At 69.3% G+C, this 51494-nt stretch carries 52 protein-coding genes and 1 tRNA gene (1 of these 53 cut by a window edge); 13 read left to right on the forward strand and 40 right to left on the reverse strand.

The features are described 5' to 3' along the window. From rdgB to ABCR83_RS11240, 4 genes are all read right to left on the reverse strand, one after another. Positions 1–158, reverse strand: the start of a protein-coding gene (gene rdgB / locus ABCR83_RS11225; protein WP_462694754.1) for an RdgB/HAM1 family non-canonical purine NTP pyrophosphatase. The gene continues 451 nt to the left of window position 1, outside the view; 158 of the gene's 609 nt are visible here — the first part of the coding sequence; the start codon lies at positions 156–158; the stop codon falls past the left edge of the window. 32 nt (positions 159–190) lie between these two features. Continuing rightward, positions 191–586, reverse strand: coding sequence for a hypothetical protein (locus ABCR83_RS11230; protein ID WP_462694755.1), 396 nt, complete (start codon positions 584–586; stop codon positions 191–193). A 59-nt stretch (positions 587–645) separates the two neighbouring features. Next, positions 646–1377, reverse strand: coding sequence for a ribonuclease PH (gene rph / locus ABCR83_RS11235; RefSeq protein ID WP_462694756.1), 732 nt, complete (start codon positions 1375–1377; stop codon positions 646–648). An 87-nt stretch (positions 1378–1464) separates the two neighbouring features. Further along, the gene (locus ABCR83_RS11240; RefSeq protein WP_462694757.1) at positions 1465–1704 is read right to left on the reverse strand and encodes a glucose PTS transporter subunit EIIB; all 240 of its coding nucleotides are present in this window, start codon (positions 1702–1704) and stop codon (positions 1465–1467) included. 220 nt (positions 1705–1924) lie between these two features. Between ABCR83_RS11240 and ABCR83_RS11245 the strand changes: the two genes are divergently transcribed. Together ABCR83_RS11245 and ABCR83_RS11250 are read left to right on the forward strand one after the other, a co-directional pair. Continuing rightward, positions 1925–3235: a PTS transporter subunit EIIC gene (locus tag ABCR83_RS11245; protein WP_462694758.1), complete on the forward strand. Its 1311-nt coding sequence runs from the start codon at positions 1925–1927 to the stop codon at positions 3233–3235. 162 nt (positions 3236–3397) lie between these two features. After that, the gene (locus ABCR83_RS11250; RefSeq protein WP_462694759.1) at positions 3398–4729 is read left to right on the forward strand and encodes a PTS transporter subunit EIIC; all 1332 of its coding nucleotides are present in this window, start codon (positions 3398–3400) and stop codon (positions 4727–4729) included. Positions 4730–4796: 67 nt separating this feature from the next. On the opposite strand, the gene ABCR83_RS11255 is transcribed toward ABCR83_RS11250, so the two are convergent. From ABCR83_RS11255 to clpS, 9 genes are all read right to left on the reverse strand, one after another. Next, on the reverse strand, positions 4797–5549 hold the full coding sequence (locus ABCR83_RS11255; RefSeq protein ID WP_462694760.1) for an MBL fold metallo-hydrolase: 753 nt from the start codon (positions 5547–5549) through the stop codon (positions 4797–4799). 350 nt (positions 5550–5899) lie between these two features. Continuing rightward, positions 5900–6019: a hypothetical protein gene (locus tag ABCR83_RS11260; RefSeq protein WP_462694761.1), complete on the reverse strand. Its 120-nt coding sequence runs from the start codon at positions 6017–6019 to the stop codon at positions 5900–5902. 103 nt (positions 6020–6122) lie between these two features. After that, positions 6123–7073 carry a PLP-dependent cysteine synthase family protein gene (locus tag ABCR83_RS11265; protein ID WP_462694762.1) on the reverse strand — a complete coding sequence of 317 codons (951 nt, stop codon included), beginning with the start codon at positions 7071–7073 and terminating at the stop codon, positions 6123–6125. A gap of 7 nt (positions 7074–7080) precedes the next feature. Further along, positions 7081–7362, reverse strand: coding sequence for a MoaD/ThiS family protein (locus ABCR83_RS11270; RefSeq protein ID WP_462694763.1), 282 nt, complete (start codon positions 7360–7362; stop codon positions 7081–7083). A 76-nt stretch (positions 7363–7438) separates the two neighbouring features. Further along, positions 7439–7531, reverse strand: a complete 93-nt coding sequence (locus ABCR83_RS11275; RefSeq protein WP_462694764.1) for a putative leader peptide — start codon at positions 7529–7531, stop codon at positions 7439–7441. Positions 7532–7616: 85 nt separating this feature from the next. Then, positions 7617–8039, reverse strand: a complete 423-nt coding sequence (locus ABCR83_RS11280; protein ID WP_462694765.1) for a M67 family metallopeptidase — start codon at positions 8037–8039, stop codon at positions 7617–7619. 68 nt (positions 8040–8107) lie between these two features. Next, on the reverse strand, positions 8108–9538 hold the full coding sequence (locus ABCR83_RS11285) for an amino acid permease (protein ID WP_462694806.1): 1431 nt from the start codon (positions 9536–9538) through the stop codon (positions 8108–8110). 334 nt (positions 9539–9872) lie between these two features. Beyond that, entirely contained in the window at positions 9873–10466 is a 594-nt protein-coding gene (locus ABCR83_RS11290) for a DUF2017 domain-containing protein (RefSeq protein WP_462694766.1), read from the reverse strand. Continuing rightward, the gene (clpS, locus tag ABCR83_RS11295) at positions 10466–10777 is read right to left on the reverse strand and encodes an ATP-dependent Clp protease adapter ClpS (protein ID WP_462694767.1); all 312 of its coding nucleotides are present in this window, start codon (positions 10775–10777) and stop codon (positions 10466–10468) included. Before clpS ends, ABCR83_RS11290 begins: the two co-directional genes overlap by 1 nt. A gap of 113 nt (positions 10778–10890) precedes the next feature. Here clpS and ABCR83_RS11300 point away from each other — a divergent pair, with 113 nt between their 5' ends. Both ABCR83_RS11300 and ABCR83_RS11305 read left to right on the forward strand, forming a co-directional pair. Further along, positions 10891–12219, forward strand: coding sequence for a nicotinate phosphoribosyltransferase (locus ABCR83_RS11300; RefSeq protein WP_462694768.1), 1329 nt, complete (start codon positions 10891–10893; stop codon positions 12217–12219). Positions 12220–12338: 119 nt separating this feature from the next. Next, a complete protein-coding gene (locus tag ABCR83_RS11305) occupies positions 12339–12932 on the forward strand; it encodes an isochorismatase family protein (RefSeq protein WP_462694769.1) in 594 nt (197 codons plus the stop codon). A gap of 18 nt (positions 12933–12950) precedes the next feature. Here the strand turns inward: ABCR83_RS11305 and ABCR83_RS11310 are convergent, their stop codons facing one another. Continuing rightward, on the reverse strand, positions 12951–13283 hold the full coding sequence (locus tag ABCR83_RS11310; RefSeq protein WP_462694807.1) for a hypothetical protein: 333 nt from the start codon (positions 13281–13283) through the stop codon (positions 12951–12953). Between the two features lie 413 nt (positions 13284–13696). Between ABCR83_RS11310 and ABCR83_RS11315 the strand changes: the two genes are divergently transcribed. Beyond that, positions 13697–13975 carry a hypothetical protein gene (locus ABCR83_RS11315; RefSeq protein WP_462694770.1) on the forward strand — a complete coding sequence of 93 codons (279 nt, stop codon included), beginning with the start codon at positions 13697–13699 and terminating at the stop codon, positions 13973–13975. On the opposite strand, the gene ABCR83_RS11320 is transcribed toward ABCR83_RS11315, so the two are convergent. Then, positions 13961–14602 carry an RDD family protein gene (locus ABCR83_RS11320; protein ID WP_462694771.1) on the reverse strand — a complete coding sequence of 214 codons (642 nt, stop codon included), beginning with the start codon at positions 14600–14602 and terminating at the stop codon, positions 13961–13963. The two genes, ABCR83_RS11315 and ABCR83_RS11320, sit on opposite strands and share 15 nt — an antisense overlap. Positions 14603–14704: 102 nt before the next feature. After that, positions 14705–15925: an RDD family protein gene (locus ABCR83_RS11325; RefSeq protein WP_462694772.1), complete on the reverse strand. Its 1221-nt coding sequence runs from the start codon at positions 15923–15925 to the stop codon at positions 14705–14707. Positions 15926–16310: 385 nt separating this feature from the next. On the opposite strand from ABCR83_RS11325, the gene ABCR83_RS11330 reads away from it, so the two are divergent. Continuing rightward, the gene (locus ABCR83_RS11330; RefSeq protein WP_462694773.1) at positions 16311–16751 is read left to right on the forward strand and encodes an SsgA family sporulation/cell division regulator; all 441 of its coding nucleotides are present in this window, start codon (positions 16311–16313) and stop codon (positions 16749–16751) included. A gap of 17 nt (positions 16752–16768) precedes the next feature. Here the strand turns inward: ABCR83_RS11330 and ABCR83_RS11335 are convergent, their stop codons facing one another. Then, positions 16769–18136, reverse strand: coding sequence for an FAD-binding oxidoreductase (locus ABCR83_RS11335; RefSeq protein WP_462694774.1), 1368 nt, complete (start codon positions 18134–18136; stop codon positions 16769–16771). A 130-nt stretch (positions 18137–18266) separates the two neighbouring features. Then, positions 18267–19412, reverse strand: a complete 1146-nt coding sequence (gene hppD, locus ABCR83_RS11340; RefSeq protein WP_462694775.1) for a 4-hydroxyphenylpyruvate dioxygenase — start codon at positions 19410–19412, stop codon at positions 18267–18269. 121 nt (positions 19413–19533) lie between these two features. Between hppD and ABCR83_RS11345 the strand changes: the two genes are divergently transcribed. Next, positions 19534–20004 carry an Lrp/AsnC family transcriptional regulator gene (locus ABCR83_RS11345; RefSeq protein WP_462694776.1) on the forward strand — a complete coding sequence of 157 codons (471 nt, stop codon included), beginning with the start codon at positions 19534–19536 and terminating at the stop codon, positions 20002–20004. Here the strand turns inward: ABCR83_RS11345 and ABCR83_RS11350 are convergent. The 7 genes from ABCR83_RS11350 to ABCR83_RS11380 all read right to left on the reverse strand — a co-directional run bounded on the left by ABCR83_RS11350 (position 20001) and on the right by ABCR83_RS11380 (position 28038). Further along, positions 20001–20792 (reverse strand): YlbL family protein, encoded by a 792-nt coding sequence (locus tag ABCR83_RS11350; RefSeq protein WP_462694777.1) that lies wholly within the window; start codon positions 20790–20792, stop codon positions 20001–20003. The two genes, ABCR83_RS11345 and ABCR83_RS11350, sit on opposite strands and share 4 nt — an antisense overlap. 107 nt (positions 20793–20899) lie before the next feature. After that, the gene (locus tag ABCR83_RS11355) at positions 20900–21541 is read right to left on the reverse strand and encodes an IclR family transcriptional regulator (protein ID WP_462694778.1); all 642 of its coding nucleotides are present in this window, start codon (positions 21539–21541) and stop codon (positions 20900–20902) included. 304 nt (positions 21542–21845) lie between these two features. Continuing rightward, positions 21846–23633, reverse strand: coding sequence for a DEAD/DEAH box helicase (locus tag ABCR83_RS11360; RefSeq protein WP_462694779.1), 1788 nt, complete (start codon positions 23631–23633; stop codon positions 21846–21848). 178 nt (positions 23634–23811) lie between these two features. Then, positions 23812–25263: an MFS transporter gene (locus tag ABCR83_RS11365; protein WP_462694780.1), complete on the reverse strand. Its 1452-nt coding sequence runs from the start codon at positions 25261–25263 to the stop codon at positions 23812–23814. Between the two features lie 144 nt (positions 25264–25407). Continuing rightward, on the reverse strand, positions 25408–26457 hold the full coding sequence (locus tag ABCR83_RS11370) for a YeiH family protein (RefSeq protein ID WP_462694808.1): 1050 nt from the start codon (positions 26455–26457) through the stop codon (positions 25408–25410). A gap of 17 nt (positions 26458–26474) precedes the next feature. Next, the gene (locus ABCR83_RS11375) at positions 26475–27029 is read right to left on the reverse strand and encodes a cysteine dioxygenase family protein (protein WP_462694781.1); all 555 of its coding nucleotides are present in this window, start codon (positions 27027–27029) and stop codon (positions 26475–26477) included. A 103-nt stretch (positions 27030–27132) separates the two neighbouring features. Beyond that, positions 27133–28038 carry a LysR family transcriptional regulator gene (locus tag ABCR83_RS11380; RefSeq protein WP_462694782.1) on the reverse strand — a complete coding sequence of 302 codons (906 nt, stop codon included), beginning with the start codon at positions 28036–28038 and terminating at the stop codon, positions 27133–27135. A 90-nt stretch (positions 28039–28128) separates the two neighbouring features. Between ABCR83_RS11380 and ABCR83_RS11385 the strand changes: the two genes are divergently transcribed. The 3 genes from ABCR83_RS11385 (at position 28129) to ABCR83_RS11395 (ending at position 30061) form a co-directional block, all read left to right on the forward strand. After that, a complete protein-coding gene (locus tag ABCR83_RS11385) occupies positions 28129–29019 on the forward strand; it encodes an alpha/beta fold hydrolase (protein WP_462694783.1) in 891 nt (296 codons plus the stop codon). Between the two features lie 88 nt (positions 29020–29107). Continuing rightward, positions 29108–29179: transfer RNA gene (locus tag ABCR83_RS11390), tRNA-Cys, on the forward strand. A 165-nt stretch (positions 29180–29344) separates the two neighbouring features. Then, entirely contained in the window at positions 29345–30061 is a 717-nt protein-coding gene (locus tag ABCR83_RS11395) for a hypothetical protein (protein ID WP_462694784.1), read from the forward strand. Between the two features lie 288 nt (positions 30062–30349). Here ABCR83_RS11395 and ABCR83_RS11400 read toward each other — a convergent pair whose 3' ends face one another. The 4 genes from ABCR83_RS11400 to mycP form a co-directional block, all read right to left on the reverse strand. After that, positions 30350–30898 (reverse strand): hypothetical protein, encoded by a 549-nt coding sequence (locus ABCR83_RS11400; RefSeq protein ID WP_462694785.1) that lies wholly within the window; start codon positions 30896–30898, stop codon positions 30350–30352. A 20-nt stretch (positions 30899–30918) separates the two neighbouring features. Continuing rightward, positions 30919–32442, reverse strand: a complete 1524-nt coding sequence (locus tag ABCR83_RS11405) for an alpha/beta hydrolase (RefSeq protein ID WP_462694786.1) — start codon at positions 32440–32442, stop codon at positions 30919–30921. Between the two features lie 86 nt (positions 32443–32528). Then, the gene (locus ABCR83_RS11410; protein ID WP_462694787.1) at positions 32529–32831 is read right to left on the reverse strand and encodes a hypothetical protein; all 303 of its coding nucleotides are present in this window, start codon (positions 32829–32831) and stop codon (positions 32529–32531) included. A gap of 56 nt (positions 32832–32887) precedes the next feature. Next, complete coding sequence (gene mycP, locus ABCR83_RS11415) at positions 32888–34627, reverse strand: type VII secretion-associated serine protease mycosin (RefSeq protein WP_462694788.1); 1740 nt, start codon at positions 34625–34627, stop codon at positions 32888–32890. A gap of 913 nt (positions 34628–35540) precedes the next feature. Between mycP and ABCR83_RS11420 the strand changes: the two genes are divergently transcribed. Then, a complete protein-coding gene (locus ABCR83_RS11420; protein ID WP_462694789.1) occupies positions 35541–35753 on the forward strand; it encodes a hypothetical protein in 213 nt (70 codons plus the stop codon). A 141-nt stretch (positions 35754–35894) separates the two neighbouring features. Here the strand turns inward: ABCR83_RS11420 and ABCR83_RS11425 are convergent, their stop codons facing one another. The 10 genes from ABCR83_RS11425 to ABCR83_RS11470 all read right to left on the reverse strand — a co-directional run bounded on the left by ABCR83_RS11425 (position 35895) and on the right by ABCR83_RS11470 (position 48163). Continuing rightward, positions 35895–36329: a hypothetical protein gene (locus ABCR83_RS11425; protein ID WP_462694790.1), complete on the reverse strand. Its 435-nt coding sequence runs from the start codon at positions 36327–36329 to the stop codon at positions 35895–35897. Between the two features lie 147 nt (positions 36330–36476). After that, positions 36477–38750: a xanthine dehydrogenase family protein molybdopterin-binding subunit gene (locus ABCR83_RS11430; RefSeq protein WP_462694809.1), complete on the reverse strand. Its 2274-nt coding sequence runs from the start codon at positions 38748–38750 to the stop codon at positions 36477–36479. A gap of 77 nt (positions 38751–38827) precedes the next feature. Continuing rightward, entirely contained in the window at positions 38828–40483 is a 1656-nt protein-coding gene (locus ABCR83_RS11435) for a (2Fe-2S)-binding protein (protein WP_462694792.1), read from the reverse strand. Continuing rightward, positions 40480–41376 (reverse strand): FAD binding domain-containing protein, encoded by an 897-nt coding sequence (locus ABCR83_RS11440; RefSeq protein ID WP_462694793.1) that lies wholly within the window; start codon positions 41374–41376, stop codon positions 40480–40482. The genes ABCR83_RS11435 and ABCR83_RS11440 overlap by 4 nt, the downstream gene beginning before the upstream one ends. 346 nt (positions 41377–41722) lie before the next feature. Continuing rightward, on the reverse strand, positions 41723–43360 hold the full coding sequence (locus ABCR83_RS11445) for a beta-N-acetylhexosaminidase (protein WP_462694794.1): 1638 nt from the start codon (positions 43358–43360) through the stop codon (positions 41723–41725). A 5-nt stretch (positions 43361–43365) separates the two neighbouring features. Beyond that, positions 43366–44232 (reverse strand): carbohydrate ABC transporter permease, encoded by an 867-nt coding sequence (locus ABCR83_RS11450; RefSeq protein ID WP_462694795.1) that lies wholly within the window; start codon positions 44230–44232, stop codon positions 43366–43368. Further along, complete coding sequence (locus tag ABCR83_RS11455; protein ID WP_462694811.1) at positions 44229–45176, reverse strand: carbohydrate ABC transporter permease; 948 nt, start codon at positions 45174–45176, stop codon at positions 44229–44231. Before ABCR83_RS11455 ends, ABCR83_RS11450 begins: the two co-directional genes overlap by 4 nt. A gap of 2 nt (positions 45177–45178) precedes the next feature. Then, on the reverse strand, positions 45179–46465 hold the full coding sequence (locus ABCR83_RS11460) for an extracellular solute-binding protein (protein WP_462694796.1): 1287 nt from the start codon (positions 46463–46465) through the stop codon (positions 45179–45181). Between the two features lie 224 nt (positions 46466–46689). Next, positions 46690–46980, reverse strand: coding sequence for a DUF3039 domain-containing protein (locus ABCR83_RS11465; protein ID WP_109281359.1), 291 nt, complete (start codon positions 46978–46980; stop codon positions 46690–46692). Further along, complete coding sequence (locus ABCR83_RS11470; protein ID WP_462694797.1) at positions 46967–48163, reverse strand: MFS transporter; 1197 nt, start codon at positions 48161–48163, stop codon at positions 46967–46969. Before ABCR83_RS11470 ends, ABCR83_RS11465 begins: the two co-directional genes overlap by 14 nt. Before the next feature lie 124 nt (positions 48164–48287). Between ABCR83_RS11470 and ABCR83_RS11475 the strand changes: the two genes are divergently transcribed. Next, positions 48288–49163: a LysR family transcriptional regulator gene (locus ABCR83_RS11475; protein ID WP_462694798.1), complete on the forward strand. Its 876-nt coding sequence runs from the start codon at positions 48288–48290 to the stop codon at positions 49161–49163. On the opposite strand, the gene ABCR83_RS11480 is transcribed toward ABCR83_RS11475, so the two are convergent. Further along, the gene (locus ABCR83_RS11480) at positions 49156–49785 is read right to left on the reverse strand and encodes a YqgE/AlgH family protein (RefSeq protein WP_462694799.1); all 630 of its coding nucleotides are present in this window, start codon (positions 49783–49785) and stop codon (positions 49156–49158) included. The two genes, ABCR83_RS11475 and ABCR83_RS11480, sit on opposite strands and share 8 nt — an antisense overlap. Before the next feature lie 234 nt (positions 49786–50019). Here ABCR83_RS11480 and murA point away from each other — a divergent pair, with 234 nt between their 5' ends. After that, entirely contained in the window at positions 50020–51354 is a 1335-nt protein-coding gene (gene murA, locus ABCR83_RS11485) for a UDP-N-acetylglucosamine 1-carboxyvinyltransferase (protein WP_462694800.1), read from the forward strand. Positions 51355–51494: the final 140 nt, after the last annotated feature.

The raw sequence follows: 51494 nt of genomic DNA on the forward strand, positions 1-51494 counted from the left end.
TCGGCGAAGGTGACGCCGGTCTCCTTGACGTCGGGGATCTCGGGGTAGGCGTCGGCGCCGACGAGTTCGATGTCGGAGAGACCCGCATCGGCGAGGATGGCGCGCAGCTCGGTGATCTTGTTGCTGTTGCGGGTGGCAAGGATGAGGCGCTGGTTCATGGGGTCCGATTATCCCCGGCGCGCCGAGGGGGTCAGCCTGCGGTGCAGGCCTTGGTGAGGGCGTCGGCGGCCTTGGTGAGGGAGGCGGCGTCCGGGCGTTCGCCGTCGCCGATGCTGTCCTGGATGTCGTCGGCGGCGGCGGTCAGCTCGCCAATGGCGTCCTTGACGCCGGTGTCGTTCTTGTCGCGCTTGGCGAGCTTGCCGAGGTCGCGGTTGAGCTTGTCCACGAACTCCTGGGCACTCTGCGGATCCTTGGAGTTGTCGGCGAGGGCGCGCTTGAGGGCGCTCGCGTCCTTGGCCAGGTCCTTGGCGAGGCCGGCGCAGTCGGTGGCCCGGCCGGAGTCCTGGGAGCAGGCGGCGAGGAGGGGCAGGGCGAGGAGGGCGAGTGCCGCGATGGTGGTGGTGTGGCGGCGTCTGCACGGTGCCATGAGTGGTTCCCCTCGGGTTGTGGGGGTACGGCCCCGGTCCGTACCCCCACAAATCCTAGCTACAACGTCCTGGCCAAGGCCTCACGCTGGGTCGTGGCCAGGTCTGCGCAGCCCTTGACGGCCAGGTCCAGCAGGGAGTTGAGCTCTTCGCGGGCGAAGGGCTCGGATTCGGCGGTGCCCTGGACCTCGACGAAGCGGCCGTCGCCGGTGCAGACGACGTTCATGTCGGTCTCGGCGCGGACGTCCTCCTCGTAGCAGAGGTCGAGGAGGGGGATGCCGTCGACGATGCCGACGCTGACGGCGGAGACGGTGCCGGTGAGGGGGTTGCGGCCGTGGCGGATGAGTTTCTTGTTCTGGGCCCAGGCAATGGCGTCGGCGAGGGCGACATAGGCGCCGGTGATGGCGGCGGTGCGGGTGCCGCCGTCGGCCTGGAGGACGTCGCAGTCGAGGACGATGGTGTTCTCGCCGAGGGCCTTGTAGTCGATGACGGCGCGCAGCGAGCGGCCGATGAGGCGGGAGATCTCATGGGTGCGGCCGCCGATCTTGCCGCGTACGGATTCTCGGTCGCCGCGGGTGTTGGTGGCGCGCGGGAGCATCGCGTATTCGGCGGTGACCCAGCCCTCGCCGGTGCCCTTGCGCCAGCGGGGCACGCCCTCGGTGACGCTGGCGGTGCAGAAGACCTTGGTGTCGCCGAAGGAGACGAGGACGGAGCCCTCTGCGTGCTTGCTCCAGCCGCGCTGGATGGTCACGGGGCGGAGCTGGTCGGGGGTGCGGCCGTCGATGCGAGACATGGTGACGAGCCTATCGGGGTTCGCGCGGGGCCCCGTCCGGACCGGGTGGGGTCCGGGGCGGGGCCCTGGGCGGTGGAGCTCAGCGGCTCACATCATGTCTTCGATCTCGCCCGCGATCGGGTCGGCGTCGGTGCCGATGACGACCTGGATGGCGGTGCCCATCCGCACGACGCCGTGGGCGCCGGCGGCCTTGAGGGCGGCCTCGTCGACCAGGTCGGGGTTGGCAACCTCGGTGCGGAGGCGGGTGATGCAGCCCTCGATCTCCTCGATGTTGTCGATCCCGCCCAGTCCGGCGACGATCTTCTCAGCCTTGGTGGCCATGTGCACTCCTGGTTGTCTCAGGCCCTTCGGCGGTCTCGCCGACCGGCTTTCCCACGCTAACCCACGTTCAGACCAACTATGCGGGCGTTTGTCCGCCAGCTCGCGAAAGATGGCGATCACCGGGCGCCGCGCTCCCGGGGCGCGTATCGCACCCGGACAAGTGGTCTACACCAGTATGCGGCACCCGCCGGAGGAACGACCGCCAGGGGCCACCCGGAGGAGAACGATGAGTTCGAGTGCCGTCGAGTCCCCTCTGAAGGCCTGGGCGCAGGGGCTCTTCTCCGGCCTGCAGAAGATGGGGCGCAGCCTGCAGCTGCCGATCGCGGTGCTCCCGGCGGCCGGGATCCTCAACCGGCTGGGACAGCCGGATGTCTTCGGCAAGGACGGTCTCGGCTGGACCGATGTGGCCAAGGTCTTCGCGGGCGCGGGCGGGGCGCTGCTGGATTCTGGTCTGGGGCTGCCGCTGCTGTTCTGTGTGGGGGTGGCCATCGGGATGGCGAAGAAGGCGGACGGTTCGACGGCCCTGGCGGCGGTGGTGGCGTTCCTCGTCTACTACTCGGTGCTGCACCAGTTTCCGGAGGATTGCCCGCATACGGCCAGGTTCAGTGGTGCGGGTCTGTGGAGCGGGGTCTGTGTGACGGGGACGGGGACGGCGAGCCTGGCGTCCTTCCAGAATCCGGGGGTGTTCGGCGGGATTGTGATCGGTCTGCTGAGCGCCTGGTTCTGGATGCGGTTCCACCGGGTGCGGCTGGTGGACTGGCTGGGCTTCTTCAATGGCCGCCGGCTGGTGCCGATCATGATGTCGTTTGTGGCGCTGGTCTTCGCGGTGGTCTGCCTCTGGGTCTGGCCGCCGGTGGGGCATGCGCTCACCAGCTTCAGCAGGTGGCTGTCGGATCTGGGGTCGGCGGGCTCGGGTGTCTTTGGGGTGGCGAACCGCGCCCTGTTGGTGATCGGTCTGCATCAGTTCCTGAACACCTTTATGTGGTTCCAGTTTGGTGAGTTCACCAAGCCGGATGGCACGGTGGTGCATGGGGACATCAACCGCTTTCTCGCGGGCGACCCGACGGCGGGGCAGTTCACCTCGGGCTTCTTCCCGATCATGATGTTTGCGCTGCCGGCCGCGGCGTTGGCGATCGCCCGCTCGGCCCGGCCGGAGCATCGCCGGATGGTCGAGGGCATGATGCTCTCGGTGGCCCTGACGTCGTTTGTGACGGGCGTGACGGAGCCGATCGAGTACTCCTTCCTCTTTATCGCCCCACTGCTCTATGTCCTGCATGCGGTGCTCACCGGCGTCTCCATGGCAGTGACCTGGGCGCTGGGCGTGCACGACGGCTTCAGCTTCTCGGCCGGACTGATCGACTACGTGATCAACTGGGGGCTGGCGACCAGGCCTTGGCTGATCATTCCGATCGGCCTCGGCTTTGCGATCGTCTACTACGCGGTCTTCCGGTTCGCCATCGTCAGGTTCGACCTTCCGACGCCGGGCCGGGAACCGGAGGAAGTGGCGCAGGAGATCGAGCGGGAGGCCGTGGAGTAGCGGCCACCGGGGGGCGTCACCGAGTGATCCAGACCACTTGGGAGCACGGATTCCTTTATGCCCGCTTCACGTGCTACAACAGGTCTAAACCACTGAGTGGTGTAGACCATAAGCCGGCCGTCCCCCCTTCCCCCGAGCGCCGGCCTCACCTGGAGGAATCCGATGAGTACGGCCAGCGCCAATGCTGCCGCGAAAGCCGACAAGCCGGGCTTCGGAAAGAGCACCATGGCGGTCGCCCAGCGTATCGGCCGCAGCCTCATGCTGCCGGTCGCGGTGCTGCCCGCCGCCGCCCTGCTGGTCCGGCTGGGCCAGGACGACCTGCTCGGCAGGCCGTCGCTGCCGCATGTCCTGAACAAGATCGCCCAGTTTATGGCGGCGGGCGGCGGTGCGCTCCTCGACAACATGCCGCTGCTGTTCGCCGTGGGTGTCGCGATCGGCTTCGCCAAGAAGGCGGACGGCTCCACCGCCCTTGCGGCCGTGGCCGGTTACCTGGTCTTCAACAAGGTCCTCGCCACCTTCACCGACGACAGCCTGCCGAAGGTCGCGAAGGTGGTCGACGGCAAGATCGCCATGACGGCGGCACCCGCCGACGCCAAGGTGCTCGGCGGCATTGTGGTGGGCCTCGCGGTCGCCCTGCTCTACCAGCGGTTCCACCGGACCAAGCTGCCCGAGTGGCTGGGCTTCTTCGGCGGCCGTCGCCTCGTCCCGATCCTGTCGTCCTTCGCGGGCCTGGTTCTCGGCATCGCCTTCGGCTACATCTGGCCCGTCCTCGGCACGGGGCTGCACAACTTCGGTGAGTGGCTGGTCGGTTCGGGCGCCGTGGGCGCCGGTATCTTCGGTGTCGCCAACCGTGGTCTGATCCCGGTCGGCATGCACCACCTGCTCAACTCCTTCCCGTGGTTCCAGGCCGGTGACTACCACGGCAAGTCCGGCGACATCGCCCGCTTCCTCGAGGGTGACCCGAACGCGGGCCAGTTCATGACCGGCTTCTTCCCGATCATGATGTTCGCGCTGCCCGCCGCCTGCCTGGCGATCGTGCACTGCGCCCGCCCGGAGAAGCGCAAGGTCGTCGGCGGCATGATGCTCTCGCTGGCGCTCACCTCGTTCGTCACCGGTGTCACGGAGCCGATCGAGTTCAGCTTTATGTTCGTCGCCCCGGTGCTGTACGCGCTGCACGCGGTGCTCACCGGTGTCTCGATGGCCCTGACCTGGGCGCTCGGCATGAAGGACGGCTTCGGCTTCTCCGCCGGTGCGATCGACTTCTTCCTCAACCTGTTCAAGGCCAGCCAACCGTGGCTGCTGGTCCTGGTCGGCCTGTGCTTCGCGGTGGTCTACTACACGGTCTTCCGCTTCGCGATCATCAAGTTCGATCTGAAGACCCCGGGGCGCGAGGCCGATGACGAGCTCGCGTACGGCGAGCCCGACAAGGCCGATGTGAAGGCCACCGCCAAGGGGAGCGGCAAGGCCAAGAGCAAGGCCGAGGCGAAAGCCTGACCTGCTGGAGCTCCACAAGGAGGCCCCCGGAACCGCGGCATCGGTTCCGGGGGCCTCCTCGCACCCCCTAGAGCTCGTACACCGCGCCCGCGTGCGCCAGCTCGGCCGGGCCGTCGTAGACCGAGCGCGCGTCACGGAGGTTCTTCAGCGGGTCCGTCCACGGCGGGATGTGGGTGAGCACCAGGCGCCGGACACCCGCGCGGGCCGCGCACTCCCCCGCCTCCAGACCATTGAGGTGCAGGTCCGGGATGTCTTCCTTGCCCTGGGTGAACGAGGCCTCGCACAGCAGCAGGTCCGCGTCCTTGGACAGGTCGTACAGCGCGTCGCAGGGCCCGGTGTCGCCCGAGTAGACCAGGGACGAGCGGTTGTGCTCGACCCGGAAGGCGAACGCCTCGACGGGGTGGCGGACCCGGTCGGTACGAACGGTGAGCGGCCCCACGGTGAAGTCGCCCGGGGCGAGCGTCCGGAAGTCGAACACCTCGCTCATGCAGGCCGCGTGCGGCACATCGCCGTACGCGGTGAGCAGTCGTTCCTCGGTCCCGGCCGGCCCATAGACGGGGATCGCGTCGGCCCGGCCGCCCTCATGGCGGTAGTAACGGGCGACGAAGTAGCCGCACATGTCGATGATGTGGTCGGCGTGCAGGTGGGAGAGGAGCACGGCGTCGAGGTCGTACAGACCGATGTGGCGCTGCAGCTCGCCGAGGGCGCCATTGCCCATGTCGAGGAGCAGCCGGTAGCCGTCGGCCTCTACGAGGTAGCTCGAGCAGGCAGATTCCGTGGACGGGAACGACCCCGCGCATCCGACGACGGTGAGCTTCATGCGGGCCTGAACCTCCGGGCTGGGACGGGGGGCTGGTGGCCATGCGGTGCGTCCGAGGGTAAGGCGGGAAGTGGGCGGTGGCTCCTGTGCGGGGCGGGTGTGTGGCTGGAATCACCAGGACGGACGGCAGGTCCGCGGAGCGGGCCGGGGCCCTGGCGCAGCAAGGCCCCGTCCATGCCTCGGTGGCGCGGACGGGGCCGGGTGTGCGGGTGTGGTGTTAGAGGGACCGGTGCTGCTCGGCCCGGTCGAGGGTGTCCATGAAGCGCCGGAAGCGATCGGCGGACTCCTTGCTGCCTGCCGTCACCGTGAACTCCTCCGGCGAGATGAAGTCCGCCAGCCGTTCACGTGTCTCAGGGGCGAGCGCATCCCACGCCGCCCGGTCCAGCCGTGACTGCGCCGCAGCTTCCGCACTGCCAGTTTCCATTGTTGAGTTGCCTCATGTCCGAAGATCCACATGCGGGACAGTTCATGTGCGTCTCCTACGGGATGATGTCAGCCGGTCGGCAACATCGGTAGTGGCAGTTCATCCGTGCACAATTCTGTCGTCACCTGACCGACTGCGGTGTTTTGGGCTCAGGCCCAGAGTTGGCCGTGCAGGGCCTCGACCGCGGCCTCGGTGCTGGGGGCGGTGTAGACACCGGTGGAAAGGTACTTCCAGCCACCGTCGGCGACGATAAAGGCGATGTCGGCGTGCAGCCCGGCCCGTTGGGCCTTGCGGGCCACGCCGAGTGCGGCGTGCAGGACGGCGCCGGTGGAGACGCCCGCGAAGATGCCTTCCTCGGTGAGGAGTTCGCGGGTGCGACGGACGGCGTCCGTGGAGCCGACGGAGTAGCGCGTGGTGAGGACCGATTCGTCGTAGAGCTCGGGTACAAAGCCCTCGTCCAGGTTGCGCAGTCCGTAGACCAGGTCGTCATAGCGCGGTTCGGCGGCGACGATCTCCACTTGGGGGCGCTGTTCGCGGAGGTAGCGGCCGACGCCCATCAGGGTGCCGGTGGTGCCGAGTCCGGCCACGAAGTGGGTGATCTCCGGGAGGTCGGAGAGGATCTCGGGGCCGGTGGTGGCGTAGTGGGCGCCGGCGTTGTCGGGGTTGCCGTACTGGTAGAGCATCACCCAGTCGGGGTGTTCGGCGGCCAGCTCCTTGGCGACGCGCACGGCGGTGTTGGAGCCGCCCGCGGCCGGTGAGGAGATGATCTCCGCGCCCCACATGGCGAGCAGTTGGCGCCGCTCCTGGCTGGTGTTCTCGGGCATGACGCAGACGATGCGATAGCCCTTGAGCCGGGCCGCCATGGCAAGCGAGATACCGGTGTTGCCCGAGGTGGGCTCGAGGATGGTGCTGCCCGGGGTGAGCCGACCGTCCTTCTCCGCCTGTTCGATCATGTACAGGGCGGGGCGGTCCTTGATCGAACCGGTGGGGTTGCGGTCCTCGAGCTTGGCCCAGATCCGGACGTCCGCGGACGGCGAGAGGCGCGGCAGGCGCACCAGCGGGGTGTTGCCCACCGCGGCCGGCGGGCTGTCGTAGCGCATACCTGCCTCAGGCCATGCCGCCGGCGACCGCCGGCAGGATGGTGACGCTGTCGCCGTCGCCGAGTTGGGTGGCGAGGCCACCGAGGAAGCGGACGTCCTCGTCGTTGAGGTAGACGTTCACAAAGCGGCGCAGCTCGCCGCCGTCGTCGACCAGGCGCTCGCGGATGCCCTTGTGGCGGGTCTCCAGGTCCCGGAAGAGCTCCTCGATGGTGGCACCGCTGCCCTCGACGGTCTTCTGGTCGTCGGTGTAGGTGCGGAGGATGGTCGGGATGCGGACCTCGATGGCCATGGATGTATTCCTGTCGGAGTGCGGAAGGGTGGCGGTGGTACGCGTGGGACAGCGGGGGCGCCCGGCACCGCGGCCGTCATGCCGCGCCGGCGAGACGGCACAGGTCGATGTGCAGGCGGGTGACCAGCCGGACACCCGGCGTCCGCTCGCTCACGTCCTGGAGAACCATGGGCGCATGGTATCGATTCCCCGTGCGCGGCCCGTATGTTCGTCCCGCTATCCGGACGGCCTTGTCTCAGCTGTCAGTACGCCGGTCAGTACGCCGGGACGACCCTGACCTCCTCCTCGGTGACCTGGCCGTCCAGGATGCGGTACGAGCGGAACTGGAAGGGCCCCGCGTCGTCGGTGTCCGCAGTGGAGACCAGGACGTAGTGGGCACCGGGTTCATTGGCGTAGGAGATGTCGGTGCGGGAGGGGTAGGCCTCGGTCGCGGTGTGCGAGTGGTAGATGATCACGGGTTCCTCGTCGCGGTCGTCCAGTTCGCGGTAGAGCTTGAGGAGGTCCGTGGAGTCGAACTCGTAGAAGGTGGGCGAGCGGGCGGCGTTGAGCATCGGGATGAACCGCTCGGGGCGGCCGCTGCCGGCCGGGCCGGCGACCATGCCGCATGCCTCGTCGGGGTGGTCGGCGCGGGCGTGCGCGACGATCTGGTCGTACAGGGCCTGGGAGATGGTCAGCATGCGGCCAGCATAGGCAGCGGGCCCGCTCGCGCCCCAAGGGGTGCGAGCGGGCCCTGCGGGAGGCCGGATCAGGCGACCGTGTCGACCTCGGGGACCTGCGCCGAGTAGTCCTTGCGCGCAAAGGCCTGCGGGTTGCGGGCCTTGAGCACGAAGTAGGAGCCGACCATGAGGGCGCCCCAGATCGGGGCGCAGTAGAGCGAGATCCTGGTGTCCTTGTCGATGCCCATCAGCACGATCACCATGCCGATGAAGGCAAGCGCGAAGAGGCTGGTCCAGGGTGCGCCGGGGGCCTTGAACTCCGACTGCGGCAGCTCTCCCCGGTCGGCCTTGCGGCGGTAGCGGAGCTGGGAGATCAGGATCATGATCCAGGCCCACATGCCGGAGATGGTCGCGAAGGACACCACATAGGTGAACGCCTCGCCCGGCCACTGGTAGTTGATCCACACACCGACGAGCATCAGCGCGGCGGAGGCCGTGGTGCCGCGCAGCGGCAGGCCGTTCCTGGTGAGCTGCCCGAAGAACTTCGGACCCTGGCCGTTGAGCGCGAGGTCCCGCAGCATGCGGCCGGTGGAGTACATGCCGGAGTTGCAGGAGGACAGCGCCGCGGTGAGCACCACGAAGTTGACGATTCCGGCACCGCCCGGCAAGCCGATCTTCTTGAACGCCTCGACGAAGGGGCTGGTCCCGGATATGAACTCGGTCCATGGGACCACGGACAGGATGATGATGAGCGCACCGATGTAGAAGACCGCGATCCGCCACGGGACGGTGTTGATCGCCTTGGGGAGGGTCTTCTTGGGGTCCTTGGCCTCGCCCGCGGTGACACCGACCAGTTCGACGGCCATAAAGGCGAACATCACGATCTGCAACGTCATCAGGGTGCTCTTGATGTCGTTGGGGAAGAAGCCGCCGTGCGACCAGAGGTTGCTGACGGAGGCGGTGTCACCGGCCTTGGAGAAGCCGAGGGTGAGCACGCCGATGCCGATCAGGATCATGCCGATGATGGCGGTGACCTTGACCATGGAGAACCAGAACTCCAGCTCGCCGAAGAGCTTTACCGAGATCAGGTTGGCGAGGTAGAGGACGACCGTGAAGCCGAGGGCGGAAGCCCACTGCGGGACGTCGTGCCACCACCACTGCACATAGGTGGCGGCCGCGGTGACCTCGGTGATGCCGGTGACGACCCAGAACAGCCAGTAGGTCCAGCCGGTCACATATCCCCAGAAGGGGCCGAGGAATTCCCGGGCGTAGTCGGAGAAGGAGCCCGAAACCGGGCGGTACATGAGCAGCTCGCCGAGCGCGCGCATGATGAAGAAGATGACAAGGCCGGCTATCGCATAGGCCAGGATCAGGCTGGGGCCCGCCTTGTGAATGGCCGTACCGGCACCGAGAAAGAGGCCGGTGCCTATCGCGCCGCCAATGGCGATCATTTGGATCTGTCGGTTGCCCAGCCCCCGCTGGTAACCCTCGGAAGCATCCTGTCCGCTTCCGTCCCGCATCTCGGCATCGCCTGAGGTGCGGTCCGCGACCTGCTCAGAGGTCATGTATGGAACGCCTTTCTCCATACCGATCCGGCCGTTCCGGATCGGGTTCCGATCCCCCCGGATGGAGTCCTGCGCAGCCGACGGTCGGTCGGCTCAGCGTTCCTGCCGCGACATGGGTGGCGTCACAGAGGCAGGTCGTAAGGGTTTATCACGGTTAACAGCTAGATCGCTTGTTCGAACTATGGTGCAGGTCACAGGAAATTTAGGACAAACGTAATAAGCATCCTCAATAGCCGCCACTGCGGTGATGGGATCGTTATCCGGACTGGAGTGTTCGTTATGCGAACACTCAGGACATCAGCGCCTCGACAAGCGTCTCCTGGAGCCCCCCGAGCCAGAGGTACGCCATCACCATCGGCTTGCGCGGATCGTCGTCCGGCAGCCGGAACAGCGCCTCGCCGTCGTCGTCCTCCGTGATCTCCAGCCGGGTCCCGATCGTCAGCCGCAGATCATTGAGCGCGCCGAGCCACTGCCGCGCCTGCTCCGGCGCCAGCCGCAGCACCGCCGCCTGGTCACCGGCCACCGTCAGCGAGTCCAGCGAGCGGACCACGCCAAAGGCGTCATCCCGCTTGCGGGCCCGCAGGTCGTTCTCGGTGTAGCGGCGGAATTCCGCGGCATGGGCGCGCGCCTGGCGGTCCTGCTCGGCGCCGGGCGTGCCATAGGCGTCCGGGAAGAGCCGGGCGAGCGCCGGGTCGGCGGGCGGCTCGCTGGGCCCCTCGGCGAACAGCCGGGCGAGCGGATCGGCGGACTCCGGGCCGTGCTCGTCCCCCGGCCCGATCAGCTCGAGCAGCTGCACGGCCAGGGTGCGCAGGATGGAGATCTCGACCTCGTCCAGGGCAAGGGCGGCCCCGCCGCCGGGAAGCGGCTCGAAGTGCCCGGCCATCAACGGTCCTGCGTCAGGGTCGCCCACAGGCCGTATCCGTGCATCGCCTGCACGTCGCGCTCCATCTCCTCGCGGCTGCCGCTGGAGACGGTGGCGCGTCCCTTGTGATGGACATCGAGCATCAGTTTGCGGGCCTTGTCCTTGGAGTAGCCGAAGTAGCTCTGGAAGACATACGTCACATAACTCATGAGGTTCACGGGGTCGTTGTGGACCAGGGTTACCCATGGGACGTCGGGCTCCGCCACCGCGAAAGGTGACTCACCCGTCTCGGGACGTTCGATCTCCACCGGCGCAACACTCACGGTTTCCATGCTGCCACTCGGGGTCGGGCTCCGCACAAACGACCCCCGGAAATCGTCACTCTGACGAGTATTCGCGGTAGCATCCCAGCCGGAACCAGCACGGAAATGCGAGGTAGGGCCAAGTGAACGCTGCGGACCTGGGACTGCCGGTGGCTGTGCCGTCGACCGCCCTCTTCACCGACCGGTATGAACTCACGATGGTGCAGGCCGCGCTGCGGGCCGGCACCGCCGACCGCCGCTCGGTGTTCGAGGTCTTCACCCGCCGGCTGCCCGAGGGCCGCCGCTACGGCGTGGTCGCGGGCACCGGCCGAGTGCTGGACGCCGTGGAGAACTTCCGCTTCGACCCGGCCGTCCTGCAGTTCCTGGCCGAGCACCGGATCGTGGACGAGCCGACCCTCGGCTGGCTCGCCGACTACCGGTTCCGCGGTGACATCTGGGGCTACCCGGAGGGCGAGGTGTACTTCCCGGGATCGCCCGTCATGCGGGTCGAGGGCACCTTCGCGGAGGCGGTGCTGCTGGAGACGGTGATCCTGTCGATCCTCAACCACGACTCGGCGGTCGCGGCGGCCGCCTCCCGGATGTCGGTCGCGGCGGGCGGGCGGCCGCTGATCGAGATGGGCGCCCGCCGCACCCATGAACTGGCGGCCGTCGCCGCCGCCCGCGCCGCCTATGTGGGTGGCTTCGCCACCACCTCGGACCTCGCCGCCGGATTCCGCTACAACATCCCCACCGTCGGCACCAGCGCGCACGCCTTCACCTTGCTGCACGACAGCGAACGCGACGCCTTCACGGCGCAGGTCGATTCACTCGGAGGAGCGACAACGCTGCTCGTCGACACCTATGACGTGACCGAGGCGGTCCGGATGGCCGTGGAGGTCGCCAGCACCGGTCTGGGCGCGGTCCGCATCGACTCCGGCGACCTGCTGCTGCTCGCCCACCGGGTGCGGGCGCAGCTGGACGAGCTGGGCGCCACCAACACCAAGATCGTGGTCACCAGCGACCTGGACGAGTACGCCATCGCCTCGCTGGCCGCCGCACCGGTGGACGCCTACGGCGTCGGCACCCAGCTGGTGACCGGCAGCGGGCACCCCACGTGTTCGATGGTCTACAAGCTGGTCGCCCGCGCGGACGGCCCGGGCCCCGACGCGGCGCTGCGGCCCGTCGCCAAGAAGTCGATGGGCGGCAAGACCTCCATCGGCGGCCGCAAGTGGGCCGCCCGCCGGCTGGACGCCGACGGCGTCGCCGAGGCGGAAGTGATCGGCACCGGCCCGGTCCCCGCCGAGCTGGCCAACCGACAGCTGCTGGTGGAGCTGGTGCGGGCGGGCAGGGTCGTCGCCCGCGAGCCGCTGGACGTGGCCCGGGACCGCCACACGGCAGCCCGCAGGCTGCTGCCGATGTCGGCGACCCAGCTCTCGCGCGGCGAGCCGGTGCTGCCCGCCGAATACCTCTGACCGCCGCCCGGGGCGGCACCAGGGGGTGCCCTCCCATAACCGCACGGGAGTCACTACCCTCGGTCACAGGAGACGATCCGCACCGTCGGCCGAGGGCCCTTCCGCAAAGGATCCGCACCATGCACCGAGCACTGATCATCGTCGACGTGCAGAACGACTTCTGCGAGGGCGGCGCCCTCGCGGTGGCCGGCGGCGCCGACGTGGCCGCGGCCATAACCGACCTGGTGGGCAACGCCTCCTCGGCGTACGACCACATCGTGGCCTCCCGCGACTTCCACATAGACCCCGGGGACCACTTCTCCGACCACCCGGACTACGAGCACTCCTGGCCCGCCCACTGCGTGGCGGGCACCGAGGGCAGCGGTTTCCACCCCAACCTGGCGCCCGTCGTCGCCTCCGGGGCCCTCGACGCCGTCTTCGACAAGGGCGCCCATGAGGCCGGATACAGCGCCTTCGACGGCGCCGACGAGAATGGCACCACCCTGCAGCACTGGCTGCGCGAGCACGGGGTGACCTGGGTGGACGTGGTCGGCATCGCCACCGACCACTGCGTACGGGCCACCGCGCTGGACGCCCGGCGAGCGGGCTTCGACACCGAGGTGCTGCTCGACCTGACCGCCGGGGTCGCCCCGCACACCACCAAGCGCGCGCTGGAGGAGATGGACCAGGCGGGCGTCCGCCTGACCGGCAAGCCGGTGGTGATCTCGGGCTGAACCCCCGCCCTGGGGGGACTACACCGCCCCCAGCGGTCTTCGCCGCAGCAGAGTGGCTATCGGATGCCAGGACTCCGTGTCGTCATCCGGCGCCGAGCGCCACACCAGCCCGTCCGGATGGTAGAGCGCGGCGCTTATCTCGTCCGGTGTCGGCGGCTCGCTGTTGCCGCGCAGATAGACCGCGCGCAACCCGAGGTTGCGCAGCCGGGTCAGGGCACGCTGCCGGTTCCCCGCATGCACCAGGACCCGTACCCGAGTGCCCGGCAGCACACTGCCACCGGGCGGGCTGGGCAGCGACACGGCAACGATCATGCTGCCGTCCGGAAGCCTGGAAAAACCACCGCCTGCCATCCGCATCACCCTTCTCCACCGCACCGGTGTCAATAAGAACACCACCACCTGCATCTAAACGCGGTCGACCTCAGGCCGCCAGGGGTTTCCCCAAAAAACACCGCTGACCTGCAGCAACACCTACCGCTAGGTGATCATGACGCCGGCCCATATCATCGAGGCCGCCCACCCGGCCCGGCGATATGGGAGCGGGTGTCAGTAACGTCCGGTACGGGCGTCGGACTACGCGGGCGCGTTTGCCCCGCCCCCCGGACGGGGCGATGGCCTCCGTGCGCCCCTGATGCTCCCGGCCCGGCCGCTAAGGGCGCGCTTACTACCCGTTCCGGCCGGGCAGACAGGACCGTAGAGTCTTTTTGCGGTTCTTCCCTGTCGGCTCTGCACCCCACATCGATGCCCCGAGGACGGATCCCGTCATGCCGCGTCCGACTTCCGCACAAATCGCCTATGGCTCGGCCACCGTAGTGTTCTCGACTCTCGCCATGCTGCTGCTGTCGCAGACGAGGTCGGGCATCGGAGTCGCAGTCGTCGCCCTGGGCGCCCTGGCCCTCGGGCTGCTCGTCGCCGTCACCGTGCCCATGCCGCGCAGGAGTTCACACACCGTGGCACGCGGCGCCTCGCCGGCCCCGCAGCACTCGGCGGTGCGCACCGAGTCCGCCACGGCCAGGATGAGCGAGCACTCACTGCCCGGGTGAGACCGAAACCACCACGGTCTTGGCCGCCTTGTCGTGGATGCACTGGTGGTAGGGCTTGTCCCAGGTGCACCACAACACATTGACCAGCCAGAAGACAAAGCCACAACAGGGCACGATCTGCGGCAGGTTGTAGACCGCGGCCCGGGTCCAGCCCGGCGTGCCCTCGGGCGAGGCCCCGTTCTCGAGCAGCGCCACCCGGATCCTCATCGCCATCTTGCCCACCGTCTGCCCCCGCGTGGTGAGCATCAGCCCCTCGTAGACGAAGTACACGACGGAAATGAGCATCCCCAGCCCGGCGTTCTTGGTCTCGTCGTGGGACGGGTCCCAATTGCTCCAGGCGAAGGCCGAGAAGACCAGGCTGACCGGAATGGACACCAGCAGGCCGTCGATGATCCGGGCGACCAGCCGCTTGAACCGGTTCGCCAGCGGCGGCATGCCCGCCAATGGGTCGGCGGCACCATGCTGGTCGCCATAGGGATTCGCCGGACCACCGCCATACGGACCACCGCCGTATGGACCACCGCCGGCCGGACCACCGCCGGCCGGGCCCCCGTACGGCGGGAGGTCGCCCGGCGGCCTCTGCCGGAACGGATCGTCGTCGCCGCCCTGCGGCTGATCGGTGCTCATGGCCCGAGTAGAACCCAGCCCCGGGGCCGCCGCATCCGCCCGTATGCCGTTCGAGTTGCCCGGCCCCCCGCTCAGCGGTGGCGTCCCGCCGGGCGATCCCGCTCAGCTCCCGGCCGAGGCCACGAACGTACCGGCCGCCTTGTCGTGCCAGCACTGCCGCCAGGGCCGGTCGAAGAGGCACCACAGCGCATTGAGGACACCGATCGCGAGGACCCCCAGCAGTCCGTAGACCAGCCAGCGGCGCAGCGCGGCCCCGAATGAGGGGGTGTCATGCGACTCGATGCCGAGGACCCGGACCCCGCACAGCCTCTTGCCCGGTGTGCGGCCCCACTTGGCGGTCGGCAGTGCCTCGTACAGCACTCCGGCGATCAGCAACACGGCCAGCACGATGGCCAGATAGCCGCCGGTGGTGCCGTCGAGCAGCCAGACGGTCACGGTGCGGCCGGAGTGCCTGGCCTGCTCCACCTTGGCGTCGATGTGCGCGACGGCCTTGTTCCACAACGGCACGGCGACGGCGCTCACCGCGCCGCCCAGCACCACGGTGTCCACCAGCCGCGCGGCGAACCGCCGGCCGAGCGGGGCGGGGCGGCCCTCCTGCTGGGCGAAGGGATTCGCGGCGGGCGGCTTCCATGGCGCGGGCGCCGACTCGGCCATCCCCGGCAGTGGTTGGGACGGGTGCTGCGGCTGGGGCTGCGCGGCCAGCTGCTGCACCTGCTGTGCCCAGCCGACGGGCTGGGGCCGGGCGGCGGGGGCGGCGGAGGGCCGGGGTTCCGGCTCCCGGTGCGGTGCCTCGACGGGGGCGGCCTGTCCACGGGTGTCGGGCCAGGGCCGGGGGATGAAGGACTCGGCGGGGGCGGTCACCGGCTGCGCGGCCCTGCGGGGTGCCGGTGTGCCGCCGAACCCGGGTGGCGCGGCCTGCTCCGGCAGCCGGGGGTCACGGATCCGGGGTGCGCCCGGCGCCGCCGCACCGCCGCCCCAGCCGTCGCCCGGCCAGGCCCCGCCCGCCGGGGCGCCCGGACCCGGTGGCTCCGGTTCCTCGTCGAGGAACACCGGCCCGGTCTCCTCCGGCAGCGGCCCGCCGGGGTGCGCGGCCCGCTCGGTGCGGGGCACCGGCGGCCTGGGCGCGGCGACCGCGGGCAGCGACGGCGCGGCCGGCCCCGGCGGCGGCCCGGGCATGGGCTCCCCCTCGGCGGGGGCGGGCCGGCTGGTGCCGGGCACCCAGGCGGTGCCGCTCCAGTAGCGGATATAGCCAGGAATGGACGGGTCCGGATAGTAGCCTCCGCGGGGGCTGCTGTCGGCGGATCCCGAGATGGGTGCGCTCATGGTCTCCGGTGTCCCGTATCTGCTCGGCCGTACTGGGATGTCTGGCAGTCTGCCGCACGCGTTCGCGTCATGTCAGGTGACTGCCCGTCATGCGAACCGCTCCGGGGCCCGCTGCCTGTGACCGTTCATGGGTTCAATGCGCAAAAGACAACCCGGGGCGCAGCCAACAGGTCTACCAGACGGCCCTCCTCCGTGTGGCCGTCACGCCGACGGGACCACTCACACGTGCGACCGGAGAGTGCGTCGATGCCGCGGCGGGGGAGAAGTTCGTCCCACAGGTGCGAAGTCGCGTCATGATGCGGGGTCAGTGCGCTCTGTCCAGTGCCGGCCCGATCGAGCCGGGCCGCGTACCGGGCAGTGGAACAGAGTGGAGAGGGCGCACTTCATGCACACCGTGGTGGAACGAGACCTGGAGGTCGCTCTGGTGCTGTCGCCGGAGCACAGCATTCCGGTGCCGGCCCGGCTGTCCTATCGGAGCGACGATCCGTACGCCGTGCGGTTCACCTTCCATGTCTCCTCGGACTCCCCGGTCAACTGGACCTTTGCGCGTGAGCTGTTGACGGAGGGCCTGCGCAGGCCGTGCGGACACGGCGACGTACGGATCTGGCCGGGCCGGGCCGGGGGCCGGGCCGTGGTGTGTGTGGCGCTGTCGTCGCCGGACGGCCAGGCGCTGTTGGAGGCTCCGGCCCGGGTGCTGTCCTGCTGGCTGGACCGGACGCTGCGGCTGGTGGCCCGGGGCGAGGAGCGCGACCGGCTGGCGCTGGACGAGGCGGTACGGGCCTTGCTGGCGCCTGCGGCGGGCGACGACCAGGAGGGTGTCCTATGACAGGACCTTTCCCGGATTCACAGGACCTTCCCCGGATTCAGCAGCCCCAGCGGATCGAATACCGCCTTGATCCCGCGCTGCAGTTCCATCGCCACCGGCCCGGCCTCCCGGGCCAGCCAGTCCTTCTTCAGCAGGCCGACCCCGTGCTCGCCGGTGATCGTCCCACCGAGCTCCAGCCCCAGGGCCATGATCTCGTCGAAGGCCTCCCGGGCCCGCCGCGCCTCGTCGGGGTCGGCGGGGTCGAAGCAGACGACGGGATGGGTGTTGCCGTCACCCGCATGAGCGCAAACGCCAATGGTGAGGCGGTGTTTGGCAGCGATGGCGGCGGTCCCGTCGAGCATGGCGGCGAGCTTGCCGCGGGGCACACAGACATCGTCGATCATCGTGGCGGGCCGGAGGGTCTCCAGGGCGGTGAGCGAGAGCCGGCGGGCCTGGAGCAGCAGGTCGGACTCGGCGGCGTCCTCCGCCGGAACCACCTCCAGGGCCCCGGCCCCGGTGCACAGTCCGGCCACGGCCGCGAGGTCCGGACCGGGGTCGGGGGTGTCGAAGCCGACGAGCAGCAGGGCCTCGGTGGCCTCCGGAAGGCCCATCTTGGTCATGGAGTTGACGGCCTGGACGGTCGTCCGGTCCATCAGCTCCAGCAGCGAGGGCGCATGCCCCCGCGCCATGATCCGCCGGACGGCCTCACAGGCGGTGGCCGTGGACGGGAACTCCGCGGCCAGCACCAGCTGTTGGGACGGTGCGGGCCGGAGCGCCAGCACGGCCCGCACCACCACGCCGAGGCTGCCCTCGGAGCCGACGAGGAGACGGGTGAGGTCATAGCCCGCGACGCCCTTGGCGGTACGGCGGCCGGTGGTCAGCAGCCGTCCGTCGGCGAGGACCACGTCCAGCCCCAGCACATACTCCGCGGTGACCCCGTATTTGACGCAGCACAGGCCGCCGGAGGCGGTGCCGATGTTGCCGCCGATGGTGCACTGCTCCCAACTCGACGGATCCGGCGGGTAGCAGAGGCCGTGGTCGCCCACCGCACGGGAGAGCACCGCGTTGACGACGCCGGGCTCGACCACCGCGATCCGCTCGACCGGATCGATCTCCACGATCCGGTCCATCTTGACCAGGGAGAGCACGATGCAGCCCGGCACCGCGTTGGCCGCGCCGGACAGCCCGGTACGGGCACCCTGCGGGACCACCGGGACGCGCAGCGCGGTGGCGGTGCGCATGATGTGCTGCACCTGCTCGACCGTGCGCGGCAGCACCACCACCGCGGGGGCGCCGGCAGCGCAGAAGCTCGCCATGTCATGGGCATAGGAGGCAAGGACATCCGGATCGGTGATGACCGCTTCAGCGGGAAGTCCTTCGCACAGCAGCCGGATCAGATCACCCATGCGCTCACCCTGCCATCCCGTGCCCGGCAACGGAAGATCGTGAACGCACCACGGCCCCGCCTGGGCGGGGCCGCGGTGGGTGGGGGGTGGTGCGCCGGGGCTGACCGGACCAGCCCTTCCGGACGAGCCCTTAAAGATTGCCCCGCTTCTCCTGCTCTCGCTCGATCGCCTCGAAGAGCGCCTTGAAATTGCCCTTGCCGAAGCCCATGGAGCCATGCCGCTCGATCATCTCGAAGAAGACGGTCGGGCGGTCCTGCACCGGCTTGGTGAAGATCTGCAGCAGATAGCCGTCCTCGTCACGGTCGACGAGGATCTTCAACTCACGCAGCGTCTCGACGGGAACGCGGGTCTCCCCGGCCCACTCGCCCAGGGTGTCGTAGTAGGAGTCGGGGGTGTCCAGGAACTGGACGCCCGCCGCCCGCATGGCCCGCACCGTGGCGACGATGTCGTTCGTGGCCAGCGCGACATGCTGCAGCCCCGGCCCGCCGTAGAACTCCAGGTATTCGTCGATCTGCGACTTCTTCTTGGCGATCGCGGGCTCGTTGAGCGGGAACTTGACCTTGCGGGTGCCGTCCGCGACGACCTTGGACATCAGCGCCGAGTACTCGGTCGCGATGTCGTCGCCCACGAACTCCTTCATGTTCGTGAAGGCCATCACCTTGCGGTAGAAGCCGACCCACTCGTCCATCCGGCCGAGTTCGACGTTCCCCACACAGTGGTCGATCGCCTGGAAGTTGCGCCGGGCCGGCGGCTCGACGATCGGGTCGGCGGCGACGAATCCCGGCAGATACACACCGTCGTAACCGGTGCGCTCCACCAGGGTGTGCCGGGTCTTGCCATAGGTGGCGATGGCGGCGAGCACCACCGTGCCGTGCTCGTCCTTCAACTCATGCGGTTCCTCAAGGCCCTTGGCCCCGTGCTCCACCGCATAGGCGTACGCGGCCCGGGCGTCCGGCACCTCGATCGCCAGGTCCACGGCACCGTCGCCATGCTCGGCGACATGCCCGGCCAGGAAGCGGCCGCGCTCGCTGGTGGCCTTGATGACGGTGGTGAAGACAAACCGGGCGGCGCCCGACTCCAGGACATAACTCGCCGTCTCCCGGCTGCCGTTCTCCGGTCCGGAGTAGGCGACCAGCTTCATGCCGAAGGCGGTGGAGTAGTAGTGCGCGGCCTGCTTGGCGTTGCCGACGGCGAAGACGACCGCGTCCATTCCCTTGACCGGGAAGGGGTCTGCCTGCCGAGCGGTGTGGGGAGTGTGATCCGTGGTCTGCGTCATGGGCGCAGCGTCTCGCCGATCCACAAGGTGCGCAATAGTTTGCGTTTTTCCTGGGCATCATGCATAACACAAGCCCAGAATCACCGGACGTTCTGTACATGATGACCACGAAGGGCTGGCCATGGCGATCGATCGTTTGGACGGCAGGCTGATCGAGCTGCTGGCACAGGAGCCGCGCATCGGCGTCCTGGAGGCGTCCCGGCGCCTCGGGGTGGCCCGCGGCACGGTACAGGCACGGCTGGACCGGCTGCAGTCCCAGGGGGTGATCCGGGGCTTCAGCCCCGATGTGGACCCGGCGGCCCTGGGCTACCCGGTGACCGCCTTCGCAACGCTGGAGATCAAACAGGGCCAGGGCCCGGATGTACGGACCCACCTGGCAACGGTCCCCGAGGTCCTGGAGCTGCACACCATCACCGGCCATGGCGACATGCTGTGCCGACTGGTCGCCCGCTCCAACGCGGACCTCCAGCGGGTGATCGACCGGGTGGTGGGGTTCGACGGCATCATGCGAGCCTCCACGGCGATCGTGATGGAGAACGCGGTGCCGCTCCGCGTCATCCCGCTGGTGCGCCAGGCCTCACAGGATCATTAGCAACTGGGAACTCGCCCACCGGCCCCCAGAGCCCTCAGCGACGCCACCGCGTCCTGGAGCTTGCCGACCGGGATCAGGCGCATCCCCTTCGGAAGCTCGGCCTTGGCGTCCGAGCACTCCGCCTTGGGAACGAGAAAGACGGTCGCCCCGTCTCTCCCCGCCGCCTGCGTCTTGAGCGCGACACCCCCGACCGCGCCCACGGTACCGTCCGGATCGATGGTCCCGGTGCCCGCGATCGTCCGCCCACCGGTCAGGTCACCGCCCCGGCCGTCCCCGTCGACCTTGTCCACGACACCGAGCGCGAACAGCAGCCCCGCACTCGGCCCGCCCACATCCGCCAGGCTGAGTTCGACCTTGACGTCCCTGGGCGAGCGGTGCAGATAGTTCAGGGCAGCCCGCCCGGCGGCGTCCTGCGACTTCTTCATCTCCGCCACATTGTGCTGCTCGACTTCCTTGTCCGACTGGCCGGCCGGATACACCGAGTCATGCGGCATCACCGCCCGGTCCCCGCGGAACCAGCCGCTGACCACATCGCTCAACCCGATGTCCGCATGCGGACCGGTGGCCAGGATCGTGGTCATGCGCAGCTGCCCGCTGGTCCTGCGGGTCCCGGCACCACTGATGGTGATCACCGGCTTCTGCTGATCGCTCCCCAGCACATTCACGGTCGTGCCGGGCTGCGCGATCGCGAACGGCAGCGGCGCGAACCCGGCAATCGCGAGCAGCGCGACGACAGGCACGGCACAGAGGGCGAGCGTACGGGCACGGCGGGATGGAGCGGCTGGCATGCAGTGACCCTAACGCGGGTGCGGGGCGCTGCGCTGGCCGGGCTGTGGTGCGGGGCCGTTGTCGGGTGCCAGGTGCCGGGGCCGGGGCCGGGGGCCCTGGGCAGCCGTTACCGGAGCGCGGCCGCGACCTCCTTGGCGGCCTCCATCACCCGCGCCCCCACTCGTTGTGGCACGGCGTCGGCCAGCATCACCACCCCCACGCTTCCCTCGATCCCGCTCACCCCGATCAAGGGCGCGGCGGCGCCGCTCGCTCCGGCCTCCAGCTCGCCATGGGTCAGCGCGTACCCGGGGTTGCCGGCCTCACCCCGGCGCGCGGCGAGTATCGCCCGCCCTGCCGCACCGCGGTCCAGGGGATGCCGGAACCCGGCACGGTAGGCCACGTGGTAGTCGGTCCAGCTCGGCTCGACAACGGCCACCGCGAGCGCCTCCGCCCCGTCCACCAGCGTGAGGTGGGCGGTGGCCCCGACGTCCTCGGCCAGCGCCCGCAGCGCGGGCAGGGCCGCCTCCCGGACGAGCGGATGCACCTGCCTGCCCAGCCGCAGGACCCCGAGGCCCACCCGGGCCCGGCCGCCGATGTCACGGCGCACCAGCTCATGCTGCTCCAGCGTGGCGAGCAGCCGGTAGACGACCGTGCGGTTGACACCGAGCCGGGCCGACAGCTCGGTGACGGTCAGGCCGTGATCGGTGTCGGCGAGCAGTTTGAGGACGCGCAGTCCCCGGTCGAGCGTCTGCGAAGTCTCCGCGGTCACGACGCCCCCTCCTCCGATGAATGGCGAGCTCTCATCGCGGTGGGGTTGCGCCGCCGTTCCCGTCCGGCAGCGCGCGAGGAGAGGCCGCCGGAATGAAACCGGCCGCGCTCCGCGGCGGCGCTGCCACGGGGCGTGTGCGTGACCGCACGCTAGCGAGCGGGTCCGCTCTGCGGAAGAGTCTGCCCACGATTCGGTCTTCGCGCACAGGATTTCGCCATCCCGCAGCTCGGCCGCCCCGCCCGCGCCGGGCGCCGCCGGCCCCCCGGCACCCAACAACGCACCGACACCCCAGCCAAGCGCAGCGTCACCGCATCCGCGTGGCCCACTCCCGCACCTTGTTGATCCGCTCGGTCAACTGCCCCGCCGTGGCCTCCGCACTGGGCGGCCCCCCGCACACCCGCCGCAGCTCCGTATGGATCACCCCATGCGGCTTGCCGCTCTGATGCACATAAGCCCCCACCAGGGTGTTCAACTGCTTGCGCAGCTCCAGCAGTTCCTTATGCGTCACCACCGGCCGCCGCTCCGCCGGAATCTCCAGCAGATCCGCCTCCGCATCCGGCTTCCGCCGACTGTGCGCGATCTGCCTGGCCTGCCGCTTCTGCAGCAGCAGTTGCACCTGATCGGGCTCCAGCAGCCCAGGGATACCGAGGTAGTCCTGCTCCTCCTCGCTCCCCGGATGCGCCTGCATCCCAAACTCGGCACCGTCGTACAGCACCCGGTCGAACACGGCATCCGACTCAAGTGCCTCAAAGGGCAGCATGTCCTGCTCGCCCGTGTCCTCGTCCTGCTGCTTGTTCGCCTCGTCCATCTCCTTCTCGGACTCGGCGTACGGGTCCTCCTCGCCCTCCTTCTTGGGCTTGTCGAGGACGTGGTCGCGCTCGACCTCCATCTCGTTGGCGAAGGTCAGCAGGGTCGGGATCGTCGGCACGAAGACGGACGCCGTCTCCCCCCGCCTCCTCGACCGCACAAACCGCCCCACCGCCTGCGCGAAGAACAGCGGCGTGGAGATCGTCGTCGCATACACACCCACCGCCAGCCGTGGCACGTCCACGCCCTCGGACACCATGCGGACGGCGACCATCCACCGCGAATCGCCCTGCGAGAAGTCGTCGATGCGCTGCGACGCGCCCGAGTCGTCGGAGAGCACCACCGTCGCGCCCTCCCCGGTGATCTCACGGATCAGCTTCGCGTAGGCCCGCGCCGCGTCCTGGTCCGTCGCGATCACCAGCGCACCCGCGTCCGGGATCGACTTCCGCACCTCGGTCAGCCGCTGGTCCGCCGCGCGCAGCACATTCGGCATCCAGTCGCCGCGCGGATCCAGGGCCGTACGCCACGCCTGGGAGATCGCGTCCTTGGTCATCGGCTCGCCGAGCCGGGCCTCCAGCTCATCGCCCGCCTTGGTGCGCCAGCGCATATTGCCGCTGTAGGAGAGGAATATCACCGGCCGGACAACCCCATCGGCGAGGGCGTTCCCATATCCGTAGGTGTAATCGGCGGCGGACCGCCGAATCCCGTCGTTGCCCTCCTCATAGGCGACGAACGGGATCGGATTGGTGTCCGACCGGAACGGCGTACCAGTCAGCGCGAGCCGCCGGGTGGCCGGCTCGAATGCCTCCAGGCAGGCCTCGCCCCAGGACCTGGAGTCCCCGGCATGGTGGATCTCGTCCAGGATGACCAGCGTCTTGCGCTGCTCACAGCGGTTGCGGTGCAGCATGGGCCGTACGCCGACACCGGCATAGGTGACGGCGACGCCGTGGTACTCACGGCCCAGCGGCCCGGCGCTGTACTCCGGGTCGAGCTTGATCCCGATCCGGGCCGCGGCCTCCGCCCACTGCTTCTTCAGGTGCTCGGTGGGCGCGACCACGGTGACCTGCTGGACCACATGGTGGTGCAGCAGCCAGGAGGCGAGGGTGAGCGCAAAGGTGGTCTTCCCGGCGCCGGGGGTCGCGACGGCCAGGAAGTCGCGCGGCTGTTCCTGGATGTACCTGCCCATCGCGCCCTCCTGCCAGGCGCGCAGCTTGTTGGCGGTACCCCAGGGGGCCCGCCCGGGGAAGGCGGGCGAGAGGTGGTGGTTGGCGGTGGTGGTAGTCACGGTCTCCGTCTGGGGGCACCCCCGGCGGTAGCCGGGGGAGAGTCGGCGGTCGGCAACCGCGTCAGCCTACCCGGGCCGTCCTTCACACCACCGGGCTACGCCCCGCCCTCACCCCTGGGTGGGATCCACGTCACACACCACCCACCCGCCGAAGCTGCACAGGCCCCTCGCACACCCCTTAGTCCCCCCGCGGCCGCAGCCGCGTCGCCACAAAGGCTCCGGCCAATGCCACTCCGGCCATCGCGGCGAACACCGCCGCGAACGCCCCGTGCGGCGCCGCCACCTCTCCAACTGCCCCGTCCACCGCGGCCGTCGCCCCGCCGAACGCACCGAAGAGAACCCCGCTCACCCCCACCAGCATGATGTTGCCGAGCGCGTCCGAAACCTGCAGCGCGGCCGCGTTGACGCCCTCCTTCCCGGCCGGGGAGAGCTCGAGCGTCAGCACGCTCGTGCTGCCGATGGTCAGCCCCATCCCATATCCGCCGAGGACCCATGAGGCGGCGACCGCCCAGGAGGGAACCCCATCGATCAGCACGCTCGTCACCAGCGCGATGGACCCGGCGATCAGCACCATTCCCAGGCAGATCAACTGCCGCCGGTACGGCTCCAGTCGGGTCCGGCTCTGGGTGAACGAGCCGACCGACCAGGCCAGTCCGCCACCGGTGAGGGAGAGGCCGGCCATCGTCGCCGAGAGATGCCGCTCGGTCACCAGCATCAGCGGAATGAAGGACTCCGCGGCGAGGAAGGAGCCGGCGGCCAGGCCGCGCAGCAGCACCACCGAGGGCAGGCCCCGGACCGCCCGGAAGGTGCCCTTGGGCAGCAGCCGGACTATCGACGGCACCAGCAGGGCGAGCCCGACGGCCGCGGGCAGCAGCGCGAGCCACTCCCGGTCCTGCCCGGCGAACTGCAGCAGCCCGGCACCCGCCGCGACGACCAGCGCGAGCACGATCCGCCGCCGGTCGATGGACTCCTTCCGCCCGCCGGGCGGAAGCTTCCGCAGCGCCGGCAGCATCACGGCGAGCGGCAGCAGGATCAGCACCGGGATCGCCAGGAACACCCAGCGCCAGCCCAGCTGTTCGGCCACCGTCCCGGCGATCACCGGGCCCACCAGCACCGGCAGCACCCAGGCAGCCGAGAACGACGCCATCACCTTGGCGCGCAACCGGTCCGGATAGGCCCGCCCCGCCACCACATACAGAGAGACCACGACCAGTCCCCCGCCCAACCCCTGGATCGCCCGCGAGGCCACCAGCATCCACATCTGCTGGGACGCGCCCGCGAGGAGCAGGCCGGCACCGAAGGTCGCGATGCCGGTGAAGAGCGGGGCCAGCGGACCGGACCGGTCGCTCCACTCTCCCGAGAGCGTCATGGAGAACAAACTCGCCGTGAAGTAGGCGGAGAAGGCGAAGGCATAGAGCGCGACGCCGTCGAGCGCGCGAGCCGCGACGGGCATCGCGGTGGTGACCGCGGCCGCCTCGAACGCAATCAGCGAGACAACGGAGATGATGCCCAGGGTCAACGCGCGGTAGCGGCGCCCCAGTACGCCCCCGTCGGCATCGGGATCCGGCTCGACCGCGACGGCGTGGGTTACGGAGGGGGGTGAAGGGGGTATGGAGTCGGATGCGGTCATAAAAGCGAGCGTAAAAAGTTCATCAGCAAACGCCATCTGCCAAGCGACCGGAATCACATCGTCTATCGGACCTAGGACCTGAGGTCGGCCCGCGGCCGACCCTGGCCCCGGCCCCGAACTCGGCCATCAAGCCCAATCCGGCCGTCAAGTCGTGAGCAGCACCCCCGCGTACGACGCCCCGGCGATCACCACCCAGGAGCACAGTCCCAGCACGGCGACCCGCCCCCCGGTCCGGGTCAGCGAGGGCAGGTGCACCGCGCTGCCCAGCCCGAACAGGGCCGCGGCGAGCAGCAGTTCCTGTGCATGCTGTGCACCGTCCAGCACCGCGCCCGGCACCCGCCCGGTGCTGCGGACGGCGACCATGGCGAGGAAGCCGAGGACGAAGAGGGGCACCAGCGCGGGCCGCCTGCCCGCAGCCGGCGTGCTCCGGCGCCGGCTGCGCACCGCCATGGCCACCGCCGCGACCAGCGGCGCCAGCAGCGCCACCCGCATCAGCTTGACCAGGACCGCCTCGCCGAGCGCCGCCGGCCCGGCGGTCTGCGCGGTGGCGACCACCTGCCCCACATCGTGCACACCGGCACCGGCCCAGCGGCCGAACTGACCGTCGTCGAGTCCCAACGGGTGGTGCAGCAGGGGCAGTACGGCGATGGCGAGCGTGCCGCACAGCGTCACCAGCGCCACCGAGGTCGCAATGTCCTCCTCGTCGCTGCCGGACACCTCGCCGACCGCCCCGATCGCGGAGGCACCGCAGATCGAGTAGCCGGTCGCGATCAACAGCGGCTGGTCACCGCGCAGTCCGAGCCGCCGCCCCAGCCACAGCGTGCCGAAGAAGGTGGCGACCACGACCGCGAGCACCATGCCGACCGTCGCCCAGCCGAGCCCCAGCACATCGTGCAGGCCGAGCTTGAGCCCGAGCAGCACGATGCCGATCCGCATCAGCCGCTTCCCGGCCAGTGTCAGGCCGGGCCGCCCGACGCCGCGCACCCGGGTCCGTACGCCGGGCAGGTGCGCGGCGGTGATGCCCAGCACCACGGCGGCGGTGAGCAGCGGGACGGCCGGTACGAGCCGGTGCACCGCCCAGGCAAGCCCGACTCCGACGGCGGCCATGGCGAGCCCGGGGAGGCTGCCGGGCGGGGCCGGGGCCCGGGTGGCGGCCCTCGCGCCCACGGCCGCCCCGGCCCCGATCACCGCCATGCCCCGCTGACGCGCCGTCACAGCCGGTCGGCCGGCAGGTCGTAGACCCGCCGCACACTGCTGCCCAGGCGGGCTACGTCCGCTCCATAGACATGGAGGGAAATGGCCGTGGACGAACAGGAGTTGCGCACCCGGTGGATGTCACCGGGCGGCGCAAAACCGCAGACCTCGCCCTGGGCGTTGACCACGTCCTCGGTGGCGATCAGCCGGGCGGTCGTGCCGTCCGGGACCAGCCGGTAGCGGCGTTCGCTCTCCTCGCCCTGGTGCACTCCGGTCACACACCAGGAGACATGGTCGTGGATGCGGGTCTGCTGTCCGGGCAGCCAGACGAGGGCGACGACCGAGAAGCTGCCGTCCGGTTCGGCGTGCAGGATGTGCTGGCGGTAGTGCCCGGGGTCGCCTGCGCACTGTTCATCGGTGAGCAGGTCGTCGGCGCCGAGATGGACCGCGAGCCGCTCGCCGACCAGGTAGGCCGTGGTGTCGGGCGGCAGGCCACGGCCCACCGCCTCGCGGATCTCGTCGACGAGCACGCCGAGGCGGGCCGTTGTCAGGGGTGCGGTGGGGGTGCTCATATCCGCAGCGTCGGGCGCCTGATCCATCACGTCCAACGACAGTCTGTTGACCGGATCCCAACCCGCGCTTATGGATCCGTCCCCTCATCCCCTCATCCCTGGTTCAGCAACCGACCCTTCGGCCCGCCGCCGTCTTGAGCTCGTTGAGGACGAGCGCGGTGGCCGGAATGCGCAGGTGCTCGCGGAGTACATACGCCGAGACCTGACGGCGCGAGGCCGGATCCAGCGCCCGTCCGGTGATCTTGTCGTGGCGCAGGAAGGAGAGCACCAGCCCGGGCATCATCGCCACCCCGAGCCCCTCCGCCACCAGTGACTGGACCACCAGGTTGTCGTCCGTGGTGAAGGCGATGTCCGGCGCGAACCCCACCTCCGCGCACTCGTGCAGGAAGTTGGTCCGGCACCGCAGACAGCCCGCGATCCACCGCTCGCCCGCCAGATCGGCGAGTTTGACGGACCGGCGGCGGGCCAGTGGGTGCCCGATCGGCAGCAGCACCGTCAACTGGTCTTCCAGCAGCCGTATCTCCGCCAGCTCCTCCGGAACCTCTTCGTGCAGGCCGGGATAGGTGAACGCGAGCGTGATGTCGCACTCGCCGCGCACCAGCCGGCGCAGCGACTCCGGCGGCTCGTCCTCCAGCAGATCGACCCGCACCCCCGGGTGCTCGGCCGCCAGCCGCACCAGCGTCTCCGGTATCAGCGTGGCGCCCGCGCTGGGAAAGGCGCACACCCGCACCTTCCCGGCCTGCAGCCGGGTCAGCGAACTCATCTGCTGCTGGGCGACGGTGAGGTCGTCGAGGATCGTCTCCGCATGGCGGGCCAGCAGCTCCCCGGCCTCGGTCAGCCGCATCGCCCGGCCCACCCGGGTGAACAGCGGCGTGCCGACCGACCTTTCGAGGGCCTTCATCTGCTGGGTGATCGCGGGCTGTGTATAGCCCAGTGCGCGGGCGGCCGCCGAATAGGACCCGGCCTTCACCACCGCATGGAACGTCCTGATGTGCCGGGAGTCGAACACGCCGCAATCATAAGCACAATTTAAGGCAGTGGGGCGATTGCCCTGGAGCCGCTTCTGGATCGCATCCGCAACACCGGTCAATCTGAACCCATGCCCCATACCTACACTTCCTATGACACAGCGGAACTCTCCTATCACATCCTCACCTCTCGCGACGGCGGAGCGGCAGCCCCTCCCCTGGTCTGCCTCGCCGGCGGCCCGGGCCGCGACGCCGCCTACCTCGGCGACCTGGGCGGCCTGGACGCCCGGCACACCCTCGTCATCCCCGACAGCCGCGGTACCGGCGCCTCACCACCGGCCACCGACGCCCGCGGCTACGCCTTCCCCGCCCTCGCCGAGGACCTGGAGTCCCTCCGCACCCATCTCGCCCTGGACCGCTTCCCCCTGCTCGCCCACGACGCCGCCTGCGCCACCGCCCAGGCCTACGCGGCCTCGTACCCCCACCGCCTCAGCCACCTCGTCCTGGTCACCCCGGGCTCCCGCCTCCAGGGCGAACTCCCCACCGACGCCGAGGAGATCTTCGAATCCCGCGCCGCCGAGGACTGGTGGGTGGACGCCTATGTGGCCGTCCACTCCCTCCCCGAGATCCACGACTTCGCCGAGGCCCGCACCCTGCTGCTGCGCGCGGCCCCCATGGCCTACGGCCGCTGGGACACCCCCCAGCGCACCCACGCGGCCACCGAACCCCACCAGCTGCACCCCGTCCCCCGCATCGGCTTCTGGCAGGGCGTCGACGACCCCGCCCGCCTGGCCATCCTGACCCGGCTCCGCGACGTGGCCTGCCCCGTCCTGGTCATCACCGGCCACCGCGACGCGGTGACCGGCATGCGCGCCGGCGAACTGGTCGCCGCCTCCTTCCCGGGCGCCCGCACCCGGGTGCGGACCCTGTACGGGGTCGGGCACTACCCGTGGGTGGACGAACCGGAGATGTTCCGCCCCCTGGTCGAGGAGTTCCTCGCGGAAGGCTCCCCAGCTCCATGAACGCCGCATGTCAGCCATATGACACCACCCGATCCCCCATTGCCGCCCTCCACCGAGCACCCTATGGTCGTCAGAGAGCGCACAACACGGCCGTGTGCCCGAGTGGTTGAGGGACTCGCCTGCAAAGCGAGTTACGCCGGTTCGATTCCGGTCACGGCCTCCGCCCCGAGGTGCCCGATCGCGGCTTCACCACCGCGACCGGGCACCTGGCATGCAGCTTCGCCGTGAGCACTCGCTGCGCCATCCATGTCACTGTCCGGTAGCCGCTTGCAGACAACCCTGCGCATCCACAGCGGACGTTGGCGAGGGGACGTTGGCGAGCTCCGTGAACGACAAGGAGCGTGCCGCGACGTTCATGGAGCAGCACCTGCTGCCGGACATCCAGGCTGCGAGCTGTAAGGCGGAAGGTGGCGGTGGGGTGCATCCGCCCCTGGTCAATTCTGCGGGCCCGTGGTCGAGCGTGCTGAAGCCGGACATCAGGCTGAGGGTGCTGTTGTACCGTGCAACCAGACATCAACAGGGTGATTCGATGGGCCTTTTCGACAAGCTGACCGGCACCAAGCATCCCGATGATGGGGTCCCACCACGTTCCGCCGTGGAGATCCGGGCCGCGCTACTTGCGCTCAACGCGCCGGACATGCCGTGGGCCGTCCGCGACGCCGTTCCCGAGGAACGTGCCGACCTGGTGGCGGAGTGGCGGGTCCTAGAACCCGCCTTGCGCATGTTCTTCCGTCGAAACCAACTGGACCGGACCCTCAAGACCCGGATGCGTCTGATCCCGGAGAACCATGAGGTCCGCGCCCTCGACGAGCAGTGGCAGCTCACATGGGTCGGGGACACGCCCAGGCTGGCACGATCGCGCGAGTACTCACGTGGGCAGGTCAGCATGGTGTCGCGGCACTGGGTGGTCGAGCGGGGAGCCGATGGCCACCTGCGCAAGACAGAGATATTCCGCTTCGACCCCGCCGAGATGAAGATCCCCCTGCAAAATGTAGTCCTCGGCGCGGGATGGACCTGGCGCGGAGTGGTGTTCAAACTGTGACCGGCCGCTAGGACAGCGGGGCCAGTTGTCATTCCTCCGAGTCCGCGTAGAGACCAACTCCCCGCCCCTGAGCCAGCTGACCGGAACGGACCCGTACAACGAATTTGTACGAGCGCACGTGCCGGTCAACGCCATATAGCGTTCACGTCCGTTGGCGCGCCAACGGTTAGATTCACCCCACTTAAACGGAGGTTCGAGCGCCAAACGCTCGGCACATGAGCACAGTAGGGACAGCCCACGCTCCCATACCGTCCGTTCAAGCAAATCTACGATATCTGCTCCTGGTGCCTACAATTCCTTCTGCTCCACCCCAGGTGGCAGAAGGCAAGGCGTAATGATACTGAACAGAAGAGACTCAGGGAGCTTATGTCCCTCAACACGGATGCCGAAATCTTTCTCTGGGCTGCGGGCATCCATTATTACAGAGGGATTTGCTTTTGCGTCATTTTGGAAACCCAGGATTTCATACCCACGCTCTTCAAGAGATTTCCTGATCGTCTCGACTGCCTTCAGTTGCCTATCCTTGACGAGCGCGACACGTGCATAGTAGTAGAGGTTATAGCGACCGTCGTCAACGATCTCATCATTCCTGCCAACGCAATCAAAGAAGTGAGACCTTATAGTTTCGGGGGAAATATTCACACCAACATCTCGCGCCATGGATTCAGTGAAATGTTTCGCCCAAGATTGGGCATCTGTCTTGCTCATCCGAGGAAGCGGATCGTTCTTGCCGCTGTCCGATGACATACACCCTCCCACCAGAAAAGAAGCAAGTAAAACCAGAATGATACGCGAGAGCGCGGCAGGAACTTTCAGCGCCCCAAATAAGGTTGACACTATGCTCCTCTATCGAATCACTACCCGTTCTGAAGGTTGGGTTTCTGCCCGGCAATAATGGCACCCAGATTCGATAGCCCGGCACTTCCTTGGTTGAAATAACTACCATGATCCCCTGGGTCCACAACAATCCGCTGGGCTCCAAACATTGGGTGCATCGGATCCATCCCAAGCGTGAGATCAGAAAAATACTTGGGAATGGGATCATTGGGAGATCTTCCAACGTATACATGAGAAGGATCAATGTGGAATTGCCTGGCATTTACTGTATGGCTGCCCATGCCAGGACTCCCTACAGCAACGATGTCATCGGCCCCCAAGCCATCCCCTCTTCGAGCAGCTTCACCGACCACTGTTGATCCGTAGCTATGGCCAATCACCGTGACATGATTTGATCCGCCGTCATGAGCTGCTCGGGTTCCCAAGACGAATTTCTGCAGATCTTCGGCACCATTAACTGCTCGGTTTGGGAGCGTAACGCTCGGGTCCAATGTTGGCGCGTTGTATCCGAGCCAAAATACCATGGCCACTTTGCCGTTGGCGCTTCTCCCCGACGCTACCTCTTGCAGAAGATCAAGGCGATTTAACTGGCCAGCGACCTTGTCCATCGTCGTGCCGGTTCCGGGCACCAATATGCCGGTATGAGCAGCGGCATCCGGGTTCCCCATGGCAATGACCGCCTGCCCGTTGGTGTGCGAATTAAAGCCCAAAAGATAGAGCTTCTTGTCGGCGTCATCCGTTGCGTGACGATCAAGAACATCCTGGAGAACTCGTAAGTTATGGTAACGCGAGTCCAGGATCGCAGTACTTGAAATTCCATGCTGATGGGCAGTGACAAAATCAGGGTCATCGAGCCTTTCGCTCAGAAAGATTCGATTTGCATCATCACGAATCGCCGCCGGCAGCCCATTCGTCTTACCGATCAAATCAGGATAAAATAACACGTAATCGCGTTGCTGCTCTTGACTAAGACCTGCCCACCATTTAGCTGCTGCCTTTGCATCGTTCCCAGGTGGCCTTGGCTCCTGTACGCCCATTATTTGCATTGCTGCCCGGGTTCGCACGTAAGCCTCATTCAAGGCATGAGGTTTGTGTGCCGCCAAGGCGTCGCCCTGCACCCTGCTGAGGGCCCACTCGCCTTTATGGTCTGCTTCTTTGGCCTGCTCCAACACCTTCTGTATTTCTTCCCGATACCCGCCAAGCTGACTGCTGTACTTCTGCAGTTCTGCTTGAGAATCCGGGTCGTTAGCATTCAGATGCTCAACTGCCTTAGGCGGGCTCACCAAGCCATTGTCGTCAACGGAATATCCATGAGCCTCCGCTTCTCGCACAACGTTACGTAACCTACGTTGTGCAGACCCCAGCTCATTATGGACTTTGGAGAGCACGACACTAATTGCCTGAGTTTCGATTCGCGCGATAACTAAGCGATCCTCAACGCTCGACAGAAACATAAATCCCGAAGTCGCCGATTCACCTTCCCACTTAGACTTTCGAAGCGGTCCAGTCACCTGACTCTGGTGGTTTGTGTGGGCATCTTTCATCTCCTCTGACAGAGTACGCCATCTATTGACTGCGTCTTCAAGGTCGTTTAAATTGAGTCTCCACAAGAGACCGAAACCTTCAGGCACTACCGGATCCTCTCGAAGTCGCGACCCAGCAATGAGTCATTCCAGGCATGCTGATTGGCGCAGTCTCTCAACGCTTGCGCTCCGGCTGACATGCGTTCTTGCAGACCCTTGAGCGCATGATCCCATTTGCTGGACACACTCTCCAACTCGGAGCTGATAGACCAGCCTCGCAGAGATATCCCGGCCGCCAAGGTGTCTGATACTGCCTTATTCGCCTTACCTTTTAGCTCTTCTCGATTGACTCGATTGATCGCGTACGCAGCATCATTTAAGTCTCCAAAATTGACGCTCAGGCCGGTCATTGATTGCTCCCTCAAATCGAGTGGTCGTGCGGTGGAGAAGAACGGATTGTATCGGCTCAGTGGTGGGCAGAGTCGTTGTGGCGGTCGTGGGAGGGAGGTGGGGGCCCGAACACTCCAGGTCGGCTTCGGCGCCGATGTGCGATGACGGTTGGCACCGCAATCGCCAAGCTGATAAGGGCAGTTGCGCCCAACCCCAATGCGACCCACTTGATGGTGTTGTCACCACCGCTCGCCTGCTTCGCGATGTCCGGCACAGGTTGCTTTGACCGCTGAATACCTGCCCCTTTCTTCTGCGATGGCTGCGAAGACCGCGAAGCGGCCGATCCGGAAGCAGGCTTGCCCGTCAACGGACTGATGTCGGCGGGGCCGGGGTCGCCGGGGGTTTTGAGGGCGATGCGGGGGCGGACTCCGCCGTAGCCGACTGAGTCGGTGCGCTTCTCGCCGCTGTGGGGGCCGCCGGCGGTGTTGATGAGGACGCGGAGGATCTGGTTGGACGTCCAGTCGGGGTGGACGGACCAGACGAGGGCGGCTGAGGCCGAAGCGAGCGCGGTTGCGTCGCTTGTGCCGTGGCCTCGGCACACTCCGGTGCCGCCCTGGCAGGTTGTCACCATGTCGTCACCCGGGGCGGCGAGGGAGACTTGTGGACCACGCGAGGACTCCTCCGTTGCCTTGGATTCCCTGTCAAGGGCGGCTACTGCCACCACACCTGGAAAGGCCGCCGGGAAGTCAACTTCGCTGTGCCGTTTTCCATCATTACCCGCTGCCGCGAAGATGAGCTTCCCTTTCGAAATCGCATACTGCACAGCACTTTCCAGTTCTGGGCTCAGTCCTGGACCCCCCATCGAAATATTGATGACTCGCGCATCAGAGTCAGCAGCAAAACGGACGGCCCTGACCAGGGAGACTTCCGCATTTGCCTTCATCTTCGGAGCTCTGTCGTTGACGACGCGCAACGGAAGAATTTTTGCGCCAGGCGCCAGACCGAATGCCCCTCCGCCGCCAAATGCCTTACCTGTTCCGGCAATGGTCACCGCCATCGTCGTACCGTGGCCCATATAGTCGGAGCGTTCGTCTCCAGCAACCCCTGAGAAGTCCTTCCCGGGCAGGACTTGCCCGCGGAGGTCTGGTAGCTCCGGGTTAACTCCGCTGTCAATGACGGCTACTGTCACCCCAGCTCCTGTACTGGTCCGCCACATCTCCTCGGCATGCATGGCGTCCAGGTACCACTGCTGGCTACGGACCGTCTCTGCCTGTGCCGGTCCGGCCATGGTCACGAGGAGAAGGAGGGAGGCGACACCGCCCAGTGCACTGGACCATTTGCCACGCGACATGCCCGTACCGGAGCCCATGAGTTGCCCTCCCCTCTTCTGTCCAAAGTCAGTCGATGACGGGTGGAACGATGCGTTGTTCTCCCTGCGACCAGGACTCTTGATTCTCGACCAGGTAGTCGGGGCGCTTACTTTGAGCGGCTTTGCGGTTCCGGTTGGGCCTCGGCTCTTCCGAACGCTGAACCAGACCCATACCGCCCGGGGTAAAGGGACGTTGCCTGGTCGCCGGTCGCTGCGATGCACGGCCACCCACGACGCCTCCATTCTCAGAGGCCAGCCGCCGCGCACCAGAAGCCCCGCTGCCTGCCCGGCCGACTGGCGCTCCCGGCATAGCGCCAACTCCCGGACCACCCAACACTGAGCGTCCCTGCCCCTGGCCCGGCTCGGTTCCGATGACCGTGCCTCGAGGCACCTGGGTAGGGGTTTGTCCTGACGCCCGCGGTGTCGGCCGCCCGCCAACGATGCCATCGGAAGGCAGACGTGGCGCACTTGAGGCGGGGGTATCTGGCATGCCTACGGCAGGTACTCGCGGTATGCCAGAACCAGGAATATTGACCCATCCGCCATTGCCGGTTCCTATTCCCGGTATCCCGGGAGTGGCCCTCGTCCCACCGGCTCCCGACTTTCCTGCTCTCGAGGTCGGGGTATGGCCAGGCACACCCGTCGGCGGCGTTCCCAGGACGGGTGGCATCGGCACTCCAACGGGAGGGGGTGGAACAGGCATTCCGGTCGACGAAGGCGTCGGCACCGGTGAATGTGTCGGAAGGTGTGGCATTGTCACACCACCGTTCACCTTCGTTGGCGTCGGTGGCTGTTCTGCATGAGTTCCCGGCACCACGCTCGTGCCTGTTCCTCCATCCCTATGTGGCACACGATCACCACCATTTGACGCAGCTTGTCCGTAGGATGCTTCCTGCAAGCCTTGACCACCAGGCTGCAGCGCCTCAGGCCCTGAACCCGACAATCTTGTACCTGACTTATCGCCTGGAGCTGCGATGTACTCCGTAGAATCGCGACGCGGTGCCGGAGGCGGCAGCATCGACATCGGCATAGGCGGAAAGTTGGGCCGCCCCGTCGACGTGATGTGATACCCCGTCCAGTTATAGGACTGCTCCAGCTTCCCCATCAACCGGGCAGCTTCCTCGTGGTCCTTCTTCAGCTTCTGCTGAGCGGCGTAAGCCTGCCCCTGGCTCGGCCCGGGCTGGGGCTGCTGAGGAGCACCCTTGCCAGGGTCAAATAGCGGCGGTGGTTTTAACTCGCCCGTCTGCCCCGGGTGGTGGCTCAGGAAGGAAGCCAGTACGGCCTTGTCCGACTCCGACACCTTCGGCATGGCCTTTGCCTCGCGAAGCGTGTCCGCGGCGTGCTTCATCCAGGTGCCGGATTGGTCGCTGTACTCCCCCAGCCGCAGCGTGGCGTTGGCCATGTCCGCACCCCAGGTGTGGAAGGCGGTGCCGCCCTCGCCCTCCCAATCGACCTTGGCCATATCTGCCTTGAGTTCTTCGCCGATTTTCTTGATGCCCTCGGCGGCCGTCTTCAGCTTCTCGGCGGCCGAGGTGACCTTGTGGTGGTCGGCGTGTTCGACCATGGCCTGTAACTGCTCGTGCGGAATGTCCTGGAAGTTCTGCCAGATGAACGCGAGATGGAAGGGGCGACGTGGGTCCTTCCCGCCTCCGCCCTGCGCCGAGTCAGTCATGGTCGATCGTTCCCCTTCCTGTTCTGGTGCGGTGGGCTGTCATCAGATACCCGCCTGGTTTCCGCCGGGCTTGTCCCCGGACTGCCCGGGCTGCTGCTGTCCATGCGGGTCCGCCGGTGGGATGTAGTGCTTCATCAGCTCGTCCTGGATGGCCCGCAGGCGGTTGCGGTGCTCCAAGTCGGTATCCGCGTAGCCGTTGTGCGCGCCGCGCATCGCCAGGCTCAGCGCTTCGATCTGGTCCGCCAGCAGCTTCGCCAGCGTGGTCAGGTCGTTGTGTACGTCGGTGTATGCCTGATACAGCGGCTCGGCCAGGTGGAAGCCCGTGCCCAGGTGGCCCGATTCGAGCGTGGCCTCGGCGATCGTCGACGGAGGGCTGCCGTGTTCGCCCAGTGTGGTCAGCAAACCATCGACGCGCCCCTTGAACTTTGTGAGCGTCTCCAGCTCCGCGCGTAACAGCGCGGCGGTGGGTAAAGCCACGTCAATCCCGTCCCTTCCGGCAACGAGTCAACCCCGTGAGTGCTGCAACCAGCTTGCCCAGCCTACCGACAAGTACTGACAGTCGCCTCGCAGGATTACCCAACTCACATGAGTACGCTCGCAGATGGACAGCTGGAGCCGTGCCTGTCAGGCCTCCGCCGCCACCATGGCCGCCGTGGACGGGCGGATGGGCAGCCGGTTCACCGGGCGGCCGGTTGCCGCCCGTACCGCGGCCGCGACCGCCGCCGGGGCGGTGACCACCGGGACCGCGCTGATCGCCTTGGCGCCGAAGGGGGCCACCACGTCGCGTTCTTCGACGAGCTTGACGATGCGGATGTCGGGGGCGTCCAGGGAGGTGGGCAGGGCGTAGCCGGTGAGGTCCGGGCGGCGTACCCGGCCGGCCGAGGTGCGGAGGTTTTCCGTCAGGGCGGCGCCCACGCCCTGGGTGATGCCCGCCTCGATGCGGGCGTGCGCCTGGGCGGGGTTGAGGATGCGGCCCACATCCTGGGCGACGGCCATTTCCACCACGCGCACCGAGCCCAGCTCGACGTCGACGTCGACCACGGCGCGTACGGCGCAGAAGGCGAGGCCGACGAAGGCGTCGCCCTGGCCGGTGTCGTCCAGGGGTTCGGTGGGGTGGGGGCGGCACTGGGCGGTGGCCCAGAGTTCCTTGCCGTCGAGGGCCTCGGCGACGGTGGTGCTCAACACCCCGTCATAGGAGGTGATCTTGCCGTCGGCGATGGTCAACAGCTCGGTGGACATGCCGAATTGGTGGGCCAGGGGCTGCAGGAGCTGGGTGCGGACCATGCGGGCGGCGCGTTCCACCGCGCCGCCGGAGACCCAGGTGTGGCGGCCGTGGGAGGCCGGGCCGGAGGGGGGTTGGTCGGTGTCGACGGGGGCGATGTGGACGTCCTCGATGCCGAGGACCTCCTGGACGATCTGGCGGGCGAGGGTGGTGAAGCCCTGGCCCGTCTCGACGGCCGCGCAGATGACCGTGGCGACGGAGCCGCTGACCTTGACGGTGGCGGTGGAGACCTCGTCCGCGCCCTCCGCGCCGAGCATGTGGACCATGCCGAGGCCGTAGCCGACGCCGCGCCGGACGGCGCCCGGTTCGCCGGCGCCGTCGGGGCCGCCGGGGAGCAGCCAGCCGCCCTCGGGTTCGTCCTTGGGGAGGACGGGCAGCGGGAAGTCGCGGACGGTGGCCAGGAGTTCGGCCACCGGGGCGGGGCAGGTGACGGTCTGGCCGGTGGGCAGGAGGTCGCCGGTGGCCAGGACGTTGCGCATGCGGAGTTCGGCCGGGTCCAGGCCCAGCTTGGCCGCGAGCTTGTCCATCTGGCCCTCGTAGGCGGCGCAGACCTGCAGGGCGCCCTCGCCGCGGACATGGCCGGAGGGGGGGTTGTTGGTGCGTACCGCCCAGCCTTCGACGAAGGCGTGCGGGACGACATAGGGACCGCAGGCGAAGGCGACGGCGGCGGCCAGGGCGTCGGCGGAGGAGTCGGCATAGGCGCCGGCGTCCATCAGGATCTGTGCCTCGACCTTCACCAGCTTGCCCCCGGCGTCCGCGTGGTGGCGGTAGCGCAGCAGGGTGGGGTGGCGGTGGGCGTGGCTGAGGAAGGACTCCTCGCGGGTGGCGGCGAGCTTGACCGGGTGGCCGGTGCGCAGGGCCAGCAGGCCGAGCGGGAGTTGGACGCCGGAGTCCTCGCGGTCGCCCATGGCGCCCGGGACGCCGGTGACGACGATCTTCACCCGCTCGGGCTCGAGGCCGAAGCAGGCGGCGGCCAGGTCGCGGTCGGCGTGCGGGTCGGTGGAGGCGGTGTAGATCTCGACGCCGCCGTCGGGGCGGGGCACGGCGAGTCCGGCCTCGGCGCCGATGGGGGCGGGGTCCTGGCGGCCGATGCGGTAGAGGCCCTCGACGATGACCTCGCCGGTGATCTCGGGGTCGCCGAAGCGGAGGGGGATGTGCCGGATGAGGTTGCCGTCGGGGTGCAACGGCTCGGCGGCAAAGGCCTTTTCGGGGTCGGTGACCGGTTCCAGGAGCTCGTACTCGACGGCGATGGCGGCGGCCGCGAGCCGGGCGGTGTCGGGGTGGTCGGCGGCCACCGCGGCGATCGGTTCGCCGTGGTGGCGGACCAGCTCGGACGCGAAGACGGGCCGGTCGGCGACGCGGCGGCCGTGGCCGGCGTCGCCCGGTACGTCGGTGTGGGTGACGACAGCGTGCACGCCCGGCATGGCGGCGGCGGTGCGGGTGTCGATCGAGACGAGGCGGGCGTGCGGGTGCGGGGAGCGCAGCACGGCCGCCCACAGCAGGCCCTCGGCCCACAGGTCGGCGGCGTAGGGGAAGGTGCCCTGGGTCTTGGCGGTCACATCGGTGGCGGGGAGGGAGACGCCGAGGCCGTGCGGCGGCGGGGGCTCGGCGGCCATGGGGGCGGTGGTGGCGAGGGAGGCGAGGTTTGGCACGCCGTTCGCTTCGCCCGTCCCGGCGTTGCCGCCCATTCCCGTCATGCCGTTGCCTTTCCGCTGCCGCCGTTGTGCGGGCCCGCTTGGTGCGGGATGCGTGCCGTTTCCGTCTCGGGCCGGGCCCGGTCGGTGGCTTGGGCCGTTTCGTCCTGCGCGGCGGCGGCCTCGGCGCGTTCGGCGCGTTCGGCGACGACCTGCCGCACCGCGGCGAGGACTCCCCGGTAGCCGGAGCAGCGGCAGAGGTTGCCGCAGATGGCCTGGCGGGTCTCCAGTTCGGTGGGGGTGTGGTTGCCCTCGAGGAGGTCGTGCACGGTCATGGCCAGTCCGGGCACACAGAATCCGCACTGGACGGCGCCGCAGGCGGCGAGGGCCCGTTGGACGTCGGAGGGGCGGCCGTCCACGGCCAGGCCCTCGACCGTGCGGACCTCGCAGCCGGCCGCGGTGGCGGCCGGGACCAGGCAGGAGGCGACCAGCCGCCCGTCGACCTGGACCGAGCAGGCCCCGCATTCGCCCTGTGCGCAGCCGTCCTTGGCGCCCGCGAGGCCGAGGCGCTCGCGCAGGACGTAGAGCAGGGATTCGCCGATCCAGGCGTCGGTGACGGGCCGGTCGGTGCCGTTGACGCGCAGGACGTAGGAGGCGCAGGGGTGTTCGGTGTGGGGGAGTTCGTCGGGGGCGGCCGGTTCTCCGTCGTCCTCGGCCGGCTCCGGGGCGGGTTGCGACGGGTGGTCGGCTTCGGCCGGTTGCGGGCCGGCTCCGGGACCGGGCTCGGGTTCGGGTTCGTTCGCGGCTTCGGGCTCGGGTCCGGTCTCCGCGGTGGGACGCGGCTGGTCGCCGGGGACGGCCGGGTCGCCCGGGGCGGAAGGGTCGTCAGTGACGGTTGTCCAGGCGTCGGCCGCCTTATCACCCGTAACGGTGCGGTCGGTGCCGGGCGGCGGGGTCGACCCGTCGTTCCGGTGCGGGGCGAGGGCGTATTCCCCGGATTCCCCGGATTCCCCGGTGGTGTCGTCCGGGGTGCCCGGGGTGGTCCACTGGCCGGCCGGGCCGGTGCGGCCGGCGGTGCCGGGGGCGGCGTCCGGGCCGGGGCGGTGCCAGGCGCCGCTGCCGGTGTCCCCGGCCGAGGGGGCGGGCCATTCGGCGGTCGCCTGGGGGTCGGTGGCGGGGTCGGCGGCGGGGTCGGCGTGGGTGCGCAGGGGGTACTCGCCGGACTCGTCGACCGGATCGTCCCCGGCGGCGGGGATGCTCCACCGGTCGGCCGGGCCGTCGACGGAGGCGGGGGCCGTGGTGAAGGACCACTGCGCGGTGGTGTGCGGGTCGGTGCCGACGGCGCCGTCGGGGGCGTGGCCGTGCGCCGGGTCGTAGGTGTCGGTGGGCACGGCGGCCCACTCGGGCGCCGGGTCGGTGGCGTAGGGGGCCGTCCAGTCGCCGGGCGGGGTGGCCGGATCGCGGGCCGGCTCGGGCGGGTTGGGGTGGTTCGGCTGCTGGGGAGTCTGCTGCCAGGCGGTGGCCGCGGGCGGGGTGTAGCCCGTGCCGGGGGCCGCCAGCGGGGCCCAGCCGCCGGGCGCGCCCGGCTGGGCGAGCAGCTCGGGCGGGAGCTGCACAAAGGCGGTGCCGTCCGCGTCGTACTCCGCGCCGCGCGGAATCGGCTGCCAGCCGCCTTCCTGGGGCGCCCGGTTCTGTCGTTTCTGATCGTCACTCACGCGAGTGCCCTCCCCAGTGCTCGGCGGGCCAGAGTCGCCACCGTACGCCGGAGATGCAGTACGGCCGGCGGCAGGGTATCGGGCTCGCTGCCGTCCTGGGAGGGCGCGGGGTCGGGGATGCAGGCGGCCGCGACGTAGTCACCGAAGGCGGCGCACGCCTCGGGGGCGAGGGTGCGGTCGCCGTCCCAGTCGATGAGCGAGGCGACCCAGTGCTCGGCGTCGTACGGCCGCAGCGGCATGGGCGCGACCGCGCCGACCGCGCAGCGCACCATGCGCCGGGCCGGGTCGAGGACCACCGCCACCGAGGCGGTGGCGCGGCTGGGGCCGGTGCGGCTGGTGGCCTTGAGGAAGGTCTGCGGGGCGTGCAGCAGGGGGACGCGCACATGGCCGATGAGTTCGCCGGGGCTCAGCATCTCGACGCCGGCCAGCAGCCGCCCCACCGGGATCTCCCGGCGGGCGCCGCCGGGGCCCGCGATGACCAGGGAGGCCTCGAGGGCGGCGAGCACCGGCAGTGCGTCGCCGGTGGGCGCGGCGGAGACGATGTTGCCGCCGAGGGTGCCCGCGTTGCGGATCTGCGGTGGTCCGGCGGCGCGGGCGGCGGTGGCGAGGGCCGGGATGAGGGCGGCGAAGTCGGGCCGTCCCATGCGGGCGTGGGTGAGTCCGGCGCCGAGCAGGGCGTGCCCGTCCTGGTACTGCCAGCCGCGGATCTCGCTGATGCGGCCGAGGCCGACGAGGGCGGCGGGCCGCAGCAGTCCCGAGTTGACGGCTGCCATCAGGTCCGTGCCGCCCGCGACGGGCACCGCCGCGGGCATGGCGGCCAGCGCCGCCACGGCCTCGTCGAGCGAGCCCGGCAACGTCACGGTGTGCGCCGCCTGCGGTGCGTGCGTGGTCAACCCAGCTGCCCCTTCCCCGGTGGTCCCGGCTGTTCCGCCAGGTCCTCGCCGTACGGTACGTGCTGACGGCCCGGACGTGGCAACTCTGGCACATCTTCGGTCTCCGCCGTCGCGAGGGTCCGCGAACCGCCGGTCCCCGCCCGGCCACTCCCGGGCGGTTTCCGGGGCCACGACCGGGCGGAGACCCCGGCTTCGTCCCCGGCCGGGGCGGCGGTCCGGGTTCCGGCGCCTTCTCCGCTGTGGGGCGTATTGCCATCGTTGGGGGTTCCTTGTACGACTTACGGCGGTGTGTGGAGGTCCACCGTGCCAGGGGCGTGCCGTACGGGCCGTCACCTTCCGGCGTGGCTCACACGATCGGGGGCGGGCCCTCGATCGGGCGTCCGAGCAGGCCGGGCCGGCGCTGCCAGGGCCGGGGGCCGCCGGGCGGGCGGTAGTCCACGCCCAGGGCGTCCAGTCGACGGTAGTGGGCGGTCATCCGCTGTTCGAACGCGGCGTGGTCGCGTTCGGCGGGTGCGGGGAGCGCGGACCAGACGACCTCGGCGAAGGCGGCCAGACGGGGGAATGCCTGGTAGTCGACGCGCTGTTGGGTCTCCATGACCTCGGTCCAGAGGTTGGCCTGGGCGCCGAGGATGTGTGCGGCCTGGTCGGGGGTGAGGCCGGGTGGCACGGGTTCAAAGCGGTAGACGTCCTCCAGTGTCCTTACATAGCCGATGGGCGTGGGTTCGTCCGGTCCCGGCGCCTGGCGGTGGTCGAGGTAAACCTGTTGTTCCGGGCACATGATGACGTCGTGTCCGGCCCGGGCGGCGGCGATGCCGCCCGCGTAGCCGCGCCAGGAAGAGACGGTGGCCCCCTCCGCCAGGCCGCCTTCCAGGATCTCGTCCCAGCCGACCAGGCGGCGTCCCCGCCCGGCGAGCCAGCGGTCGAAGTGGCGGATGAACCAGCTCTGCAGCTCGTCCTCGTCGGCCAGCCCCTGGGCCGCCATCCTCGCCCGGGCCGCCGGGGAGGCCTTCCACTGGTCCTTGGGGCACTCGTCGCCGCCGATGTGGACGAAGGGCGAGGGGAAGAGATCGAGGACCTCGGTCAGCACGTTCTCGTAGAAGGCGAGGGTGTTGTCAGTGGGGGCGAGTACGTTCGGGTTGATGCCCCAGGTGTCCCAGACCGTGAGGGAGGCGGTGTCGATGACGTCGGTGTTGCCCAGTTCGGGGTATGCCGCGATGGCGGCCTGCGAGTGGCCGGGCAGGTCGATCTCGGGCACCACGGTGATGTGCCGCTCGGCCGCGTATGCGACGATCTCGCGAATATCGTCCCGGGTGTAGTAACCGCCGTGCGGGCGCTGGTCCCACAGCGGCGAGGCGCGGTGGCCGAGTTTGCTGCGCGCCCGCCAGGCGCCGACCTCGGTGAGCCGGGGATAGCGCTCGATCTCGATGCGCCAGCCCTGGTCGTCGGTGAGGTGCAGGTGCAGGACGTTCAGCTTGTGCGCGGCGAGCAGGTCGAGGTAGCGCAGCACGCCGTCCTTGGGCATGAAGTGCCGTGCCACATCGAGGAGTACGCCGCGCCAGCGGAAGCGGGGGCCGTCCTGGATGGTCTGCATCGGGATGCCGCGGAAGCGGCCCGGCTCGACGCAGGCCCGGCGAAAGGCGTCGGGGCCGAGCAGTTGGCGCAGCGTCTGGGCTCCCCAGAAGACCCCGGCGGCGCTGCCGCCCACGATCTCGACGCCCCGGCCGGGGGTGACCGTCAGCCGGTAGCCCTCGGGTTCCAGGGTGTCGTCCAGGCGCAGCGCGATTGCGTTCTCGGTGCCCTCGGCCTTCGTGTCCTCGGCGCCGGGCGGCAGTGGCCATCCCAGCGCCGTGCCCACGGTGTTGCGCAGCCACCGGGCGATGCTCTCGGTGCCGGGGCCGGTCACCAGCGCCGTCCGCTCGTCGGGGGCGAACGCATGGCGCATCGGTCCGTCGATGGTGCGGGGAAGGGGAATCAAGCCGGCCATGTCCATCAGTCCTTCACCGCTCCGCCCAGGCCCGAGACGAGCCTGCGCTGTACGAGTACGAAGAAGACCAGCACCGGGATCGTCATGATGGTCGATGCCGCCATGATGCCGCCCCAGTCGTTGCCCTCGTCCTTGAAGAAGACCAGCAGGGCCATCGGCAGCGTGGAGTTCTCGGTCGCGCTGATGATGAAGGACTTGGCGAACAGGAAGTCGTTCCAGGTGGAGATGAAGGAGAAGACGCTGGTCGCCACCAGCCCCGGGAAGACCAGCGGGAAGAGGATCTGCCACAGGAAGCGGCTGCGGCTCGCGCCGTCCAGCAGGGCGGCCTCCTCCAGGGCCTCCGGCACGGCCTTGACGAATCCGCGCAGCATCCAGATCGCGAAGGGCAGGGAGAAGGCGAGGTGCGGCAGGATCAGTGAGCCGAGGGTGTTGAGGCCCACGCCCGGCACGGTCTCGCCCAGGTCCCGCAGCAGGAAGAACAGCGGGATGGTCAGCGCCTCGACCGGCACCATCTGGGCCACCAGGAACATGATGAGCAGGGTGGTGCGGAAGCGGAACCGGAAGCGGGTCACGGCGGTGGCCGCGAGGAAGGCGATCAGTGCGGAGGCGACCACCACAACTCCCGCCACCAGCAGGCTGTTGAGGAAGTACCGGCCGAAGTCCTGCTGGTCGAAGACACGCCGGAAGGAGTCCAGGGAGGGGTGCGCGGTCCAGGGCCGCGGCCGGTCCGACTGCACCTCGCCGGCCGGTTTGAAGGCGGAGAGCACCATCCAATACAGCGGGAAGGCGACCACCACGGCGGCCAGCAGGGCCACCGCCTCGGCGGCCGGCCGCCAGGGGCGGCGGACGCCGTGCTTTCGACGGGCGCTCATATCTCCTCCCCCTGGCGTCGCAGCAGCCGCAGATAGCCGAGTGTGACGGCCAGCAGGATCAGCAGCATCACCACGCCGATCGCCGAGCCGAGGCTGTACTGCGAGGAGGCGAACGCCTTTTGGTAGGCATAGACGTTGAGGGTCAGGTTCTGTCCGGCGATGCCACCGCCATTGGTCATCACATAGATCTGGGTGAACACCTTGAAGTCCCAGATGACCGACTGGATGGTGACCACCACCAGGATCGGCCGCAGCATGGGCGCCATGACGTTCCGCCAGATCCGCCACTGCGAGGCCCCGTCCAGGGCGGCCGCCTCCAGCACCTCGCCGGGGATGGCCCGGATGCCCGCGTAGACGGTGACCATCACCAGGGGGAAGGAGCACCAGACGACCTCGAGCAGCACCAGCGCGAAGGCGCTGTAGCGGTCGTAGGTCCAGGAGTAGCCGTCGAAGCCGGTGAGGCCGAACCAGGTCAGCACCTTGTCGACCGGCCCGAAGTCGGGGTCGAAGAGGAAGAGCCAGATGGTCGATCCGGTGATCGCGGGGGTGGCCCAGGCTCCGAGCGCGGCCAGCATCAACGCCAGCCGCGGCAGCGCCCGTACCCGGGTGAGCAGCACGGCGAAGGCGCAGCCGACCCCCAGGGTGGCCAGGACACAGGCGGCGGCGAAGACCAGGGTGGCGATGAGGACCTGCCAGAACTGGCCGTCGCCGAAGAGTTCCCGGTAGTTGGCCAGTCCCTGGAAGCTGGTGGGTTCGCCGCCGCTGACCTGTGCCTGGGTGTATTCGAGGAAGGAGATCAGCCCCAACTGGTAGATGGGGTAGATCAGCAGTCCGCCGAGGACCACCAGGGCGGGGGCGAGGTAGAGCCATGGGGTCCAGGGCCGGTTGAGCGTTTTCGCCGTCACCGCCTTCGGCGTCCCCGCCTTCGCCGTCACCGTCTTCATCGTCACCGCCGGAACGCCTCGTTCATTTTGCGGGCCGCGCTCTCGGTGGCCGCGTCCACGTCCTTGCGGCCGCTGACGATCTCCTGAAACATCGTCGGCAGCACCTGCCCGGCGTCGATGGCCGCCCAACCGGGCGATATGGGTACGGACTTGGCCCCCGCCGCGAGGGTGCGGACGAACGGCTCGACGAAGGGCTGCCTGCGTGCCGCCTCCCGTCGTACGTCGCCGAAGACCGGCAGGAAGCCCATGGCGTCGAAGAGCCGGGCCTGGGTGCGCTTGCCGGTGAGGGCCTTCATCAGTTCCACGGCCAGGGTGCGATGTGAACTGCCCTTCAGCACACCAATGTTGTTCCCGCCCGCGAATGCCGGGGCGATCTCCCCGTCCTTGACGCCGGGCAGTGGCACCACTCCGTAGGCTCCCTTGACCTTGCCGTTCTCCATGGCCTGATGGCTGAAGTCGCCACCGATCGCCATGGCCGCCTTGCCCGAAGCAAACGCCTGCACCGTGTCGTTGCCGCCCATCCGGGCGCACTTGCTCGCCGGGCAGTTGTCGTCCTCAAAGAGGTCGGTGTATGCCTTGACGCCCTTTCTGGCCGCCTCGCCGTCGATCGCCGGGACATAGGAGCGGCCCTTGCGCTCCGCCAGCTCGCCGCCGTGCGCCCAGACGAACGGCATGGCGCCATAGGTGTAGGCGCCGCCGACCGCCAGCCCGTACAGCTGTGGCCGTTCTTTGTGCACGCGCTTGGCCGTGGCGGCCAATTCGTCCAGGGTGCGCGGTGGTTGGAGGCCGAGCTCACGGAAGACGTCGGTGCGGTAGTACAGCGCCCGGACGCCCACGAACAGCGGTGCGCCGTAGAGCTTGCCGTCCACGCTCACGGACCGCTTGGCCGCCGGGTCGAGGTCCTTGGCGTCCGCCCAGGCGGCGAGGTCCGAGGTGACGTCGGCCAGTCCGCCGTCCCGCACATAGCCGGCCGTGTCGGTGTTGCCGTACTCGATGAGGTCCGGGGCGCTCCCGGGGTCGTTGAAGGCCGCCTTGATCTTCTGCGCCCGGGTGTCCACGGGGATGTAGGTGACCTGGACCCGCACCCCCCGGTGGTCCTTGGCGAAGGTGTCCACGGCCTCGGTGACCACCGACTCCTTCGGTTTGTTGTCGACCTCCCGGAAGAGCCACACCCGCAGGGTGCCGCTCTTCTCGTCCCCTCCGGTGATCACGGAGGTGGAGGGCGCGCACGCGGCGAGCGCGAGCAGGGCTGCCAGGGACACGACGGTTCTTCGGGCGGACGGCGCCATGGGTGATCCCTCCCGACAAGCATTGCAGGATACGCAACGAGCGTTTCTCAGCACGCAACTTGAAGAGGAGGCTAGGCGTGGTCGACCGCGCCGACAAGGCTTCTCGCCCACACCTCAACCACAACGTGATCCCCAGAAGCACCCCGTGCAATGGAAAACGGCCCCCCGGACGCATCGCTGCGCCGGGAAGCCGTTCACCACGCGGGAGGGCGGCCGCCCAAGGGCTACTTCTTGTCGCCGCCCTTGCCGCCCTTGTCGTCTCCGCCGGCTCCCATGCCGTCGAAGATCTCCTTGCACATCGGACAGACCGGATACTTCTTGGGGTCGCGCCCCGGGACCCAGACCTTGCCGCACAGGGCGACGACCGGGGAACCGGAGAGCGCGCTCTCCATGATCTTGTCCTTCTGAACGTAATGGGCATAGCGCTCGTGGTCGCCGTCGCCGTGCGACACCTGCGGCGTCGGCTCTACGAGGGTGCCGGTCCCTGCCCCGCGCTCGGGCTCAAGAGTGCTCATGGTCCCCAAGGGTACTGGGCACCGGCACGGTCGGCCGAGGCTCGGGGCGGGTTGCCGCGCGCCCCTTCGCCAGGGCATGCGTCAGCAGGCCGAGGGCCGCGACCGCGGCGGCCGCCCAGGGCAGCGTGGCCGGGCTCAGACCGGAGGAGAGGGCGAGGCCGCCGAAGGCGGTGCCGACGGCGCTGCCGAGGTAGAGGGCGGAGTTGTTCAGCGCCAGCACCACCGGCCCCCGGCCGGGGCGCAGCTCGAGCAGCCGGTGCTGCTGGGGGACCTGCAGGGCCCAGCCCCCGGCGCCCCACACCACCAGCGCCGGCCCGGCGGCGAGCGGCACCGGGGCGAGCACCGGCAGCAGCGCCTCGGCGGCCACGATCAGCGCGAGCACCGTGCCGACCAGGGCGCGCACCCGGCCGGTCCGGTCCACCAGCGGGCCGACCAGCACGCTGCCGAGCACCCCGCCGAGGCCCCAGGCCCACAGATAGGGCGTGATCCCCCGCACATCGCCCGCCCGCTCCAGGACCGGTGCCAGATAGGTGTAGAGGCCCAGACTGGCCACGGCGGCGAGGAAGGAGACGCCGACCACCGGGGCGACGGTGCGGTCGGCGATGGCGGCGAGCCGCTCGCGGGCCGGCACCTGGGGGCTCGGGGGCAGTGGCGGCAGCAGGAGCAGGCCGCCGAGCGCCACCGCGCCCAGGGCGGTGACCAGCCAGAGCGTGGCCCGCCAGCCGGTGTGCTCGGCCAGCAGCACACCGAGCGGGACGCCGAGCACCGTGCCGGTGCTCATCCCGCCCATGACCAGGGCCAGCGCCCGGCCGCGCCGCTCCGGCGGCACCAGCGCGGAGGCGGCGGCCGTGGACAGCGCGGAGTAGAGCCCCGCGCCCGCGCCGGCCACCACCCGGGCCACCAGGAGCAGGACGAAGGTGGGCGCGAGGGCGGTGAGCCCATTGGCGACGGTGAAGACGGCCAGGGCGCCGAGCAGGGTGGCGCGCGGCCACCGCCCGGAGAGGAGGCCGGCGAACAGGGGCGCGGAGATGGCGTAGGCGAGGGTGAAGACGGTCACCAGCTGTCCGGCGAGCGCGACCGTCGTCGCGGTGTCGTCGGCGATGTCGGGCAGCAGCCCGGCCATGACATAGGCGTCCAGGCCGAGGCTGAACGCCCCCAGGGCAAGGGGCAGAATCCTGCGCACGGTTGTGCCTCCGCTCTCTTATGCGAGCACTGCTTCCTGTGCAAGCACTGCTGTGACGGGGAGGCTAGGCAGCGGCCACGGGGGCAGGGAAATGCCCTTGAGGCGCCATTTATGCTTGGTACGCATGAGTGATCCAAGCGCCGTGGAACTCCGGCAATTGCGCGGCTTCATGGCTGTGGTCGAGGAGCACAGCTTCACCTATGCGGCCGCCCGGCTGGGCACCGGACAGCCCACGCTGACCCGCACGGTGCGGTCCCTGGAGACAGCGCTCGGCGCCCGGCTGCTGGAGCGCACCACCCGCAGCGTCACGCCCACCCCGGCGGGGCAGCGCCTATACGAGGAGCTCACGGGGCTCGTCCCGCGCCTGGACGACGCGCTGCGCGCCCCCTGCCGGGGCTCGGTGCTGCGGCTGGGCTTCACCTGGCTGCTGCCCGGGCGGGCCGCCCGGCTGGTGGAGGAGTTCCGGCAGGCCACCGGCGCGAGCGTGCGGCTGGTGCGCCGGGACGCGACGCTCGCCGGGCTGGACAGCGGGGAGACGGACGCGGCCGTGCTGCGCGGCGCCGAGCCGACCGGGATGCGCAGCCGGGTGCTGTTCCACGAGGACCGGGTGGCGGCCGTCGCCCGGTCCTCCCCGCTCGCCCGCCGCCGGGTGCTGGACTGGGCGGAGCTGGCGGAGCTGCCGCTGGTGGTCAATACGGTCAGCGGGACGACCACCGAGCGGCTGTGGCCGGAGCACGCCCGACCGCGGGTGGCCTGCACCGCCGACAACTTCGACGAGTGGGTCGAGTCGGTGGCCGCCGACCACGGCGTCGGAGTGGCCCCCGAGTCGGCCGCCGAGCGCTACACCCATCCGGCCGTGCGGTTCATCCGCCTGAAGAACGCCCCGGCCGTGCCGGTGCGCCTGGCGGTCCCGGCGCGCGGCGCGCATCCGCTGGCGGACCGGCTGCTGGGCCTGACGGACCGGGCGGGGGTGTCAGTTGAGGCTGGGGGTGTCAGTTGAGGCTGGGGTCGTCCGGATAGGTGGCGACCATGGCGAGTTCATTGCGCTGGCGGCGCAGCACCGCCCGCCACAGCTGCGAAGGGTCCGGGGAGGAGACGTCGCCGGGCTCGGACTCGACCACATACCAGGCGCCCTCGACCAGCTCGTCCTCCAGCTGGCCAGGGCCCCAGCCCGCATAGCCGGCGAAGATCCGCAGCGAGCCGACGGCGGTGCCGAGCAGCTCGGGCGGGGCCTCCAGGTCCACCAGCCCGATCGCGCCGTGCACCCGGCGCCAGCCGATGGGGTCCGCCCGGCTCGGCCGGGAGTCCGGGGAGGGGTCGCTCTCCGGACTCCCGGCCGAGCCGTCCTGCTCATGGGTCTCGCCCGGCACCACGGCCACGCCGAGCGCCGAGTCCAGCGAGACGGGGCCGCCCTGGAAGACCACACCCGGCTCGCCCGCAAGTGCGGCCCAGGGCTCGAGGACGTCGCCGACGCCGACCGGCGTCGGACGGTTGAGGACCACGCCGAGGGAGCCCTCCTCGTCGTGGTCGAGCAGCAGCACCACCGCGCGGTCGAAGTTCGGGTCCGCCAGCGCCGGTGTCGCGACGAGCAGCCGTCCGGTGAGCGATGACACCTCGGTCATGGCGACATGATCCCGCATTTCCGGGCCGGGCGGGGAGTGGAAGACCACAACCGGCGGAAGCGACCGGGGCGCACAACAGCAGCCCGCCGATAACCGGTAGCGACCGCTCCGTCAACGGAGCGTGTTGTGACAAAGCCATGACGTGCCAACAGCCCCCTCGGGGCGGCCTGGGGGTCCTCCGGTCGGATTACCCTTTCTTCTTGCCCCCTGCCCAACTCCAGGAACGCGAGATCCATGACCGGCCCTGACGATGTCCTGCTTGTCCACGGCGGTACCCCGCTCGAGGGCGAGATCCGTGTCCGCGGCGCGAAGAACCTTGTGCCGAAGGCCATGGTCGCCGCGCTGCTCGGCAGCGGTCCCAGCAGACTGCGCAATGTGCCCGACATCCGGGACGTCCGCGTGGTGCGCGGGCTGCTGCAGCTGCACGGCGTGACGGTGCGCCCCGGTGACGAGCCGGGCGAGCTGGTGCTCGACCCCTCGCATGTGGAGAGCGCCAATGTCGCCGACATCGATGCGCACGCCGGCTCCTCGCGCATCCCGATCCTCTTCTGCGGGCCGCTGCTGCACCGGCTGGGCCACGCCTTCATCCCGGGCCTGGGCGGCTGTGACATCGGCGGACGGCCGATCGACTTCCACTTCGAGGTGCTGCGCCAGTTCGGTGCGACGATCGAGAAGCGGGCGGACGGCCAGTACCTGGAGGCTCCGCAGCGGCTGCGCGGCACCAAGATCCAGCTGCCCTATCCGTCGGTCGGCGCGACCGAGCAGGTGCTGCTGACCGCGGTGCTGGCGGAGGGCGTCACGGTGCTGTCCAACGCGGCCGTGGAGCCGGAGATCGAGGACCTCATCTGCGTGCTGCAGAAGATGGGCGCGATCATCTCCATGGACACCGACCGCACCATCCGCATCACCGGTGTGGACGCACTCGGCGGCTACAACCACCGCGCCCTGCCGGACCGGCTGGAGTCGGCCTCCTGGGCGAGCGCGGCGCTGGCCACCGAGGGCAGCATCTACGTACGCGGCGCCAGCCAGCGCGAGATGATGACGTTCCTCAACACCTACCGCAAGGTCGGTGGCGCGTTCGAGGTCGCCGACGAGGGCATCCGCTTCTGGCACCCGGGCGGCGAGCTCAACGCCATAGCGCTGGAGACGGACGTCCACCCCGGCTTCCAGACGGACTGGCAGCAGCCGCTGGTGGTCGCCCTGACGCAGGCGTCGGGCCTGTCGATCGTCCACGAGACGGTCTATGAGTCCCGCCTCGGCTTCACCTCCGCGCTCAACCAGATGGGTGCGCACATCCAGCTCTACCGCGAGTGCCTGGGCGGCTCCGCGTGCCGCTTCGGCCAGCGCAACTTCCTGCACTCGGCGGTCGTCTCCGGCCCCACCAAGCTGCAGGGCGCGGATCTGGTCATCCCGGACCTGCGCGGTGGCTTCTCCTACCTGATCGCGGCCCTGGCGGCCCAGGGCACGTCCCGGGTGCACGGCATCGACCTGATCAACCGGGGCTACGAGAACTTCATGCAGAAGCTGCGGAGCCTGGGGGCGAACGTGGAACTCCCCAACGGCTCCTGACCGACGCGGCGAACCACGGCGACGCCCCGGCTGGGGGTCCGGGGGTCATCCCCCGGGAAGACACAGCATGCAGAAGCTGCGGAGCCTGGGGGCGAACGTGGAACTCCCCAACGGCTCCTGACCGACGCGGCGAACCACGG

The organism is Streptomyces xingningensis (assembly GCF_054957865.1).

Bases quoted from the DNA above. Each gene is read 5' to 3' on its own strand.
- ABCR83_RS11230 (WP_462694755.1), bottom strand. From the start codon at position 586: ATGGCACCGTGCAGACGCCGCCACACCACCACCATCGCGGCACTCGCC.
- rph (WP_462694756.1), bottom strand. From the start codon at position 1,377: ATGTCTCGCATCGACGGCCGCACCCCCGACCAGCTCCGCCCCGTGACC.
- ABCR83_RS11245 (WP_462694758.1), top strand. From the start codon at position 1,925: ATGAGTTCGAGTGCCGTCGAGTCCCCTCTGAAGGCCTGGGCGCAGGGG.
- ABCR83_RS11250 (WP_462694759.1), top strand. From the start codon at position 3,398: ATGAGTACGGCCAGCGCCAATGCTGCCGCGAAAGCCGACAAGCCGGGC.
- ABCR83_RS11255 (WP_462694760.1), bottom strand. From the start codon at position 5,549: ATGAAGCTCACCGTCGTCGGATGCGCGGGGTCGTTCCCGTCCACGGAA.
- ABCR83_RS11260 (WP_462694761.1), bottom strand. From the start codon at position 6,019: ATGAACTGTCCCGCATGTGGATCTTCGGACATGAGGCAACTCAACAAT.
- ABCR83_RS11265 (WP_462694762.1), bottom strand. From the start codon at position 7,073: ATGCGCTACGACAGCCCGCCGGCCGCGGTGGGCAACACCCCGCTGGTG.
- ABCR83_RS11270 (WP_462694763.1), bottom strand. From the start codon at position 7,362: ATGGCCATCGAGGTCCGCATCCCGACCATCCTCCGCACCTACACCGAC.
- ABCR83_RS11275 (WP_462694764.1), bottom strand. From the start codon at position 7,531: ATGGTTCTCCAGGACGTGAGCGAGCGGACGCCGGGTGTCCGGCTGGTC.
- ABCR83_RS11280 (WP_462694765.1), bottom strand. From the start codon at position 8,039: ATGCTGACCATCTCCCAGGCCCTGTACGACCAGATCGTCGCGCACGCC.
- ABCR83_RS11285 (WP_462694806.1), bottom strand. From the start codon at position 9,538: ATGCGGGACGGAAGCGGACAGGATGCTTCCGAGGGTTACCAGCGGGGG.
- ABCR83_RS11290 (WP_462694766.1), bottom strand. From the start codon at position 10,466: ATGGCCGGGCACTTCGAGCCGCTTCCCGGCGGCGGGGCCGCCCTTGCC.
- clpS (WP_462694767.1), bottom strand. From the start codon at position 10,777: ATGGAAACCGTGAGTGTTGCGCCGGTGGAGATCGAACGTCCCGAGACG.
- ABCR83_RS11305 (WP_462694769.1), top strand. From the start codon at position 12,339: ATGCACCGAGCACTGATCATCGTCGACGTGCAGAACGACTTCTGCGAG.
- ABCR83_RS11310 (WP_462694807.1), bottom strand. From the start codon at position 13,283: ATGGCAGGCGGTGGTTTTTCCAGGCTTCCGGACGGCAGCATGATCGTT.
- ABCR83_RS11315 (WP_462694770.1), top strand. From the start codon at position 13,697: ATGCCGCGTCCGACTTCCGCACAAATCGCCTATGGCTCGGCCACCGTA.
- ABCR83_RS11320 (WP_462694771.1), bottom strand. From the start codon at position 14,602: ATGAGCACCGATCAGCCGCAGGGCGGCGACGACGATCCGTTCCGGCAG.
- ABCR83_RS11325 (WP_462694772.1), bottom strand. From the start codon at position 15,925: ATGAGCGCACCCATCTCGGGATCCGCCGACAGCAGCCCCCGCGGAGGC.
- ABCR83_RS11330 (WP_462694773.1), top strand. From the start codon at position 16,311: ATGCACACCGTGGTGGAACGAGACCTGGAGGTCGCTCTGGTGCTGTCG.
- ABCR83_RS11335 (WP_462694774.1), bottom strand. From the start codon at position 18,136: ATGGGTGATCTGATCCGGCTGCTGTGCGAAGGACTTCCCGCTGAAGCG.
- hppD (WP_462694775.1), bottom strand. From the start codon at position 19,412: ATGACGCAGACCACGGATCACACTCCCCACACCGCTCGGCAGGCAGAC.
- ABCR83_RS11345 (WP_462694776.1), top strand. From the start codon at position 19,534: ATGGCGATCGATCGTTTGGACGGCAGGCTGATCGAGCTGCTGGCACAG.
- ABCR83_RS11350 (WP_462694777.1), bottom strand. From the start codon at position 20,792: ATGCCAGCCGCTCCATCCCGCCGTGCCCGTACGCTCGCCCTCTGTGCC.
- ABCR83_RS11365 (WP_462694780.1), bottom strand. From the start codon at position 25,263: ATGACCGCATCCGACTCCATACCCCCTTCACCCCCCTCCGTAACCCAC.
- ABCR83_RS11370 (WP_462694808.1), bottom strand. From the start codon at position 26,457: ATGGCGGTGATCGGGGCCGGGGCGGCCGTGGGCGCGAGGGCCGCCACC.
- ABCR83_RS11375 (WP_462694781.1), bottom strand. From the start codon at position 27,029: ATGAGCACCCCCACCGCACCCCTGACAACGGCCCGCCTCGGCGTGCTC.
- ABCR83_RS11385 (WP_462694783.1), top strand. From the start codon at position 28,129: ATGCCCCATACCTACACTTCCTATGACACAGCGGAACTCTCCTATCAC.
- ABCR83_RS11405 (WP_462694786.1), bottom strand. From the start codon at position 32,442: ATGAAAGATGCCCACACAAACCACCAGAGTCAGGTGACTGGACCGCTT.
- ABCR83_RS11410 (WP_462694787.1), bottom strand. From the start codon at position 32,831: ATGACCGGCCTGAGCGTCAATTTTGGAGACTTAAATGATGCTGCGTAC.
- mycP (WP_462694788.1), bottom strand. From the start codon at position 34,627: ATGGCATCGTTGGCGGGCGGCCGACACCGCGGGCGTCAGGACAAACCC.
- ABCR83_RS11430 (WP_462694809.1), bottom strand. From the start codon at position 38,750: ATGGCCGCCGAGCCCCCGCCGCCGCACGGCCTCGGCGTCTCCCTCCCC.
- ABCR83_RS11445 (WP_462694794.1), bottom strand. From the start codon at position 43,360: ATGGCCGGCTTGATTCCCCTTCCCCGCACCATCGACGGACCGATGCGC.
- ABCR83_RS11450 (WP_462694795.1), bottom strand. From the start codon at position 44,232: ATGAGCGCCCGTCGAAAGCACGGCGTCCGCCGCCCCTGGCGGCCGGCC.
- ABCR83_RS11455 (WP_462694811.1), bottom strand. From the start codon at position 45,176: ATGAAGACGGTGACGGCGAAGGCGGGGACGCCGAAGGCGGTGACGGCG.
- ABCR83_RS11460 (WP_462694796.1), bottom strand. From the start codon at position 46,465: ATGGCGCCGTCCGCCCGAAGAACCGTCGTGTCCCTGGCAGCCCTGCTC.
- ABCR83_RS11465 (WP_109281359.1), bottom strand. From the start codon at position 46,980: ATGAGCACTCTTGAGCCCGAGCGCGGGGCAGGGACCGGCACCCTCGTA.
- ABCR83_RS11475 (WP_462694798.1), top strand. From the start codon at position 48,288: ATGAGTGATCCAAGCGCCGTGGAACTCCGGCAATTGCGCGGCTTCATG.
- ABCR83_RS11480 (WP_462694799.1), bottom strand. From the start codon at position 49,785: ATGACCGAGGTGTCATCGCTCACCGGACGGCTGCTCGTCGCGACACCG.
- murA (WP_462694800.1), top strand. From the start codon at position 50,020: ATGACCGGCCCTGACGATGTCCTGCTTGTCCACGGCGGTACCCCGCTC.